This window comes from Streptomyces pinistramenti (assembly GCF_020564935.1).
Lineage (GTDB): Bacteria > Actinomycetota > Actinomycetes > Streptomycetales > Streptomycetaceae > Streptomyces > Streptomyces pinistramenti.
On the sequence record NZ_JAJCXB010000059.1, the window covers coordinates 1 to 40,898 of the forward strand.

Annotated in this window: 35 protein-coding genes and 1 pseudogene; 21 read left to right on the forward strand and 15 right to left on the reverse strand. The window is 72.1% G+C overall.

What is annotated here, in order from left to right; genetic code table 11:
- Positions 1-145: 145 nt before the first annotated feature.
- Positions 146-1,279, reverse strand: a complete 1,134-nt coding sequence (locus tag LIU39_RS28820; RefSeq protein WP_227049864.1) for an acyl-CoA dehydrogenase family protein — start codon at positions 1,277-1,279, stop codon at positions 146-148.
- Between the two features lie 308 nt (positions 1,280-1,587).
- On the opposite strand from LIU39_RS28820, the gene LIU39_RS28825 reads away from it, so the two are divergent.
- The 3 genes from LIU39_RS28825 (at position 1,588) to LIU39_RS28835 (ending at position 4,411) form a co-directional block, all read left to right on the forward strand.
- Positions 1,588-2,187 (forward strand): DUF5819 family protein, encoded by a 600-nt coding sequence (locus LIU39_RS28825; RefSeq protein WP_372464085.1) that lies wholly within the window; start codon positions 1,588-1,590, stop codon positions 2,185-2,187.
- A 227-nt stretch (positions 2,188-2,414) separates the two neighbouring features.
- Complete coding sequence (locus LIU39_RS28830) at positions 2,415-3,698, forward strand: HTTM domain-containing protein (protein WP_227049866.1); 1,284 nt, start codon at positions 2,415-2,417, stop codon at positions 3,696-3,698.
- Complete coding sequence (locus tag LIU39_RS28835) at positions 3,695-4,411, forward strand: TrmH family RNA methyltransferase (RefSeq protein ID WP_372464086.1); 717 nt, start codon at positions 3,695-3,697, stop codon at positions 4,409-4,411. Before LIU39_RS28830 ends, LIU39_RS28835 begins: the two co-directional genes overlap by 4 nt.
- Before the next feature lie 82 nt (positions 4,412-4,493).
- Here the strand turns inward: LIU39_RS28835 and paaN are convergent, their stop codons facing one another.
- On the reverse strand, positions 4,494-6,176 hold the full coding sequence (gene paaN, locus LIU39_RS28840; RefSeq protein WP_227049867.1) for a phenylacetic acid degradation protein PaaN: 1,683 nt from the start codon (positions 6,174-6,176) through the stop codon (positions 4,494-4,496).
- 699 nt (positions 6,177-6,875) lie between these two features.
- Between paaN and LIU39_RS28845 the strand changes: the two genes are divergently transcribed.
- On the forward strand, positions 6,876-7,466 hold the full coding sequence (locus LIU39_RS28845) for a TetR/AcrR family transcriptional regulator (protein ID WP_227049897.1): 591 nt from the start codon (positions 6,876-6,878) through the stop codon (positions 7,464-7,466).
- Positions 7,467-7,557: 91 nt separating this feature from the next.
- Here the strand turns inward: LIU39_RS28845 and LIU39_RS28850 are convergent, their stop codons facing one another.
- Positions 7,558-8,106: an Lrp/AsnC family transcriptional regulator gene (locus LIU39_RS28850; protein WP_227049868.1), complete on the reverse strand. Its 549-nt coding sequence runs from the start codon at positions 8,104-8,106 to the stop codon at positions 7,558-7,560.
- Positions 8,107-8,329: 223 nt separating this feature from the next.
- On the opposite strand from LIU39_RS28850, the gene pdhA (LIU39_RS28855) reads away from it, so the two are divergent.
- The 9 genes from pdhA (LIU39_RS28855) (at position 8,330) to LIU39_RS28895 (ending at position 19,138) form a co-directional block, all read left to right on the forward strand.
- Entirely contained in the window at positions 8,330-9,514 is a 1,185-nt protein-coding gene (pdhA, locus tag LIU39_RS28855) for a pyruvate dehydrogenase (acetyl-transferring) E1 component subunit alpha (RefSeq protein ID WP_227049869.1), read from the forward strand.
- Positions 9,511-10,545 (forward strand): alpha-ketoacid dehydrogenase subunit beta, encoded by a 1,035-nt coding sequence (locus LIU39_RS28860; protein ID WP_227049870.1) that lies wholly within the window; start codon positions 9,511-9,513, stop codon positions 10,543-10,545. Before pdhA (LIU39_RS28855) ends, LIU39_RS28860 begins: the two co-directional genes overlap by 4 nt.
- Positions 10,545-11,984: a dihydrolipoamide acetyltransferase family protein gene (locus LIU39_RS28865; protein ID WP_227049871.1), complete on the forward strand. Its 1,440-nt coding sequence runs from the start codon at positions 10,545-10,547 to the stop codon at positions 11,982-11,984. Before LIU39_RS28860 ends, LIU39_RS28865 begins: the two co-directional genes overlap by 1 nt.
- 95 nt (positions 11,985-12,079) lie before the next feature.
- Positions 12,080-13,012: an NTP transferase domain-containing protein gene (locus LIU39_RS28870; RefSeq protein ID WP_227049872.1), complete on the forward strand. Its 933-nt coding sequence runs from the start codon at positions 12,080-12,082 to the stop codon at positions 13,010-13,012.
- Complete coding sequence (locus LIU39_RS28875) at positions 13,009-15,039, forward strand: molybdopterin molybdotransferase MoeA (protein WP_227049873.1); 2,031 nt, start codon at positions 13,009-13,011, stop codon at positions 15,037-15,039. The genes LIU39_RS28870 and LIU39_RS28875 overlap by 4 nt, the downstream gene beginning before the upstream one ends.
- The gene (locus LIU39_RS28880) at positions 15,036-16,178 is read left to right on the forward strand and encodes a potassium channel family protein (protein ID WP_227049874.1); all 1,143 of its coding nucleotides are present in this window, start codon (positions 15,036-15,038) and stop codon (positions 16,176-16,178) included. The genes LIU39_RS28875 and LIU39_RS28880 overlap by 4 nt, the downstream gene beginning before the upstream one ends.
- 99 nt (positions 16,179-16,277) lie before the next feature.
- Positions 16,278-17,258, forward strand: a complete 981-nt coding sequence (locus tag LIU39_RS28885; protein ID WP_227049875.1) for an NAD(P)H-quinone oxidoreductase — start codon at positions 16,278-16,280, stop codon at positions 17,256-17,258.
- 164 nt (positions 17,259-17,422) lie between these two features.
- Positions 17,423-18,376: a hypothetical protein gene (locus LIU39_RS28890; protein ID WP_227049876.1), complete on the forward strand. Its 954-nt coding sequence runs from the start codon at positions 17,423-17,425 to the stop codon at positions 18,374-18,376.
- A gap of 195 nt (positions 18,377-18,571) precedes the next feature.
- Positions 18,572-19,138: a bacterial proteasome activator family protein gene (locus tag LIU39_RS28895; protein ID WP_308409425.1), complete on the forward strand. Its 567-nt coding sequence runs from the start codon at positions 18,572-18,574 to the stop codon at positions 19,136-19,138.
- Between the two features lie 108 nt (positions 19,139-19,246).
- Here the strand turns inward: LIU39_RS28895 and LIU39_RS28900 are convergent, their stop codons facing one another.
- Positions 19,247-20,887: a protein kinase domain-containing protein gene (locus LIU39_RS28900; RefSeq protein ID WP_227049877.1), complete on the reverse strand. Its 1,641-nt coding sequence runs from the start codon at positions 20,885-20,887 to the stop codon at positions 19,247-19,249.
- 340 nt (positions 20,888-21,227) lie between these two features.
- On the opposite strand from LIU39_RS28900, the gene LIU39_RS28905 reads away from it, so the two are divergent.
- Positions 21,228-22,850: a protein kinase domain-containing protein gene (locus LIU39_RS28905; protein ID WP_227049878.1), complete on the forward strand. Its 1,623-nt coding sequence runs from the start codon at positions 21,228-21,230 to the stop codon at positions 22,848-22,850.
- 20 nt (positions 22,851-22,870) lie between these two features.
- Here LIU39_RS28905 and LIU39_RS28910 read toward each other — a convergent pair whose 3' ends face one another.
- From LIU39_RS28910 to LIU39_RS28920, 3 genes are all read right to left on the reverse strand, one after another.
- A complete protein-coding gene (locus LIU39_RS28910; protein ID WP_227049879.1) occupies positions 22,871-23,914 on the reverse strand; it encodes a phosphotransferase in 1,044 nt (347 codons plus the stop codon).
- 30 nt (positions 23,915-23,944) lie between these two features.
- Positions 23,945-24,355 (reverse strand): pyridoxamine 5'-phosphate oxidase family protein, encoded by a 411-nt coding sequence (locus tag LIU39_RS28915; protein WP_227049880.1) that lies wholly within the window; start codon positions 24,353-24,355, stop codon positions 23,945-23,947.
- Positions 24,356-24,481: 126 nt separating this feature from the next.
- Positions 24,482-25,138 carry a response regulator gene (locus LIU39_RS28920; RefSeq protein WP_227049881.1) on the reverse strand — a complete coding sequence of 219 codons (657 nt, stop codon included), beginning with the start codon at positions 25,136-25,138 and terminating at the stop codon, positions 24,482-24,484.
- A gap of 328 nt (positions 25,139-25,466) precedes the next feature.
- Here LIU39_RS28920 and pdhA (LIU39_RS28925) point away from each other — a divergent pair, with 328 nt between their 5' ends.
- From pdhA (LIU39_RS28925) to LIU39_RS28935, 3 genes are read left to right on the forward strand one after another with little or no spacing between them, the layout of a single operon-like run.
- Positions 25,467-26,657, forward strand: a complete 1,191-nt coding sequence (gene pdhA, locus LIU39_RS28925; protein WP_227049882.1) for a pyruvate dehydrogenase (acetyl-transferring) E1 component subunit alpha — start codon at positions 25,467-25,469, stop codon at positions 26,655-26,657.
- A gap of 2 nt (positions 26,658-26,659) precedes the next feature.
- The gene (locus LIU39_RS28930; protein ID WP_227049883.1) at positions 26,660-27,643 is read left to right on the forward strand and encodes an alpha-ketoacid dehydrogenase subunit beta; all 984 of its coding nucleotides are present in this window, start codon (positions 26,660-26,662) and stop codon (positions 27,641-27,643) included.
- 23 nt (positions 27,644-27,666) lie between these two features.
- A complete protein-coding gene (locus LIU39_RS28935; protein WP_227049884.1) occupies positions 27,667-29,115 on the forward strand; it encodes a dihydrolipoamide acetyltransferase family protein in 1,449 nt (482 codons plus the stop codon).
- 150 nt (positions 29,116-29,265) lie between these two features.
- Here LIU39_RS28935 and LIU39_RS28940 read toward each other — a convergent pair whose 3' ends face one another.
- Entirely contained in the window at positions 29,266-29,442 is a 177-nt protein-coding gene (locus tag LIU39_RS28940) for a hypothetical protein (protein WP_227049885.1), read from the reverse strand.
- Between the two features lie 231 nt (positions 29,443-29,673).
- On the opposite strand from LIU39_RS28940, the gene LIU39_RS28945 reads away from it, so the two are divergent.
- From LIU39_RS28945 to LIU39_RS28955, 3 genes are all read left to right on the forward strand, one after another.
- Positions 29,674-30,510, forward strand: coding sequence for a GNAT family N-acetyltransferase (locus LIU39_RS28945; RefSeq protein ID WP_227049886.1), 837 nt, complete (start codon positions 29,674-29,676; stop codon positions 30,508-30,510).
- 131 nt (positions 30,511-30,641) lie between these two features.
- Entirely contained in the window at positions 30,642-31,337 is a 696-nt protein-coding gene (locus tag LIU39_RS28950) for a GntR family transcriptional regulator (protein ID WP_227049887.1), read from the forward strand.
- Positions 31,334-32,662: an MFS transporter gene (locus LIU39_RS28955; protein WP_227049888.1), complete on the forward strand. Its 1,329-nt coding sequence runs from the start codon at positions 31,334-31,336 to the stop codon at positions 32,660-32,662. Before LIU39_RS28950 ends, LIU39_RS28955 begins: the two co-directional genes overlap by 4 nt.
- 335 nt (positions 32,663-32,997) lie before the next feature.
- On the opposite strand, the gene LIU39_RS28960 is transcribed toward LIU39_RS28955, so the two are convergent.
- Positions 32,998-33,822: a maleylpyruvate isomerase family mycothiol-dependent enzyme gene (locus tag LIU39_RS28960; protein WP_227049889.1), complete on the reverse strand. Its 825-nt coding sequence runs from the start codon at positions 33,820-33,822 to the stop codon at positions 32,998-33,000.
- Positions 33,823-34,092: 270 nt separating this feature from the next.
- Positions 34,093-34,623, reverse strand: coding sequence for an LURP-one-related/scramblase family protein (locus LIU39_RS28965; protein ID WP_227049890.1), 531 nt, complete (start codon positions 34,621-34,623; stop codon positions 34,093-34,095).
- Positions 34,624-34,687: 64 nt separating this feature from the next.
- On the opposite strand from LIU39_RS28965, the gene LIU39_RS28970 reads away from it, so the two are divergent.
- The gene (locus LIU39_RS28970; protein WP_227049891.1) at positions 34,688-36,496 is read left to right on the forward strand and encodes an NHL domain-containing thioredoxin family protein; all 1,809 of its coding nucleotides are present in this window, start codon (positions 34,688-34,690) and stop codon (positions 36,494-36,496) included.
- Positions 36,497-36,545: 49 nt separating this feature from the next.
- Here LIU39_RS28970 and LIU39_RS28975 read toward each other — a convergent pair whose 3' ends face one another.
- The 5 genes and pseudogenes from LIU39_RS28975 to LIU39_RS28995 all read right to left on the reverse strand — a co-directional run.
- Positions 36,546-37,193 carry a DUF4232 domain-containing protein gene (locus tag LIU39_RS28975; RefSeq protein ID WP_227049892.1) on the reverse strand — a complete coding sequence of 216 codons (648 nt, stop codon included), beginning with the start codon at positions 37,191-37,193 and terminating at the stop codon, positions 36,546-36,548.
- A gap of 153 nt (positions 37,194-37,346) precedes the next feature.
- Positions 37,347-38,273: a helix-turn-helix domain-containing protein gene (locus tag LIU39_RS28980; protein ID WP_227049893.1), complete on the reverse strand. Its 927-nt coding sequence runs from the start codon at positions 38,271-38,273 to the stop codon at positions 37,347-37,349.
- A gap of 193 nt (positions 38,274-38,466) precedes the next feature.
- The gene (locus LIU39_RS28985; RefSeq protein WP_227049894.1) at positions 38,467-39,246 is read right to left on the reverse strand and encodes a hypothetical protein; all 780 of its coding nucleotides are present in this window, start codon (positions 39,244-39,246) and stop codon (positions 38,467-38,469) included.
- Positions 39,247-39,486: 240 nt separating this feature from the next.
- Positions 39,487-40,260 (reverse strand): DUF4232 domain-containing protein, encoded by a 774-nt coding sequence (locus LIU39_RS28990; protein ID WP_227049895.1) that lies wholly within the window; start codon positions 40,258-40,260, stop codon positions 39,487-39,489.
- Positions 40,261-40,369: 109 nt separating this feature from the next.
- Positions 40,370-40,898: pseudogene (locus LIU39_RS28995) on the reverse strand (AfsR/SARP family transcriptional regulator); the annotation flags it as partial.

The window sequence follows — 40,898 nt, forward strand, 5'->3', positions numbered from 1 at the left end:
GCTCCCGCCTCAGCCCTCCCCATCCCCGCCTCCCGAGACGCTCGCGTCCCGTTCCCGCCTCCTGCCTCCGCCCCGAGGCGCGCCCCCCGAGGCACACCCGAGGCCCCCGCCTGAGACGCCCACCCGAAACGCCCCCACCCCCACCTCACGCCAACATGTGCCCAGCCAGCAGATCGCCCAGGGCTTCCTCATGGGCGGCGGCGGGGCCCATGGACAGCTCCAGTTGTTTGGCCCATGCGTGGTAGCGGTGCAGTGGGTAGTCGGTGTCCGCGCCGAATCCGCCGTGCAGGTGCTGCGCGGTCTGGACGACCCGGCGTATGCCGTCCGATGCCCAGATCTTGGCGACCGCGACATCGCCTGCGGCCGGCAGGGCGCCGTCCGCGTCGGTGCTGATGCGCCAGGCGGCCTGCCAGAGGGTGGCCGCCATCGCCCGTAGGTCGATGAAGCGGTCCGCCGCTTGCACGGCGACCGACTGGAAGGTGGCGACAGGGAAGCCGAACTGTTCGCGCTTGCCCGTGTAGTCGGCGGTCATGGCGAGTACGGCCTCTCCCAGGCCCAGTGCGAGCGCGCAGGTGCCGGTGGTCAGCAGTAGCCGCAGCTGTTCCCAGGCCGCCGGGTCGGTGAGGGTTTCCCGGCCTGTGACGCGTACCGCGTCCAGCCGGACCTCGGCGTACCGCTCGCCGTTCGTCGAGATCTGTGTGTCGAGCGTGACGCCGGTTCGGGTGGGCGGGACCAGCGCGAGGATCGCCCGGCCGTCGGCGGTGTGCGCGGGCAGCAGGATGCGGTCCGCGCCGTGGGCCCAGGGGACCGCCGTGTGGATGCCGTCGAGTATCCAGTCCTCGTCCTCGGGGCGTGCGTCCACGGCGAGTTCGGCCGCTTCGTGTCCGGTACGTCCTCCGGCGGCGACGGTCACCACCAGCTCGCCGTTTCCGATGCCGGGCAGTATCTCGGCGCGCAGCGCGTCCGAGCCGTGCCGCTGGACGGTGAGTGCCGCGGCGCCGCACTCCAGCAGCGGGACGCGCGCCAGTACCTTCGCCGATTCGCGGAGCACCAGGCACAGGGCCACCGGGTCGAGGCCGGCGCCGCCGTGTTCGGGCGCTATCAGCAGGCTCAGCAGGTCGGCGTCGGCGAGGGTGCGCCACAGTGCGCGGTCGAAGTCGTCGGCGACCGCGCCGGGTGTGAGCGCGGGGCTGGGCACGCTGTCGGGTGTGACCCGTGAGAAGACGGCTTTCGCCGCTTCGACCGCGGCCTGTTGCTCCTCGGTGAAGGTGAAGTCCACTGGTCTGTCCTTCCGTGGGCGCTTCGACCTGACGGGGCGTCAAGGTAGAACAGGTTGCAGGAATTGGGAATGGCGGGTGAGGCGTAAGTCGGCGACCGATCGTTCGGTTCCATGGTGGGAGGGGCGCGGCGCGAGGGTCAAACCCTGTGGATAACTCGGTGAGGCTGTGCCCGGTGGGATGGCCTGGGTACGGTTCCGTGGCGGAGTCAGCCGATCGGGATTCTGGGAACGGGGCGGTAATGCAGTCATATGGGGACGAAACGCGGTCAGTGGCCGCGCTCTCGCTACCCTCGCGGATCGTCATATGCGTGGCGGCCAGTGCCGTGGCGGTCGCCGTGGCGATCCACCTGGCCATGATGTTTCTGCATGTCGCGCCGCTGAACACGCTCAGCAAATCGCAGGGGAAACTGATCGGCGACTACGTCTATCCCGAGTACGAGCAGAACTGGAAACTGTTCGCGCCGAACCCTCTCCAGCAGAACATCGCGGTGCAGGTGCGCGCCGAACTACGAACCCGGGACGGCGGTCTGCGGGCCACCGGCTGGACCGACCTGACCGCCCGCGACGGTCAGGCCATCCACCACAACCTGCTCCCCAGCCACTTCCAGCAGAACCAATTGCGCCGCGGCTGGGAGAACTACCTCAGCTCGCACAACGAGCAGAACCGCCCCAACGGGGCACGCGGTGAGCTGGCCGAGCGCTACATCCGGCGGATCGTGATGCAGCGGATGGGCGCCGAGTGGGCCGAGGGTGGGCAGGCCGAACGGATACAGGTCCGCTCGCAGACGACGCCGGTCAGCCCGCCGCCGTGGAGCACGGAGAAAGTCAGCGACAAGCCCGAGTTCCGGGTGCTGCCCTGGTGGCAGGTCACCGCAGCCGACCTGCCCGAGGGGGCGACGACCAAGTGACCGTGCCGAACTCACCGAATTCACCGAACTCACCGAACCGGCCGAAATCGGCTGATCTTCCGGGGCCTTCGGGCTCGCCGGAGCCCCCGAGCGATCCGGCCTCCCCGAATTCTCCGCGTGTTCCGGGCCCGCCGGACGCCCCGGAGCAGCCGCGCGAGGGGCGGCCCGCGCAGGCACCCGAGGCGCCTCGGGACGACCACCGGCCGGCCGCCCCGGCCGCCGGCCTCGTGACGGAGACGCGCCTGGAGCAGGCCGTCGGCCGTGGCTTCCGGCTGGTCACAGACCGGGCCATGGCCCCGTACCAGACCGCCGTGGTGCGGATCGGTTTCGCGGCGACCTGGCTGCTTTTCCTGCTCCGGGAATGGCCGCACCGCGCGGTGCTCTACGGGCCCGACGGTCCCTGGAGCCTCGGCATGGCGCGCCGGATGCTCGACGGCAATCACGCCTTCTCCGTGCTGACCTGGTCCGACGGGCGCGGCTGGTTCGAGTGCGTCTACCTGCTGGCCATCGTCGCCGCCGCGCTGCTGATGGTGGGCTGGCGCACCCGCACCATGTCGGTGCTTTTCATGATCGGTGTGCTGTCGCTGCAGAACCGCAGCATCTTCATCGGTGACGGCGGGGACAACATCATCCACCTGATGTCGATGTACCTGGTGCTGACCCGGTGCGGCCAGGTGTGGTCACTGGACGCCCGCCGCGCCAAGCGGGCGGCCGCCAGGAACGCCGCGGCATCGGCCGACTCCGGAGCCGAAGGCGCTCCCGGGCGTGACCTGCCCGGTGTTCTGCTGTGGACCGTCCTCGGGCTCGCCCTGGCCACCGCCGAGCTGCTCGGTTGCCACGGTCTGGGCTGGTTCGAGGACGGGCCGTTCCCGAACCTCGGCTGGGGGCTGGCGCTGTGGATCCTGTGGGCCGGGCACGGCCTGTGGTGGGCCGCGAACCGCTACGCACCGGGGGAGCCGCGGACCGTTCTCGACGTCCTCGCCAAGCTCGTGCACAACGGCACCCTGCTGGTGATCATGGTCGAGGTCTGCCTCGTCTACGCCACCGCCGGCTGGTACAAGATCCAGGGATCGCGCTGGCAGGACGGCACAGCCGTGTACTACCCGATGCACCTGGACTACTTCTCGCCCTGGCCCGAGCTGTCCCGGCTGCTGGGCGACAGCGGGCTGCTGGTCATGCTGCTGACCTACGGCACGGTGATCGTGCAGGTCGCCTTCCCGTTCACGCTGTTCAACCGCCGCCTGAAGAACGTTCTGCTGGTCGCGATGATCTGCGAGCACCTGTCGATCGCGTTCCTGCTGGGGCTGCCGTTCTTCTCCCTCGCGATGATCGCCGCCGACGCGGTCTTCCTGCCGACGAACTTCCTGACCTGGCTCTCCGCCCGGATCTCGGCGCTGCGTCGGCGGCTCTTCTCCAGGGGCGGCCCGGCCCGCCCGGCCGCGGCGCCCGGGGGCGATGAACCGGAGGCCCGTACGCACGGCTCCGGCGGGGGCCATACGCTCGTGGGGTGAGCAGCGAGAAAACCGCCCCGGACGAGCAGCGCCCCGAGGCCGCAGAGGAGCCCGGCGCCCCGACCGAGCCGGTCCAGTACGACGAGGGCTACGGCCAGGAGATCGGCGTCGGGCCGCACCCGGCGCCGTGGCCCCAGGACGTCCGCTACGACCCGGAGCTGCTCGCGCAGGGCGACCGGCGCAATGTCGTCGACCGGTACCGCTACTGGACGCGCGAGGCGATCGTCGCCGACCTCGACACCCGGCGCCATGAATTCCATGTGGCCGTCGAGAACTGGGGCCACGACTTCAACATCGGTTCGGTGGTGCGGACCGCCAACGCCTTCCTGGCCCAGGAGATCCACATCGTCGGACGGCGCCGCTGGAACCGCCGCGGCGCGATGGTGACCGACCGCTACCAGCACGTCCGTCATCACCCGGGCACCGAGGACCTGACCGCCTGGGCCGCGTCCGAGAGCCTGCCGATCATCGGTATCGACAACCTTCCCGGCGCCGTCCCGCTGGAGACGACGGAGCTGCCGCGCCGCTGTGTGCTGCTCTTCGGGCAGGAAGGTCCCGGGCTGACGGAGGAGGCGCGTCGGCATGCTTCCGTGGTCTGCTCGATCGCGCAGTTCGGGTCGACCCGGTCGATCAACGCGGGCGCCGCGGCCGCCATCGCCATGCACGCCTGGATCGGCCGGCACGCCGTGATCGAGGCGCCCGGCACCCCCTGACGGCCGCCCGTCCCGCGCCCACCGGACGTCATCCGGCCGTCTCCCCGGGGCACCGTCGCGCCCCAGGGATTCCGCGTCCGCGTCAGGCCGGGCGGCGTACCTCCACCGTCCGGAAGCGGTTCGCCACGAATGCGCCGTCGCACAGTGCCGCGTTGGCCGCCGGATTGCCGCCCGAACCGTGGAAGTCGGAGAAGGCCGCGGTCTGGTTCACGTAGACCCCGCCGGTCAGGTTCAGCGACAGCTGGGCGCACTCCTCCAGGCAGACGTCCTGGACCAGGCGCTCCACCTCGGCGGACGTGGTGTACGCGCCGACGGTCATGGCGCCCTGGTCCCGGATCGTGCGCCGCAGCAGTTCCACGGCGTCGGCCGCGGAGTCGACGGCCACGGCGAAGGACACCGGGCCGAAGTGCTCCGAGAGGTAGGCCGCTTCGTCTTCCGGCTCGGCGCCGTCCAGCTTGACGATCACCGGCGTGCGCACCATCGCCCCGGGGAACTCCGGGTTGGCCACCGACCGGGAAGCCAGGGCCACGTCGCCCAGCCCGGACGCCGCGTCGATCCGCGCCTTCACCTGCGGGTTCACGATCGCGCCCAGCAGGGCGTTGGCCCGGGTGTCGTCGCCGAGCAGGCCGCTCACCGCGCCCGCGAGATCGGTGACCACCTCGTCGTACGACTTGGGGCCCGTTTCGGTGGTGATGCCGCCCCGGGGGATGAGGAGGTTCTGCGGGGTGGTGCACATCTGGCCGCTGTAGAGCGACAGGGAGAAGGCGAGGTTGCCGAGCATGCCCTTGTAGTCGTCCGTCGAGTCGATCACGACGGTGTTGACGCCGGCTTTTTCGGTGTAGACCTGCGCCTGGCGGGCGTTGGCCTCCAGCCAGTCGCCGAAGGCGGTCGACCCGGTGTAGTCGATGATGCGGACCTCGGGGCGGACCGCCAGGGTCTTGGCGAGCCCTTCATCGGGCCGGTCCACGGCCAGGCACACCAGGTCGGCGGGGAATCCGGCCTCGGTGAGCACCTCGCGCGCCACCCGTACCGTCAGCGCCAGCGGCAGTACGGCGCGCGGGTGCGGCTTGACGAGCACCGGATTGCCGGTGGCCAGCGAGGCGAACAGGCCCGGGTAGCCGTTCCACGTCGGGAAGGTGTTGCACCCGATCATCAACGCGACGCCGCGCGGCACGGCGGTGAAGGACTTGGCCAGCTTCAGCGGGTCACGCTTGCCCTGCGGCTTGGACCAGGGGGCCTGCTCCGGGGTGCGGGTCTGCTCGGCGTACGCGTACGTGACCGCCTCCATGCCGCGGTCCTGCGCGTGCGGCCCGCCCGCCTGGAACGCCATCATGAACGCCTGGCCACTGGTGTGCATCACGGCCTGCGCGAACTCGTGGGTGCGGGCACTGATCCGCGCCAGGATCTCCAGACAGACCGCCGCCCGTACCTCGGGCCCCGCGTCCCGCCAGGCGGGCATCGCGGCACGCATGGCGGGCAGCAGCACGTCCACGTCGGGGTGCGGGTAGCTGATGCCCAACTCCGGCCCGTACGGGGACACTTCCTGGCCGACCCAGTCGTCCGTACCGGGCTGGTCCAGCTCGAAGCGGGCGCCGCGCAGTGCCTCGAACGCGGCCACTCCGTCGGGCGCAGCGGTCTCCCCGTACGCCTTCGGGTGCTCGGGGTGGGGCGACCAGTAGGCGCGGGTGCGGACCGTCTCCAGCGCCTGGTCGAGGGTCGGGCGGTGCTTCTCGATCAACTGCGCTGCGGTCATTTCGGCGGCCATCGATGACCAACTCCTCGTCGAGCCGGGCGGAGAGCGAACAGGGAAAGGGTGCGCGGTGGAATGCGGTGGATACGGGACGGAATGGAGGCGGAGATGCGGATGGGGAGTGCGGGGTCGGGTGGATGTGTGTAGTTGGGAGGGAGTAGGGCAATGGAGTTAGAGTAACCGAACGATCGGTCGGGGCAAGGGGGTCCGGCGAGCCTGTGGACAACTCGGGCGGGGAGGAGTGGTCGCCATGACGGGAATCGGGGATCTGCGCCGCCGCGGCGGAGGCGGGCACGAGGGCAGTGCGGCAGGGGTTCGCGCAGGTGGCCTCGGGTGCCGGCCGCTCCGCGCCGCGATACCGGGCCGTGCCGGGCGGACCGTGGCCGCGACCGTGCGTCGGCTGGATCGGCCCGCCGGAAAAGGCCGGATCCCGGCGTATCGGCGGGCTGCGGAGCGCGACCGCGTCGCCCCTGCGCGACCGCCTCGCCATCCCGTGGCCGGACTCACAGACCGCGCCGATTCCTCCCTGCTCGGCGGGCGCCCCTGGAGCAACTCCCCGCAGGGGCAAGGCTTGTGGAGTGGACCGAGCGCTTTGGTGCGCCCTGGATCCGGGATGTGCTGGACTCCCTGCACCACCAGTACGCCGGCGGCCGCCTCGCGCCGTCCCCGCGCCCTGCGGCGCGGTGCAGACCAAGAGGAATGAGTGCTCTAATCATGACCATGGCCAAGCGCGACACCTACACGCCCGATTCGCTGCTCGCGGTCGCCGCCGAGGTGTTCAACGAGCGCGGGTACGACGGCACGTCCATGGAGCACCTCTCCAAGGCGGCCGGAATCTCCAAGTCCTCGATCTACCACCACGTGCGCAGCAAGGAAGAGCTGCTGCGCCGGGCGATAAGCCGTGCCCTGGACGGGCTGTTCGGGGTGCTGGAGGAGCCGGGGGCCGTCGAGGGGCGGGCGATCGAGCGCCTGGAGTACGTCACCCGGCGCGAGGCCGAGGTGCTGATGGACGAACTGCCCTACGTGACGCTGCTGCTGCGGGTGCGGGGCAACACCGACACCGAGCGGTGGGCCATGGAGCGCCGCCGGGAGTTCGACCACGCGGTCGCCGGCCTGCTGAAGCTGGCCGCGGCCGACGGTGACCTGCGGGCGGACGTCGACATTCCGCTGGCGACCCGGCTGCTCTTCGGCATGATCAACTCGATCGTGGAGTGGTACCGCCCGGGGCGCGGCGGCGCGGCCAGCAGGGACGAGGTCGCCGAGGCGGTCGTCCGTACGGCGTTCGCGGGGCTGCGCACCTCCTGACGGCGCCGCAGCTCGCCGTGGCCCGGCGCACCGGGTGAGGTCCGGGCGCCTCTTGGTCGTCCCGGCGCCGGGAAAGGCTCCGGGGCGGGCCTCACTGTGGCTGGGGCCCCAGGCCGGTCTCCTCGAAGACCAGCAGCGTGCGGGTGCTGAGGACCTCGGGAATCGACTGGATCCGGGTCAGCACCAGCTCCCGCAGCTCCCGGTTGTCCCTGGTGTGCACCAGCAGCAGGACATCGAAGTCACCGCTGACCAGCGCGATGTGCGAGGCGCCGGGGAGCGCGGTGAGCTGTTCGCGCACCGTCCGCCAGGAGTTCTGCACGATCTTCAGCGTGATGTAGGCGGACGCGCCCTGACCTGCCCGTTCCTGGTCCACGCGGGCGCTGAAGCCACGTATGACCCCGTCGTCGATCAGCCGGTTGATGCGGGCGTAGGCGTTGGCGCGCGAGACGTGCACCTGATCGGCGACGGAGCGTATGGAGGCGCGTCCGTCGTTCTGCAGCAGGTGCAGGATCGCGCGGTCGATGGTGTCCAGCGGGCGTGCGGGCGGCACGGACGGTCCTGCCGCGGACGGTCCCGGTGCGGTCGGCCCCGGCGCCGCCGGTGGCGCCCCGCCGGGATTGGCCATCTGTTCGTCCGGCATATGGTCCCGCCTCCCCTTCGTGGACGCCCTGACTTCATCTCAAGCTGTGGAGAACCGTTTGTCCACAGGCTGGGTCCGCCTGTAGCCAAAATGTGCTGGCGACCGAACAATCGGTAGGGACGGGGTTGCTCGCCCCGGCCCTTTTCATCCTGCCCATCCGTCGCCCGCCCCCACCCCATATGAGGCGCTTCGCGCCACCCCTTGATTCGAGGAGGTGCTCGTCATGACGGTCCTTGAGCAGCCCGGCAGCAGCAGGAACAAGGGCAGCCTGCCCGGCCCTGCGCCCGCCTGGCGTCCGCGCGTCGATCCGGCGCCCCTCCTGCCGGACGCGGAACCCCGCCGCGTCCTGGGTACGGACGCCGCCCGCAGGCTCGACCCCGCCCTGCTGACCAGGCTCTACGAACAGCTCGTGCGCGGCCGGCGGTACAACACCCAGGCCACCGCCCTCACCCGGCAGGGCCGCCTGGCGGTCTACCCGTCGTCCACCGGCCAGGAAGCCTGCGAGGTGGCGGCGGCGCTCGTACTGGAAGACCAGGACTGGCTCTTTCCCAGTTACCGCGACACCCTCGCCGCCGTGGCCCGCGGCCTGGACCCGGTCCAGGCCCTGACGCTCCTGAGGGGCGACTGGCACACCGGTTACGACCCCCGCGAGCGGCGGATCGCCCCCCTGTGCACCCCGCTCGCCACCCAGCTCCCGCACGCCGTGGGCCTGGCGCACGCAGCCCGCCTCAAGGGGGACGACGTGGTCGCGCTGGCCATGGTCGGCGACGGCGGCACCAGCGAGGGCGACTTCCACGAGGCCCTGAACTTCGCCGCCGTCTGGCAGGCACCGGTCGTCTTCCTCGTCCAGAACAACGGATTCGCGATCTCCGTACCGCTGGCCAAGCAGACCGCCGCACCGTCGCTCGCCCACAAGGCGGTCGGCTACGGCATGCCCGGCCGCCTGGTGGACGGCAATGACGCAGCGGCCATGCACGAGGTCCTCACCGAGGCCGTCGAGCGGGCCCGCAGCGGCGGCGGCCCGACCCTCGTCGAGGCCGTCACCTACCGCATCGAGGCGCACACCAACGCCGACGACGCCACCCGCTACCGCCCCGCGTCCGAGGTCGAGGAATGGCGGGCGCACGACCCGATAGCCCTCCTGGAGCGCGAGTTGGCCTCCCGCGACCTGTTGTCCGACGAGTTCGTGGCCGCCACCCGGGACGGCGCCGAGGCGATGGCCGCCGACCTGCGGGAGCGAATGAACCAGGACCCGGTCCTGGACCCGATGGACCTGTTCCCCCACGTCTACGCCGAGGAGTCGGGCCAACTGCGCGAGCAGGCCGCACAGTTGCGTGCCGAGCTGGCCGCGGAGGCCGCCGGCAGCACCGAAGGCAGAGACGAGCCCGCCCAGGAGGCCCGGCCATGACGACGACCGTTCCTGCCACCGCGCGCAAGCCCGCCACCATGGCGCAGGCTCTGACCCGCGCCCTGCACGACGCCATGGCGGAGGACCCGGCCGTCCACGTCATGGGTGAGGACGTGGGAGCCCTGGGCGGTGTCTTCCGCGTCACCGACGGCCTGGCGGAGAAGTTCGGCGATGACCGGTGCAGCGACACCCCGCTGGCCGAAGCCGGCATCCTCGGCACGGCTGTCGGCATGGCCATGTACGGGCTGCGGCCGGTCGTCGAGATGCAGTTCGACGCCTTCGCCTACCCGGCGTTCGAGCAGTTGGTGAGCCACGTCGCCAAGATGCGCAACCGCACCCGCGGCGCCCTTCCGATGCCGCTGACCATCCGGATCCCGTACGGCGGCGGGATCGGCGGCGTCGAGCACCACAGCGACTCGTCCGAGGCGTACTACCTGGCGACTCCGGGGCTCCAGGTGGTCACTCCCGCCACGGTCGAGGACGCCTACGGCCTGCTGCGGGCCGCCATCGCCTCCGACGACCCGGTCGTCTTCCTCGAACCCAAGCGGCTCTACTGGTCGAAGGCCGACTGGTCGCCCGAGGCTCCGGCGCAGGTCGCGCCCCTGGGCCGGGCCGCGATACGGCGCCGCGGCGCGGACGCCACGCTGATCACCTACGGCCCCTCGCTGCCGGTCTGCATGGAGGCCGCAGAGGCGGCCCGCGCGGAGGGCTGGGATCTGGAAGTGATCGATCTGCGGTCCCTGATGCCGTTCGACGACGAGACCGTCTGCGCGTCGGTACGGCGCACCGGCCGGGCCGTCGTCGTCCATGAAGCTCACGGATTCGGCGGCCCCGGTGGCGAGATCGCCGCCCGCATCACGGAGCGCTGCTTCCACCACCTGGAGGCGCCGGTGCTGCGGGTGGCGGGATTCGACATTCCGTATCCGCCGCCCATGCTGGAGAGGCATCATCTCCCTGGTGTGGACCGGATTCTCGATACGGTCGCCCGGCTCCAGTGGGAGTCGGACTGGATCGATGGAAGGGGGGAGTGATGGCTGTGGTCCGTGAATTCACCCTGCCCGATCTGGGGGAGGGCCTCACCGAAGCCACCATCGTCCAGTGGATGGTCGAGGTCGGCGAGGTGGTGGCCGTGGACCAGCCGGTCGTTGAGGTCGAGACGGCCAAGGCGATGGTGGAGGTGCCGTGCCCGTACGGCGGCGTGGTCACCGCCCGCTTCGGTGAGGAGGGCGCCGATCTCCCGGTCGGGGCGCCCCTGCTGACCGTCGCCGTCGGCACGTCCCCCGGCCCCGAGGACGCGGAACCGGCGCCCGGTACGGAACCGGCCTCCGCCGCGCCGTCGGGATCCTCCCCGGAGCCGCAGGGCGAGGGCTCGGGAAATGTGCTGGTCGGCTACGGAACGAGCGCGTCCGCAGCCCGGCGCCGCCGTATCAGGCCGGGCGCCGGCACCACCAAGGCGAACGGAGCCGGTACGGGCGCGGTGACGGCGGCGCACGAGCGGCCGGTGGCGTCCGGTCAGGGCCGCTCGGTGGCCGTCATCTCCCCGCTGGTGCGCCGCATGGCACGGGAACACGGCCTCGACCTGAGCGAGGTGCGCGGCAGCGGGCGGGACGGCCTGATCCTGCGAACGGACGTCGAGCGCGCGGTACAGCAGCGGGCCACGGCAGCCGGTGCCGCCTCCGGAGCCACCGCCGGTCTCGTCGGCCCGGCCACCGTGACCGCGCCGGCCGCACCCGGGACGACGTTCGGCACCCGCTCCGTGCCCGGCACTCCGGCCGCGGCGGAGGGCGAGCGCATACCGCTCCGGGGGATGCGCGGCGCGGCGGCCGAGAAGTTCAGCCGCAGCCGCCGGGAGATCCCGGACGCGACCTGCTGGGTGGACGCCGACGCCACCGAACTCCTCGCCGCCCGCCGGGCGATGAACGCCCCGGGCACCCCCAAGGTGTCGCTGCTCGCGCTGCTGGCCCGGATCTGCACCGCGGCGCTGGCGCGGTTCCCCGAGCTGAACGCGACGATCGACACCGAGAGCCAGGAGATCGTCCGGCTGCCGGCCGTCCATCTCGGGTTCGCCGCGCAGACCGATCGCGGTCTGGTGGTGCCGGTGGTGCGGGACGCCCAGGCCCGCACGGTCGCGGGGCTCTCCGAAGAGATCGCCCGCCTCACCGACAGCGCACGCTCCGGCGGACTCTCCCTCGCCGATCTGACCCGCGGCACTTTCACCCTCAACAACTACGGCGTCTTCGGTGTGGACGGCTCCACGCCGATCATCAACCACCCCGAGGCCGCGATGCTCGGTGTGGGCCGGATAGCCGCCAAACCCTGGGTGCACGAAGGCGAGCTGGCCGTCCGTCAGGTCGTCCAGCTCTCGTTCACCTTCGACCACCGGGTATGCGACGGCGGCACGGCCGGCGGCTTCCTCAGGTACGTCGCCGACTGTGTGGAGCAGCCCGCGCTGCTGCTGCGCAACCTGTGAGGCGGGGCCCGCGGCAGAGGTCCGTGGTGCCCGTGTGACGGCTGCCGGCTCCGTGGTGTCGGTGTGGTCGCCCGGATCCCGGCGATACTCAAGGGGTGAGCGACCACACCGACTACGACACCATCGTGCTGGCCGGCGGCGCGGCCCGGCGGCTCGGCGGGGCGGACAAGCCGGCCCTGTCCGTCGGCGGCCGCCCGCTCCTGGACCGCGTACTCGCCGCCTGCCCGGATGCGGCGACCACGGTCGTCGTCGGCCCCGCGCGCCCGACCGTACGCGCCGTCGTCCGCGCCAGGGAAAACCCGCCGGGCGGCGGCCCGTTGGCGGCCCTGGACGCCGGCCTGCGGCACACCACCGCGCCATGGGTGCTGGTCCTCTCCGCCGACCTCCCCTTCCTGACGGCGGTGACCGTACGCACCCTCCTGGAGGTGGCGGCGGGCGAGCCGTCCTCGGGGACGGGCCCCGCCCCCGAAGGCGCCATGCTGCGGGACGCGGGCGGGCGCGACCAGCCGCTGGTGGCCGCCTACCGGGCCGATGCGCTGCGCCGGGAACTGGACCTGCTGCGCGCCGAAAGCGGCACCCTGGCCGGTCTTCCGCTGCGTGCCGTGCTGTCCCGACTCGCGGTCGAACGGGTGCAGGACGCCACGGCTACGGCATCCTTCGACTGCGACACCTGGGAGGACATCAGCGCAGCTCGCGCGCGTATCAGGGAGCATGGAAACGTGTTGGACGAATGGATCACCGCAGTCAAGGCCGAACTGGGCATCGCACTCGATGTCGATACGAAGGCGCTCCTGGACCTGGCCCGTGACGCGGCGCACGGCGTGGCCCGCCCGGCCGCGCCGCTGACGACGTTCCTGATCGGTTACGCCGCGGGCCGCCAGGAAGGCGACGTGCCGGAGCTGGCCGGGCGGGTCGCCGCGCTGGCCAACCGCTGGGCGGCGGAAACCGCGGCCGACGGCGCCCCGGCCACCGGCAAAAAGCCCGCCGAGCAGCGGATGGGCGAGCCCGCAGAGAAGCCCGCGGAATGACCGACGGGGAGTTCGACGACGCGTTCGCCGACGCACTGGCTCTGGCCAACGGCGACCGGGCGGCGGCGCGGACCCCGCGGCCCGACGGACGCACGGCCCCGGGGACCGCTGAAACCGCCCCCGAAGCGGTCGAAACCGCTCCCGACGTGGCCGGCCCGGGTCCTGGACAGGCCGGAGCCGCCGCGGACACCGGCCGGGACGAGCGCCGGGGCCAGGGCAAGGCCGAGCGCCGGGGCAAGGCAAACGGCCGGGCCCGGAACCAGGCCACGGCCGAAGGCCACGGCGAAGCACACGAGCCGGGCCCCGGCACCGCCGCGGCACCCACGCCCCGCGAGTCCGCTCCCGCGGCCCCTCCCCCGCTGGGCCACACACCGCCGGAACCCGCTCCCGGCCCCTCCACCACGGCGACGCCGCCCGCCACCACCGCGACACCCGCGACTACGACCACAGAGCCGTCGGCCACCACAGGCCCGCCCTGCGCTCGCCCCGCCTCCGGCCCCTCCACCGCCGTCGACGACCCGTACCCCCCGTTCCTCGCCGCCGACCCCGACGGGCCCGCGGGGCCCGGCCGCCCTAGCGACCGCAAGGATCCGGCGGACTGCGGCGGGTACTCCGTGCCGTCCTCCCCCTGGCACGTGGCCCGGGAGATCGCCCGGAAGGCGGCCGCGGGGCCGCGCGCGCCCGAGACGACCGCGTCGGCCGACGCCCTCGGCCGGACGCTCGCCGCGCCGCTCACCGCCCTGACCGACCTGCCCTCGTTCGACACCTCGGCGATGGACGGCTGGGCCGTCTCCGGCCCCGGCCCCTGGTTCCTCGACCACCCGGCGGGTGACCGCGCGCCCGACGCCCCCACGTCCGGCCCCCCGAGCGACGAAGCATCCCCCCGCCAAGCCCCAGCCCGCCGTCTCCTCGCCGGCCACGCCTCCGCCGCCGTGCTCGCCGACGGGCACGCGATGCCGATCGCCACCGGGGCGCGGGTGCCGGCCGGGGCCACCGCCGTGCTGCGCAGCGAGCACGGCGAGGTCCGCGAACTGGGGGACGGGCGCGCCCGGTTGTCCGCGCCCAGGCCCGCGCCGCTGGGCCAGGACATCCGCCCGCGCGGCCAGGAATGCGGCCGCGGCGATCAACTGCTGCCCGCCGGAACGCCGGTGACCCCCGCGGTACTCGGCCTGGCAGCGGCCGCCGGATACGACGAGCTGACGACGTCTCCGCGGCCGCAGGTCGAGGTCCTCGTCCTCGGCGATGAACTGCTCCGGCACGGCCTCCCCCAGGACGGCCGGATCCGGGACGCGCTCGGCCCGATGCTCGGCCCCTGGCTGCGGTCCCTGGGCGCCGACGTGGCCCCGCCCCGGCACCTCACCGACGACCCGGACACACTCCACGCGGCCGTATCCGGCTCCACCGCCGACATCGTCATCACCACCGGCGGCACCGCGTCGGGCCCCGTCGACCACGTGCATCCCACGCTGCGCCGCCTGGGCGCCGAGGTGCTGGTGGACGGCGTGCAGGTGCGCCCGGGGCATCCCATGCTGCTGGCCAGGCTCGCCCCCGGCCGCCACCTCGTGGGGCTGCCGGGCAACCCCCTCGCCGCCGTCTCGGGCCTGCTGACCCTGGCCGAGCCGCTGCTGCGGACCCTCGCCGCGCGCCGCCCCGCGCTGCCCTGCCGCGCCCCGCTCGGCGGCGCCGTACAGGGGCATCCGCACGACACCCGGCTGGTCCCGGTGGTCTACCACGACGACATGCACGGGCTGACGGCACAGCCGCTGCGCTTCCACGGGCCCGCCATGCTGCGCGGCATCGCGGCAGCCGACGCGCTCGCCGTCATCCCGCCCGGCGGCGCGGAACGCGGCACCGAGGTCGGCATCCTGGAGTTTCCCTGGCCTGCGGGCGGGACGGCGGGCGGCCAGGACGGCGAGCTGACGGACTGGTCCGCGCCGGGGCCCGCCCGCGCACCCGATGCGCACCCCGGCGCCGCCCGTCCCGTACGCTCCACTGGTCCCGCACCACCGACCGGAGGCGCCGCGTGAAGCTCCCCTCCCACGATGCCGCGGCGCGTGAGGTCCCCGAGGACAACTCCCACCGGGTGATGCTGCCCCGCCGGACGCCGGTGGCGCCGATCCGGCAGGTCGCCAGGCGGCTGCTGATGGCCCTGCTGGTCCTCGTCGCGACGGTCGTCATCGTCTGGATCGACCGCGACGAGTACCACGACAACGCCAACGGCACGGTCGATCTCCTCGACTGCGTCTACTACGCCACCGTCACGCTCTCCACCACCGGCTACGGCGACATCGTCCCGTACGGCGACAGCGCACGGCTGCTGAACATCCTGCTCATCACGCCCCTGCGGGTGCTCTTCCTGATCATCCTGGTCGGCACCACACTGGAAGTGCTGACCGAGCGCACCCGCGAGCAGTGGCAACTGAAACGCTGGAGAAAAACCTTGCGTGACCACACCGTCGTCGTCGGCTACGGAACCAAGGGCCGTTCCGCGGTCCAGACCCTCTGCGCCACCGGCCTGACCCGCGACCGCATCGTGATCGTCGACCCCAGCCCCAAGGTGATCGACTCCGCGGTCGCCGAGGGCTTCGTGGGCGTGATCGGCGACGCCACCCGCAGCGATGTGCTCGTACGGGCCGAGATCCAGCGCGCCCACCAGGTCATCATCGCCACCCAGCGCGACGACACCGCCGTACTGGTCTCGTTGACCGCACGTCAGCTGAACAAGAAGGCCAACATCGTGGCCGCGGTCCGCGAGGAGGAGAACGCGCCGCTGCTGCGGCAGTCCGGCGCGGACTCCGTGATCACCTCGGCCAGCGCGGCCGGGCGCCTGCTGGGCCTCTCCGTCCAGAGCCCCAGCGCCGGTGCGGTGATGGAGGACCTGATCCAGCAGGGCAGCGGCCTCGACCTGATCGAGCGGCCGGTGGTGAAGGCCGAGGTCGGCAAGTCCGTACGCGATACGGGCGATCTGGTGGTCTCCGTCCTGCGCGGCCACCGGCTCCTCGGCTACGACGATCCGGCGGCCAGCCCGCTACAGGTCGCCGACCGGCTGATCACGATCGTCCGCGCGGCCCCGGACGAGCCGGACCTGCCGGGCAGGAGCAGCCGCACGGGCAAGTCGCCGCTGCCCGGCTCCGGGGTCTCGCCGATGCGCCGGGCGGACGACTGAGCACGGACGGGAGGGCGGCCCGTGGCGTGCCCATGCGGGCCGCGGCCGCGCGGCCCCGTGCTGTCGCCCCGCGCATCCCCGGCGAGTAGCCTCGCGGCCATGCGAGCGATCACCATTCCCGAACCCGGTGGCCCCGAAGCCCTTGTCTGGGCCGACGTGCCAGATCCGCAGCCCGCCGAGGGCGAGGTCCTGATCGAGGTCGTGGCCAGCGCGGTCAACCGCGCTGATCTGCTGCAGCGCCAGGGCTTCTACGACCCGCCGCCCGGCTCGTCCCCCTACCCAGGACTCGAATGCGCGGGCCGGATCGCGGCGCTCGGGCCCGGCGTGCACGGCTGGTCCGTCGGCGACGAGGTGTGCGCCCTGCTGGTCGGCGGGGGGTACGCGGAGAAGGTCGCGGTCCCGGCCGGGCAGGTGCTGCCGCTGCCGGAGGGCCTGGACATGGTGTCGGCCGCCGCGCTGCCCGAAGTCGTCTGCACGGTCTGGTCGAACGTCTTCATGATCGCGCATCTGCGCCCCGGCGAGACGCTGTTGGTGCACGGCGGATCCAGCGGCATCGGCACCATGGCGATCCAGCTGGCCAAGGCCGTCGGCGCACGCGTCGCGGTCACCGCGGGCGGCCCCGAAAAGCTGGCGCGGTGTGCCGAGTTGGGCGCCGACATCCTCATCGACTACCGCGAACAGGACTTCGTCGAGGAGATCCGCAAGGCCACCGACGGCAAGGGCGCGGACGTCATCCTCGACATCATCGGCGCGAAGTACCTGGAACGGAACGTCAAGGCGCTGGCGGTCAGCGGGCGGCTCGCCATCATCGGCATGCAGGGCGGGATCAAGGCGGAGCTGAACCTCGCCACCCTGCTCTCCAAGCGTGCCGCGATCACCGCGGCCGGCCTGCGCGCCCGCCCGCTGGGCGAGAAGGCGGCCATCGTCGCGGCGGTACGCGAACACATCTGGCCGCTGATCGCCAACGGCCAGGTCCGTCCGATCATCGACTGCACGATCCCGATGGAACAGGCCGCGGAGGCGCACCGCGTCGTCGACGCGAGCACCCACGTCGGCAAGGTCGTCCTGACGACGGGCTGAGTGCGACCGGACGGGCCGGCCACCGCAGGACGGCGGCCGGCCCGCCGCTTGCCCGCCGCCCCCTCCCTCCGGTCACCTGAGCGACATCTCCAAGATGCCGCGATTCCGGTGCCGTGTGACGCTGAGCACGTCACTCGACGGCTCGGCACGGGAGGGGCACGACTGTGGCTCCACGACTCCGTACGCGCTTTGCCACCGGCCTGCTGGTGTTGTCCGTCGCGCTTCCCGTCCCTGCGGCGGCCCTCGTTGCGACGGCGTCACCGGCAGGCGCAGCCCCCAACGACCGCAGCCCCCTCCGGGCGGCCCGTGCCCCCGGAACCGCCGCCGACCCGCTGCGCCTCCGGCTCACGGGCGGCGGCGCGGAACACCACCATCACCACCACGGCGGCCCGGCCACCGACGTCGGCCTGCCGGGCGCATCCGGCGGTTTCCCCGGCCTCGCCGGGCTGTCGGACGCCATACTCGGGATCCTGAACGAGCGGCCGCACTCTCACGGCCGGTACGCCGAGGACGCCCCGCGGTCCCACGTCCCGCCACCTGGCCACCCGCACGGCCCGCCCGCCGCCGCCCCGCCCCCGGTGGATTCCGCTCCGGGCGACGACATCCGCGACGCGGAGAGCCTGCCCGCGAACGGTGCCTTCCCGCCCGGCGGGTGGCCGGGCGCGGCCGCCGCATCCGGCACGCCGGGCGCCCCCGACGCGGCGAGACCCTCCGGCCCGCCCCGCCATGCGGCAGGTCCTGATGCCGGCCGCCCCGCCCCCGGAGCCAAGGAACCGGGCAAGGACGCCCCGCCCGGCAAGGAGAAGCCGTCCCGCCCCGCAGTCTCACCTTCGGCCCCGCCCAGCTCTGCCGTCCCGCCGAGCAGGCCGTGGCACCCGCAGGACACCGGTACGCCGGGCCGCCCGACCCGCCAGGACAAGCCGTCGGCCACCGCCGATGCCGAGGGGCAACGCAGCTCGTCACCGGCGGCCGCGGAAGCCGAACCGCCGACCACCGGCGGGCCGTACGCCTTCAACGGTTCGACGGCCCGGGTCGAACGGGTGCTGCCGATGGGCGCAGGACTGGCCCTCACCGGCCTTGGCCTGGCCTTCCTCGCCCTCCGGCTGCGCCGTTACTGATCTCCGGCCGGGAGACGCGCATGGCACACCGCGTCGCGGGTTTCACGTGAAACCTCACCCGGGTGGCGGGCAGGACCTGCCGCTGCCGTCGCCGGTTTCACGTGAAACCTCACGGCCCGGCGGCTTCGCGGAGGGCGGATCACGGTCCGGTGGGGGCACCACCGGGGAAGGCCACGTGTACGAGAGAATGGCGGCATGGATATGCCGATGAACGAACGGTCGCAGGAGAGTCCGCACGTCCTGGTGGTCGGCCCGGACGGCATGGCGCTCGGCAGTGCCGGCTCCGGCGGCGGGGACGGCGACGAAGAGCCCCGGGAGACGCCGGTGACGGACATGGTCGAGCAGCCGGCGAAGGTCATGCGCATCGGCAGCATGATCAAGCAGCTGCTGGAGGAAGTGAAGGCCGCTCCGCTGGACGAAGCGAGCCGGGTCCGCCTGAAGGAGATCCACTCCAGTTCGGTCAAGGAGCTGGAGGACGGGCTGGCGCCCGAACTGGTCGAGGAACTGGAGCGGTTGTCGCTGCCGTTCACCGACGAGTCGGTGCCCACCGATGCGGAACTGCGCATCGCGCAGGCCCAGTTGGTCGGCTGGCTGGAGGGCCTGTTCCACGGCATTCAGACCGCGCTGTTCGCGCAACAGATGGCCGCCCGTGCCCAGTTGGAGTCGATGCGCCGGGCGCTGCCGCCCGGTGCCGCTCCGGCGGAGGACGGCGAGGAGCACCTCGGCGGCCACGGCGCCACCCGCTCCGGCCCGTATCTCTGACCGACGGGTCCGACAGTGCCCCGCAGAGATCGGGGCAGGGAACGCCGAGAGGGGCCCGCACGCGGAATGCGTGCCGGGCCCCTCTCGGCGTGTGGTTCCGTGGCCGGGTCAGTTGCTGCGCCCCGTCGAGACGGTGAGCCGAATGGGTTCGCCGCTGTCCGGATCCCACTGGGCGACGCCGGCGGGCTCCTGCTTCGTGATGGTGTTCTTCCCCCAGAGCGAGTCGTTCTCTTCCTTGACGGTGTACTTCCAGCCCGCCGCGTCCAGGCACTCCTTGACCGAGTCCAGGTTCTTGTACGTGAAGAACGGGAAGTAGACCTTCTTCTTCTCGCCGTAGGGGTGCGCGGCGTCGGTGCACTTGTCGGTCGTCACCGTCGCGGTCTTGTCCTCCGGCCGGGTGCTCACCGTGGGGGAGGAGTTCGGCGTGTACCCCGACGCCGGGCTGCCGCTGCCCTTGTCGTCGCTGGATCCGGCGCTCAGACCGATGCCGATCGCGATGGCGGTCACCACGACCACACCCACGATCGCCGAGACGACGATCACCGGGGTGTTGTTCTTCCGCGGTCGCGGGCCGCCGACCGGCATCGGAGCCACCGGCGGCGGCGCGAACGGTGCCGGGGCCGGGTATCCGCCGGCGTTGTACGGCGCGGGGCCGGGCGCCGGAGTCGGGTAGGCGTTGTTCACCGGCGGCGGGGTCGAGGGGCCGAAGCCCCCACCCCGCGGCGGCTGGTACGGCTGCTGCACGTTCGGCGGCGCCGGGGTGTGGGGAGGATTGCCGGTCGCCGCGGGGAACACCGCGGAGGAGACCGACGCACCGCTCGTGCGCGCCCGCGGGCCCTCGCTGATGATCAGCGGCGTCCCGCCGGACTGCGCGGTGCCGGCGATGCGCAGGCACTCGCCCTGCATCGCCTCGGCGGTGGGGAAACGCTCGTTGGGGTTCTTCTTCAGCGCACGGGCGACCAGCGCGTCCACCGCGGGCGGCACCGACTGGTTGATGCTCGACGGAACCGGCGGCTCCTCCTGCACGTGCGCGTACGCGATGGCGAGCGGGGAGTCCGCGTCGAACGGCAGCTGCCCGGTCAGCAGCTCGAAGAGCATGACGCCGACGGAGTAGAGGTCGGAGCGGGCGTCCACGGCGCGGCCCAGCGCCTGCTCGGGCGAGAGGTACTGCGGGGTGCCGACGACCATGCCGGTCTGCGTCATCGACGTCACACCGGACTGCATGGCGCGGGCGATACCGAAGTCCATGACCTTGACGACGTTGCGCTTGGTCATCATGACGTTGCCCGGCTTGATGTCCCGGTGGACCAGGCCCATCTCATGGCTGGCTTCGAGCGCAGCGAGCACATCCGCGGTGATTTTCAGTGCTTTTTCGGTCGGCATCGCGCCGTGCTGCGCAATGTCGTTGTCCAGTTCCGAACGGAGCGGTTGTCCGGAGACGTACTCCATGATGATGTACGGCACCATGCCGCCGTCGATTTCGTCTTCACCGGAGTCGAAAACCGAGACGATATTGGTGTGCGTCAGTTTGGCGACCGACTGCGCCTCACGCCGGAATCGCTCACGAAATGCCTGCTCACGACCCAGTTCGGTGTGCAGGGTCTTGATCGCCACCTCGCGGTCGAGCACGCTGTCGTAGGCGAGGTGCACGGACGCCATACCGCCGGCGCCGAGAAGATCACGAAGCTGGTAACGTCCTCCGCCGGCCGCCCGGCCCTCGAATTGGCCCCGCGCGCCGTCCTGGCTCATCGTTCCGCTTCCCCCTCGGCGCACTGCCTGTACGTATGGCGATCAAAATCCGCAATTTCGCTGCCAAGTCTGCCCCAGGCCGGGGACACGTCAAGCTGTGTGCCCGTTCCGTGACCAGATGTGCAAGATCCGGTTACGGCCGGGAACGGACGGGGGCTTCGCATACCCTCGGTCAACTTGCGACACTTGGTATCCGGAAGGTTTGATGGCCGGTCTTCCACGGACCGGCGGGTGCCGCGGAGCCTGTAGCGTGCTCCAACGGGGCGGGCGCACTTTCGCCAGACCCTGGCGAGGACCGAGACCTTACCGCTCACGCGGATCGATTCGACGGCGAGGACCGATGGCACCGACGCAGAGCCCCCAGGGCCCGTCCGATCCTGACGCCACCGGCTCCAATATCCCCGACGTACCGGAGATGTGGGGCAACGGCGGGCTGGTCGGCGACGGCCGCTACCGGCTCACGCACCGGCTCGGCCGCGGTGGTATGGCGGAGGTGTTCGCCGCCGAGGACGTACGCCTCGGCCGGACCGTCGCCGTGAAGCTGCTGCGCGCGGATCTCGCCGAGGACCCGGTGTCCAAGGCCCGCTTCACCCGCGAGGCACAGTCCGTGGCCGGCCTGAACCACCACGCGGTGGTCGCGGTCTACGACTCCGGCGAGGACTTCGTCGGCGGCAACACCGTGCCGTACATCGTGATGGAGCTGGTCGAGGGCCGGACCATCCGTGACCTGCTGCTGAACGCCGACGCACCGCCTCCGGACCAGGCGTTGATCATCGTCTCCGGTGTGCTGGAGGCGCTGGCCTACAGCCACCAGCACGGCATCGTGCACCGTGACATCAAGCCCGCGAACGTGATCATCACGCACAGCGGCGCCGTCAAGGTCATGGACTTCGGCATCGCCCGCGCGCTGCACGGCGCCCAGTCCACGATGACCCAGACCGGCATGGTCATGGGCACGCCGCAGTACCTCTCGCCCGAGCAGGCGCTCGGCAAGACCGTCGACACCCGCTCCGACCTCTACGCCACCGGCTGCCTGCTGTACGAACTGCTCGCGCTGCGGCCGCCGTTCACCGGCGAGACGCCGCTCTCGGTCGTCTACCAGCACGTCCAGGACATGCCCGTCCCGCCGTCCGAGGTCGCCGACGCGGTGCCGCCGGAGCTGGACGGCCTGGTCATGCGCTCGCTCGCCAAGGACCCCGACGACCGTTTCCAGACCGCGGAGGAGATGCGCGGGCTGGTCCAGTACTCGCTGCAGATGCTGCACGAGCAGGGCGGCCACACCGGCACCTGGAACACCGGCCCGGTCGCCATGCACGAGGGCGGCGCCACCCCGGCGATGGGCACCGCGGCCACCACCGCGATGCCGCACGCGGACGGCGGCCACACCGCGGCGAACCCGATCCTGCCGCCCGGCATGCACGCGGACGACGGCGCCTTCGAGGGCGGCCACCGCTCCGCGAAGAGCGGCCGCGGCAAGATCTGGCTGATCGCGGCCCTCGCGGTGATCGCCGTCGCCGTCGGCGTGGCCTTCGCGCTGCAGAACAGCCACGGCGACGGCGGGACGTCCCCCGGCCCCACCAAGGCGCCCTCCTCCTCGTCCTCGACGGAGGACAAGACCTCCGAGCCGCCGAGCGACGAGCCGTCGGACGAGACCACCGAGCCCGGCGGGCCCGGCGGCTACACCCCGCCGCCGGCCTATACCACCCCGCCGCCCGAGTCCCCCTCCACGCCGCAGACACCTTCCAGCCCGCCGCAGACCCCGTCGTCCCCGCCGCCGACCACCACGACGGGCGGCACCAGCGACGGCGGCACGAGCGACGGGGGCAAGACGGACGGCGGCACGACGGACGGCGGCGCCACCGACGGGGGCAAGACGGACGGCGGCGCGACGGACGGCGGCGCCACCGACGGGGGCGCCACCGCGGGTACGGATTCCGGGACGGCGGCCGGTGCGGGTGGCTGAGCCGGGCCGCGGCCCGTCGATCAGCCCGTGAACGCGTCCCGCACCGCCTCGTACTCGCGCGTCCACCACACGGCCAGCGCGGAAGCGGCGGGGAACTGCGGATCGGTGCGCAGGTCGCCCAACCGGTAGCGCCAGGTGAGCATCCAGAAGTCGTTCAGCCGCTCCCACCACACCCGGTGGACGGCCGCGGCCAGCTCCCCGGCATCCGCGCCGCGCGCGCTGCGGTAGGCGCCCGCGTACGCCGCCACCTTCGCCAGGTCCAGCGTCCCGCCGGGACGGACGAAGAAGATCGCCGCGGCCCGGACCGCCTCCTCCGCGCGGGGCTGCACGCTCAGCCGGTCCCAGTCGACGATCGCGGCGGGTTCGGCGCCGCGGTAGAGGACGTTCAGCGGGTGGAAGTCGCCGTGCACCCAGCCGGTGGCGGCCGCGACGGGGTCCGCGGGACGCCGGTGGGCATGGAGCGCCAGCAGCGTCCTGCGCTCCCGCAGCCGGTGTTCGGCCAGCTCGTCGAAGCTGGTGCGCGGGCGTGCGCCGCGGGCCATGGCCAGCAGTTCGTCGATCATCTCGAAGGTCCGCGCGGGCTCCGCGCTGGGCTGCGGGCACGGTGTGCGCCGCGGAGCGGACCCGGCCGCCATGACCTGTTCCAGGGCGGTGTGGACGAGGCCGAGCAACGCGCCGAGGTGCCGGGACTGGCCGTGGCTGAGCGCGGCGCCGCCGAGGTGTTCGCCCTCGATCCAGGGGTGCAGGGCGTAGCAGCGGCCGTCCAGGACGGTGACCGTACGGCCGTCGGCGCGGGCGAGCGGCGGGGCGACGGGCAGGCCCAGGGCGGCGAGTCTGCGGGTGGCGCGGTGTTGGCGCGCGATGCCGGTGCGGTCGCCGTCGAGGTGGTGTTTGAGGAAGAACCGGCCGTGGGTGGTGACCAGGACGTATCCGTGGTTGAGCAGCCCCTCGGCGACGGGTTCGCAGGAGAGCGACTCCCCTGCGTCGACGTAGTGGTGCAGTAACGAATCGAGGGTGGGTCCGTCGGGCGCGGCCGCCGTCCGGACTACAGATGAGCGCAGCACGCGCCAGATGTTAGATCACTGGCCAGGGGGCTAGTGGGCGTATCGGAAGACCGGTACGTCCGCCAGGTGATGCATCGTCATGAATTCCGGCTCGATGCGCAGGAATACCGGGTCGAAAGGGACGCCGTCGGCCAGTCGCGGCGTGCGTCCGAATCGCTCGCGCTCGGCCGGCACGGGCTCGATGACCCTGGCGGTGCCGGTGCACTGCACGGACCAGGCGTCGCAGGCGCCGCTTTCGACGTTGTCCGCCTCGTACGCGACGACGCTGCCGTCCAGCGCGTGGTGGTAGCCGTAGCCGCGGTGCAGCCGCAGGATGAGCCGGCCGTCGGTGACGAGATGCCGGGTGACGGTGGTGAAGGGCAGTGCCCGCCGACTGGCCGACACCCGTCCGTACGGGGTGCGGCTGAGCAGTTCGATCGCGCGGTGGTCGTCGGTGGGCATGCTGCCAGCGTGCCCGCGGTGATCGGCCGCCAGTAGGGGCAGCAGCCCCGAGAACCAGGGACGTTGGTCCCGATTGCCGCGCCGGATCCCGGGACGGCGCGCCGGAGCGGCCGCCGTCCCGGCAGGTCAGCGGCGCTCGGCCTGCATCCGCGCGACGTAGGCGGCGGCCTGCGAGCGGCGGGCCATGCCGAGCTTGGAGAGCAGGCTGGAGACGTAGTTCTTGATCGTCTTCTCGGCGAGGTGCAGCCGTTCGCCGATGGCGCGGTTGGTCAGACCCTCGCCGATCAGGTCGAGGATCTTGCGCTCCTGGTCGGTGAGGCTCGCCAGCTTGTCGTCACCCTTGTCGGCGCCGCCCCGCAGCCGTTCCAGCACCCGGGCGGTGGCCACGGGGTCGAGCAGCGACTTCCCGGCCGCGACGTCACGGACGGCGGCCAGCAGCTCATTGCCGCGGATGGCCTTGAGGACATATCCGGATGCACCGGCCATGATCGCATCGAAAAGGGCCTCGTCGTCCGCGAACGAGGTGAGCATCAGGCAGGCAATGTCCTCGTTCTGCGAACGGATCTCGCGGCAGACCTCGACGCCGCTGCCGTCCGGTAGCCGGACATCGAGTACGGCGACGTCCGGACGCGTCGCCGGGATCCTGACCAGGGCATCTGCGGCGGTGCCTGCTTCACCGACCACTTCGATGTCGTCCTCGACCGCCAGCATTTCGTGAACGCCCCGCCGCACCACTTCGTGATCATCGAGCAGGAATACCGTGATTTTTCCGTCTTCGCGCACGGCTCCAGTCTCACACACCGACTCTTCCCGTGCTCCAGGTCACCGATATAACGTGCCGTTGTCCCGGCGGCCTGCAACGCTGTGACCAGGAGTTGTTCCCAGCCTTCGCGATTTACTTGGAAATCCAAGCAAAATCGCAGGTCAGGGCCGTTTCCACTTAGGCTTTGACAATAGGTAACGTGCAATGAGCAGGCCACCTTCCGGGGCGCTTTGTTCCACCCGGATCAGGCCGCGTTCGCACACACCCCGTGCGCCGTATCGGATACCGGGTGAGCCGCAATACGGCCACCGGCGGACCCCGGGGGCCGGACAGACGGAGGAGCAGCACGTGACCGTGGAAGGCACTGCCCAGCGGAAAAGCACCCGCAGCGGCAGCAAGCGCACCACCGCCAAAAAGGCGTCACCGGCCAAGGCCAAGGCCGCTGACCAGGCGGAAAGGGATCAGCTCGTTCAACTGCTGACACCCGAGGGCAAGCGGGTCGAGCACCCGGACTATGCGATCGATCTGTCCCCCGACGAACTGCGCGGTCTCTACCGCGACATGGTGCTGACGCGGAAGTTCGACGCCGAGGCCACCACGCTCCAGCGCCAGGGCGAGTTGGGCCTGTGGGCCTCGCTGCTCGGCCAGGAGGCCGCCCAGATCGGCTCGGGCCGCGCGCTGCGGGACGACGACTACGTCTTCCCGACCTACCGCGAGCACGGTGTGGCCTGGTGCCGCGGGGTCGACCCGACGAATCTGCTGGGCATGTTCCGTGGCGTCAACCACGGCGGCTGGGATCCCAACAGCAACAACTTCCACCTCTACACCATCGTCATCGGCGCGCAGACGCTGCACGCGACCGGTTATGCGATGGGTGTGCAGAAGGACGGCGCGGATTCCGCGGTCATCGCCTATTTCGGTGACGGTGCCTCCAGCCAGGGTGACGTCGCCGAATCCTTCACCTTCTCCGCGGTCTACAACGCCCCGGTCGTCTTCTTCTGCCAGAACAATCAGTGGGCGATTTCCGAGCCCACCGAGAAGCAGACCCGGGTTCCGCTCTACCAGCGCGCCCGCGGATTCGGCTTCCCCGGGGTCCGCGTCGACGGCAACGACGTACTGGCCTGTCTGGCCGTGACCAAGGCCGCCCTGGAACGGGCCCGTACCGGCCAGGGCCCGATGCTGGTCGAGGCGTTCACCTACCGGATGGGCGCGCACACCACGTCCGACGACCCGACGAAGTACCGGGCCGACGAGGAGACGCTGGCCTGGGAGGCCAAGGACCCGATCCTGCGGCTGCGGACGTACCTGGAGGCCGAGGGCCTCGTCGACGACGCCTACCTCGCCGGGATCGAGGAGGAGAGCGACGCCCTGGGCAAGCGGGTCCGCGAGGCCGTACGGGCGATGCCCGACCCGGACACCATGGCGATTTTCGAGAACGTCTATGCCGATGGGCATGCGCTCGTCGATGAGGAGCGCGCGCAGTTCGCCGCGTACCAGGCGTCGTTCGCCGACGCCGATGCCGCCGCGGAGGAGAACTGACCATGGCCGTCCACGAGAAGATCACCATCGCCAAGGCGATCAACGCCTCGCTGCGGGCCTCCATGGAGGCCGATCCCAAGGTCCTCGTGATGGGTGAGGACGTCGGCAAGCTCGGCGGCGTCTTCCGCGTCACCGACGGCCTCCAGAAGGACTTCGGCGAGGACCGGGTGATCGACACCCCGCTCGCCGAGTCCGGCATCGTCGGCACCGCGATCGGCATGGCCCTGCGCGGCTACCGCCCGGTCGTGGAGATCCAGTTCGACGGTTTCGTCTTCCCCGCCTACGACCAGATCGTCACCCAGCTCGCGAAGATGCACGCCCGCGCGCTGGGCAAGGTCAAGGTGCCCGTCGTCATCCGCATCCCGTACGCGGGCGGTATCGGCGCGGTCGAGCACCACTCCGAGTCCCCCGAGGCGCTGTTCGCGCATGTCGCAGGGCTCAAGTGCGTGACGCCTTCGAACGCGTCCGACGCCTACTGGATGCTCCAGCAGGCCATCGCGGGCGACGACCCGGTCATCTATTTCGAGCCCAAGCGCCGCTACCACGACAAGTCGCGCCTGGACACCGAGGCGATCCCGGACCCGCTGCACAAGGCCCGGGTCACCCAGGCCGGTTCGGACCTCACGCTCGCCGCCTACGGGCCGATGGTGAAGGTCTGTACGGACGTCGCCAAGGTCGCGGCCGAGGAGGGCAAGTCCGTCGAGGTCGTCGACCTGCGCTCGCTCTCCCCCGTCGACTTCGACACCGTCCAGGCGTCGGTGGAGAAGACCGGCCGCCTGGTGCTCGTGCACGAAGCTCCGGTCTTCCTCGGGATGGGCGCCGAGATCGCCGCCCGCATCACGGAGCGCTGCTTCTACCACCTGGAGGCCCCGGTGCTGCGGGTCGGCGGCTTCCACTCCCCGTATCCGCCGTCCCGGCTGGAGGACGAGTACCTCCCGGGCCTTGACCGGGTGCTCGACGCCGTCGACCGCGCGCTGGCGTACTGAGGGGTTTGAGGAGAGCCGTGACCATGACTGCAACCGCCGCCCAGGCACAGCGATTCCGCGAGTTCAAGATGCCCGACGTGGGCGAGGGACTCACCGAGGCCGAGATCCTCAAGTGGTACGTCCAGCCCGGCGACACCGTCGCCGACGGCCAGGTCGTCTGCGAGGTCGAGACCGCCAAGGCCGCCGTCGAACTGCCCATCCCCTACGACGGGGTGGTGCACACGCTGAACTTCGACGAGGGCAGCACCGTCGACGTCGGCACCGTCATCATTTCGGTGGACACCGACCCGGGCGCCGGCCCCGCCGGGGCACCGGCACCGCCACCGGCGCCGGTGGCGGCAGCCGTGCCGGAGCCGGCCGAGGAGGCCGAGCCGCAGGGCCGGCAGGCCGGGCTCGTCGGCTACGGCGCCGCCCCGTCATCGACCAAGCGCAGGCCGCGCAAGGCGCAGCCGGGTGTTCCGGCCCAGCAGGAGCCGGTGACCGCGGGCCTCCAGGCGGAGCTGAACGGGCGGGCCGCTCCGGCTCCCGCTCCGCAACCCGTGGTGCCTGCCGTGCCGACGGCGGGCCGCCCGCTGGCCAAGCCGCCGGTGCGCAAGCTCGCCAAGGACCTCGGCATCGACCTGGCCGCCGTGGTGCCGACGGGTGCCGACGGCGTGGTGACCCGCGAGGACGTGCACGCCGCGGCGTCCGCCGCCGTGTCGGTTTCACGTGAAACCGCGGCCGTTCCCGAGGAAGCCGCACCGGCAGCCGTCGGTGTGGTCGAGGCGGCCGCACGCGAGATCCGTATCCCGGTCAAGGGCGTGCGCAAGGCCACCGCGCAGGCGATGGTCGCCTCGGCCTTCACCGCGCCGCACGTCACGGAGTTCATCACCGTCGACGTCACCCGCACCATGAAGCTCGTTCAGGAGCTGAAGCAGGACCCGGACATGGCGGGCCTGCGCGTCAACCCGCTGCTCTTCGTCGCCAAGGCACTCCTGGTCGCCCTCAAGCGCCACCCGGAGGCCAATGCGTCCTGGGACGAGGAGCGCCAGGAGATCGTGCAGAAGGGCTACGTCAACCTCGGTATCGCCGCGGCCACCCCGCGCGGGCTGATCGTCCCGAACATCAAGGACGCGGGCGTCAGGACGCTGCCCCAACTCGCCGAGGAACTGGGCGCATTGGTCGCCACCGCCCGTGAGGGCAAGACCTCGCCGGCCGCGATGTCCGGCGGCACGGTCACGATCACCAACGTCGGCGTCTTCGGCGTCGACACCGGTACGCCGATCCTCAACCCGGGGGAGTCGGCGATCCTCGCCTTCGGCGCGGTCAAGCTGCAGCCGTGGGTCCACAAGGGCAAGGTCAAGCCCCGTCAGGTCACCACGCTCGCGTTGTCGTTCGATCACCGCCTGATCGACGGTGAGTTGGGCTCCAAGCTGCTCGCCGACATCGCGGGCATCCTGGAGAAGCCGAAGCGGCTGATGACCTGGGGCTAGCGCCCGAGGACAGCGAACGGCCCGTAACCGCAGTGGCGGTTACGGGCCGTTCCCGTCGGCCGGGTGGTCAGGAAACCCGCCCGCAAGGCGTAACTGTTCGTCCCCCGGGTGCCGTCGCGCCGCCCGTTCGTCGAGCGGTGCGGGCGGGTGTCAGCCGCGGATCAGTTCCACGGCACGGCTGAAGTGCGCGACCGGGCCCGTCGGGGCGGACGGATCGGCGTGCGTGGCGCTGCGGGCCAGGCTGGCGCCGGCCCACACGGCGGCGACGATCAGCGCCACCACAACGGTGTTCCGGGTGCGGCGGCCGGCGGTCGTCCTGAGCTGCATGGTGTTCCTCCCCCTCCAGTGCCGGAGCCTGTCCGGCTCCGCATCTCCATTCACCCACGAAATCCCGGCGGTTTCGTACGCGTCAGGTACGGATTCGGCTCCGACTTGAGGCGTACCAGGTATCCCCCTTCCGACATACGTGGGGCGGTCGGGCCCGGCCGCCGTGGGGGTGCGGGCGGTGCGACCGGAAAGGATTTGCCGCTGCCGTCGGCGCTGTTTAGCGTCAGCCCCATGAGCAGCGACATGATCATCCGGCCCTACCGGGCAGCCGACGAGGCGGCCGTCACCGACCTGTGGTCGCGGGCGGTGCGCCAGGCCCACCCCTTCATCCCGGGCGAGGGCGCAGGCGAACGGGCCCGCGCCCTGCGGGAGGTGTACCTCGTTCGGGCGGACAACTGGGTGGCCGAACGCGAGGGCACCGTCGTCGGCCTGCTGGGGCTGCTCGGGTCGGAGATCGGCGGCCTGTTCGTCGCGCCCGAGGCGCAGGGCCGCGGCACCGGCCGGGCCCTGGTCGAGCACGCCGCCTCGCTGCACGGCGCGCTCACCCTCGAAGTCTTCGCGCGCAACGACCGCGCCCGCAGGTTCTACGAGGGCCTCGGCTTCACCGAGCGGGCCCGCCGGGTGGACGAGGAGACCGGCGAGGTGCTGATCGCGCTGGACCGGACGGCGCCGCTGCGGTCGGTGTCCTGGCTGCATCTGCGCGACGGGCGGCTGCTGAGCGTCCGCACGCGCGGCAACGACACGTTCTATCTGCCCGGCGGCAAGTACGAGGAGGGGGAGACCGCGCCCGAGGCGCTCTCCCGCGAGCTGGCCGAGGAACTGGGCCTCACGGTTCCGGCCGGCCGGCTGACGGAGGCATTCGTCGTCCATGACATCGCCCACGGCCAGAACGGCCGCCGTCTGCACATGACGTGTTTCACCGGCGGCCCGCAGGACATCGAGCCGGTGCCCGGCCGGGAGATCGCCGCGTACGCCTGGTTCGACCGCCGGGAGGCGCGGGAGCGCTGTGCCCCGGCGCACTCCCAGGTTGTGGACCGGCTCGTGGCGCAGGGCCTGATGCGGGCCTGAGACCCGGCGGGGCCGGGATTCCGCCCGTCCCCGCCCGTTCCGCCTCGCGCGTTCGCTCCGCGCCCGCCCTTCCCTGTCCGCATCGTGGAAGGCACAGGCGTTCGTATACGTGTTGTATCTATCCTGTGCGCATGCCACCAGCGTCTGCACCCACCGTTCCCTCCCGGCAGAGCTCCGGGACCGCCCACGCCAAGCAGCCACCGGCCGCCGAGCGGGTCTACACCCACATCAAGGACGCCGTGCTCCAGCGCCGCTACGAGGGCGGCATGCTGCTCACGGAAGGCGAGCTGGCCGAGGCCGTCGGCGTATCGCGGACGCCGGTGCGGGAGGCGCTGCTGCGCCTTGAGGTCGAGGGGCTGATCAAGCTCTACCCGAAGAAGGGCGCGCTGGTGCTGCCGGTCTCCGCGCAGGAGATCGCCGACGTCGTCGAGACCCGGCTGCTGGTGGAGAAGCATGCGGCGGCCAAGGCGGTGCCGGCGCCCGAGGCGCTGCTCGCCGAGCTGGCCGAGCACCTGGAGACCATGCAGGAGCAGGCCGCGGCGGGTGACCTGGCCGCGGTCTCCGTCGCCGACCGCTGCTTCCACGCCGCCCTCGTGCGCAGCGCGGGCAACCAGATCCTCGACCGGCTCTACGAGCAGCTGCGGGACCGGCAGTTGCGGATGGGGGTCGCGGTGATGCACGCCCACCCCGACCGGATCGCCAAGAACATCGCCGAGCACGCCGAGATCCTCGACGCCCTGCGGGCCGGCGACACCGAAGCGGCCACCGTCGCCCTGCACCGGCACGTCAGCTGGGTCCGCAACCTCGCCCAGGGGGACGACCGATGAGCGGCACCACCGGCGTCGGCAACTCCCCGGCCCGCACCCTGGGCGGCGATCCGCCCGGCGGCGGCAAGGCCATGGCCGTCTGGGGCATCGGCGTCGCCGTCTACTTCGTCGCGATCACCTATCGGACGAGCCTGGGCGTGGCCGGCCTGGACGCCGCCGAGCGCTTTCACATCAACGCCTCGGCCCTGTCCACCTTCTCGATACTCCAGCTGCTGGTCTACGCCGGCATGCAGATACCCGTCGGCCTCCTGGTCGACCGGCTCGGCGCCAAGAAGGTGCTGGCCCTCGGCGCGGTGCTCTACACCCTCGGCCAGTTCGGCTTCGCGTTCTCCAGCTCGTACGGCATGGCGCTCGGCTCGCGTGCGCTGCTCGGCTGCGGTGACGCGATGACGTTCATCAGCGTGCTGCGGCTGGGCGCCCGGTGGTTCCCGGCCCGCCGCGGCCCGCTGATCGCGCAGATCGCCGCGCTGGTCGGCATGGCGGGCAACCTCGTCTCCACCCTGGTACTGGCCCGGCTGCTGCACTCCTTCGGCTGGACGCCGACCTTCGCCGCCAGCGCGCTGGGCGGCATCGTCGTCCTCGTCGTGCTGCTGGTGTTCCTCAAGGACCATCCGGAGGGCTTCGAGCCGCCGCCGGCTCCCGCCGGGCACACCGGCATCGCCTTCATCCGCCGGCAGATCGCGGACGCCTGGCATGAGCCCGGCACCCGGATCGGCATGTGGATCCACTTCACGACCCAGTTCCCCGCAATGTTCTTCCTGCTGCTGTGGGGACTGCCGTTCCTCGTCGAGGCACAGGGCCTGTCCCGGGGCACCGCGGGCGAACTGCTCACCCTCATCGTGCTCTCCAACATGGCCGTCGGCCTGGTCTACGGGCAGCTCATCGCCCGCCATCACGCGGCGCGGCTGCCACTGGCGTTCGGGACCACCGCGGTGACCGCCGTGGTGTGGGCGCTCACCGTGTTCTGGCCCGGTGCGCACGCGCCGATGCCGCTGCTGATCGTGCTGTGTCTGGTGCTGGGGGCATGCGGCCCCGCCTCGATGATCGGCTTCGACTTCGCCCGCCCGGCCAACCCGCCCGAGCGCCAGGGCACCGCTTCCGGCATCGTCAACATGGGCGGCTTCACCGCCTCGATGACGACGCTGCTGGCCGTCGGGGTGCTGCTGGACGCGACCGGCGACAACTACCGGATCGCCTTCGCCTCGGTCTTCATCCTGGAGGCGATCGGCGTCTCGCAGGTCCTGCGCCTCCGGAGCCGTGCGGTACGCCGCGAGCAGGAGCGGCTTGTGGTGAGCCGGGTCGAGGCCGTCCACGTCCCTGCCTGACGACGGGAGCGGCGGCCGGGGCGGCGGTGTCACCGGAGCGGGCCGGGCCGGCGTCCGTCCCGCCCGCTCGGCATCGTCCGCGCGAGCTGCATCTCCGGCGTCGTCTTCCTGGCGCTCGGCGCCCCTGGGATCACCGGCCTCGGGGCGCCAACGGCTTTACACGATCGGCCAGTTGACCGTGCGGATCGCCGGATGGTGTTTCACGTGAAACGGTGTCATCGGCGTGGGCGACCGGCCGGGAGCGGGGAGGTCAAGCCTCCGCTGCCCGCGAACTTTTCGCCGTCCCCCGTTGCACGGCTTCTTCCGGGCCCCGGGCTGACGGCCCGCCGTGCGGCCTACGGCGTGACGGCGAAGTGGTCCAGGATCACTTCGGCCAGCTCGCGGTCTCCGTCGATCTTGATCTGGTCGGCGACGGCGGCCGGCCGGACCCGGCCGCAGGCCAGCCGGGCGAAGATGTCCCAGTCCAGCGCGAGGGTCACGGTGGGGCCGAGCGAGACGCTGCCGTTGACCGTGCCGTGGCCCTGGGCGTCGACGCGGACCGTGCGCATGAACTCCACGGGGCCGGCCACATCGAAGACCACCGCCGCATCGGCAGGCGCCTGTGCCCGCTTGGCGACGATCACGGGCAGCGCCTTCACCAGCAGATCGCGGGCCACATACGCACCGGGCGAGTCGAGATTGCCCGGCTTGCCCAGTGCGCGGCGCAGGTCCTGCTCGTGCACCCAGACGTCGAACGCCCGCTGCTGCAGCACGAAATCGAGCGACCGGTCCTCGTCGAGCGGGCTGCGCACCACCGCGTCGGGCTGCCGGCTCTCGTTGCGCAGCTGACGGGAGCGGCGGATGACGGTGTATTCGAGTTCGGAGAGCATCTCCGGCGCGGTGTGGTGCCGGCGGACGTCGACCTGGACCTCCATGCGGCGGGCCGACTCACTGCGCACGTGGTAGAGGTCGCGCGGCAGCGAGTGGATCGGCCGCGGGTCGCCGAGCATCTCGCTTTCCAGGCCGATGATGTGGGAGACGACATCGCGAACGGACCACCCTGGGAGGTCCGTCGCCCTGCTCCATTCGCCTTCGACGAGCGGTGTCACCAGCTCGGCTATCGCTTCTATGGAGTGCGTCCAGGCATCGATGGAGGACTGAAGGCTGGGATGGACGGTCACGTGACCCCTCGGACGGTTCGTACGCGGGCTGCTGTCTGGCAGTTAAGTTACGCTGCGCACGGGCACCCCGGCAGTGCTTTCGGATGACCATCGTAGGTGGATTTCTGTCGGCGGACCGGCTTGAGACCCTGAGCGATGGTACTGTGCCCGGCCGCCTCGCTCCAGACCCGTACAGACCCTCCGTAAATGGTCAATTCCCGGCGTGTGCAGGCCGCTTGGCCCGTTTGTGAGCAGGCGGAGCGGCCCCGTGATCCGCCCCGCGGCCCGGCATCAGTCCTCGCCCCGCTCCCGCTCCGCCATCCTGATCACGCACACCGCGACGGCGATCAGCAGCGGCGGATCCGCGTCCTCCCGGACGACGTTGATGCCGTAGGTCTCGCGCAGGGTCAGCCAACGCCGGGAGATCTCGGCGAGCAGTTCGCCGTCGTACTCGACCGCGAACTCCCGGTCGAGGATCTTGCCGCTGACGTCCAGCTCGGTGCCGTCCGCCAGCTCGACGCGGTAGTGGTGGCGCAGCAGCGAGAGCCGCTTGCGCTTGATGACGGCCAGCGTCCGGTCGTCCCGCTCGATGGTCATCGCGTCGCGCAGGCTCAGCATCTTCTTGCGGATGGTGATCAGTACCCGGCCGTCGGTGTCCTTCAGCTCGAAGGTCTCCCGCAGCCGCAGCGCCTTCCCGTCCACGAGGTAGGCGTGCCGCCCATGGTCGTCCTCGATCCAGTAGTCGTCACCGATGCCGAAGATCCGGTCGCGGACGAGGTACTTGCGAGGGTGCGGGGAGTGGCCCCCGGGGAATTGCTGCATGGGTGACGTGTTCCCCGGGGCCCCGGCGGAATGCGTACGCACCGGGGTGACGTTGAATGTGGACATGGCTTCACGTGCACGCGTCCGCGCCCCCGAGCTGACCGGCGAGGGCGGCTGGCTGAACACGGGCGACATCGAACTCACCCTCTCCGACCTGCGAGGACGCATCGTCGTCCTCGATTTCTGGACCTTTTGCTGTGTGAACTGTCTGCACGTTCTCGACGAGCTGCGGGAGCTGGAGGAACGGCACCGCGACACCGTCGTGATCATCGGCGTGCACTCGCCCAAGTTCGTGCACGAAGCCGAACACCAGGCCGTCGTGGACGCCGTCGAGCGGTACGGCGTCGAGCACCCGGTGCTCGACGACCCCGAGCTGGCCACCTGGAAGCAGTACGCGGTGCGGGCCTGGCCGACCCTCGTCGTCATCGACCCCGAGGGCTATGTCGTCGCCCAGCACGCCGGCGAGGGCCATGCGCACGCCATCGAGACGCTGGTCGAAGAGCTGGAGGCCGAGCACGCGGCGAAGGGGACGCTGCGCCGCGGCGACGGCCCGTACGTACCGCCCGAGCCGGTCGCCGGTGATCTGCGCTTCCCCGGCAAGGCGCTGCGCCTGCCAGCCGGCACCTTCCTCGTCTCGGACACCACCCGGCACCAGCTCGTGGAGCTGTCCGCCGACGGCGAGCGGGTGCTGCGCCGGATCGGGTCCGGCGAGCGGGGCCTGGACGCCGGTGGCCTCAACGAGCCGCAGGGACTGGCGCTGCTGCCCGACGGCACGGTCGCCGTGGCGGACACGGTGAATCACGCGATCCGGGTGTTCGACCCCGAGAGCGGCACGCTGGAGACGGTGGCCGGCACCGGCAGGCAGTGGTGGCAGGGCTCGCCCACCTCGGGCCGGGCCCGGGAGACCGACCTCTCCTCGCCCTGGGACGTCGCCTGGTGGCAGGACCGGCTGTGGATCGCGATGGCCGGTGTCCACCAGCTGTGGACGTACGACCCGGCGACCGGCACGGTCGAGGCCGCGGCGGGCACCACCAACGAGGGCCTGGTGGACGGGCCGGCCGCCGAGGCGTGGTTCGCGCAGCCCTCCGGGCTCGCGGCCGGCGGCGACCGGCTGTGGGTCGCCGACTCGGAGACCAGCGCGCTGCGCTGGGTGGAGCGCGCCGACGGGGACGCCGGATATGTGGTGCGTACCGCCGTCGGCACCGGGCTGTTCGACTTCGGGCACCGTGATGGGGCCGCGGAGCAGGCGCTGTTGCAGCATCCGCTGGGTGTCACGGCGCTGCCCGACGGCTCGGTGGCCGTCGCCGACACGTACAACCACGCGCTGCGCCGCTTCGACCCCGCGAGCGGCGAGGTGACCACGCTCGCGACGGACCTGCGGGAGCCGTCGGACGCGGTGCTCGTCGACGACGACATCGTCGTGGTGGAGTCGGCGCGGCACCGCCTGACCCGGCTGCGTCTTCCCGAGGAGGCGGTCCGCGTCGAGTCGGTCGCCCACCGCACCCAGCGCGCGGCCACCGAGGTCGCGCCGGGTGCCCTGCGGCTCGACGTGGTCTTCCAGGCCCCCGCGGGACAGAAGCTGGACACCCGCTACGGCCCGTCGACCCGCCTGCTGGTCAGCGCGACGCCGCCGGAGCTGCTGGCCGAGGGGTCCGGCGCGGGCACCGACCTCGCACGCGACCTGGTGCTCGCCGACGGCGTGACCGAAGGGGTGCTGCACGTCTCGGCGATGGCCGCGTCCTGCGACGACGATCCGGAGATCGAGTACCCGGCCTGCCATGTGCACCAGCAGGACTGGGGCGTACCGGTCATGGTCACCGAAGGCGGACAGGCCCGGTTGGGGCTGGTGCTTGCGGGGCTGGACGCGGCATAGCAAGAGGCGGCGGTTTCACGTGAAACCGCCGCCTGCCAGCGGTAGTTGGTCAGCTGTCGGACCGGATCTTCGCCGCCAGCTTGGCTCCGGACAGCAGCCCGTTCCAGTTGGTGACCTTGGTGGTGCCGACGGAGATGTGATCGTTCTTCTCGGCGAAGGGGAAGTCGGTCTGCCCGATGGTCATGTCCGAGCGGCTGGTCATGAACTCGATGTGCACGGTCTTCTTCGGGGTGCCCTTGGCGGCGGCGGTGCCGGTCGGAATGACCGCGTACGCCTTGCTCTTCGGACGCACGTCGACCTTGGTGTCGTCCATGAGGCCCGGCTCGCCCTGGAGCAGCGGCAGCGGCTTCGCGGCGCTGTCGAACCGCAGCCGGGGCGCGTTGTGCAGCCGGCAGGTGGTGCTCGACGAGTTGAAGAACGTGACCGTCACATAGCCCTGCGGGTTCGACTGCTGGGCGAACCGGATCTTGTAGTTGTCGGGCCGGCAGTCCCGGATCCGATGCGCCGCGGCACCCGCGCCCGCCGCGCCACCAGCGGCGGCGATCCTGTGCTTCTTGCTCTGGTGGCTCGACGAAGAGGAGTGCTTCTTCGACTTCTTCGAGTGGCTGTTGCAGCCCGTCAGCGCGAGCGTGCCGCACAGTCCGATGGCCAGCGCGGCACAGGCGGTGGAACGGCGGCGGGAGCGGTGTGCGGTCATCGGTGGTTCCCCCAGTGAGTTACTGCGATCAGCTGTGCGTCTGTGTCATGGCACCGCCACGATAGCGACTCGTGTCCGCTGCGCCGGGGCGGGACCGGCAGGGCGCGGGACCGGCCGGGCGGGGCGGGCGCGGCCCGCCCGGAAATGTCGTCATCAGTGCGGGCAGACCGGCAGTTCGATGTTCCCCAGCTGCTCGGGACGGACCCGGATTCCCGGCATCCACGCCTCGCCGCCGGCGTGCTCGACGCGTAGCCAGATGCTGCTGTGCCCGCCCACCTCGTCGGTGATCGAGACGCCGTCGGCGATCCGGCAGCGGGCGCGCAGCACGTCGCCGTGCCAGACGTGCCCGACGATGTTGGAGGGGCCGTAGGGCACGTACGGGTCGCGGGCCAGGCCGAGCCTGCAGTTCGGGCTGTGGCTGTGCTGGCAGGCCAGCTCGACGTTGTTGACGGTGAAGCGGGCGGTGTTGGTGGCCGCGGGCGCCGCGTCCCCGGAAGCGCCGGGGGCGTCCCCTAATGAGCCGGTGAGCGTCGTGACGGCGAATGCGGCGGCGGCCAGGACGAGGGCGGTACCGAGGCCGGCGAGCGCCAGGCGCAGCCGGCGGCGGCCCGGTGCGGCGGCAGCCGGGTCCTCGGCGGCCGTGGCGGCGGGCCCCGCGCCTCCCGGCGCCACCGGTACGGGCCCCTCGCCCGCTCCGCCCGCCGCATCGCCGCCGCGCTCCCCCGCAGCGGCCTGCGCCCCCGTCGCCTGCGCCTGGGGCGTCTCGTTCGCCTGCTGGGCGCGGTGCAGCAGTTCGACGAGGGCGGGCAGCCGGTCCTCGCCGGTGAAGGAGAGCTTGCACCACTGCACGAGCAGACGTTCGTCGGGCAGGCTCTGGCCGCGCAGGTACCGCGAGAGGGAGGAGCGGCTGGCGGGCAGCCTGTTCTCCATTTCCTTGAGGCTGTAGCCCAGTTCACCGTGCATCCGCCGCAGGGCGGAGACGAATTCCCGTATGGGGCCTGAGAGTTCGGCGGGCAGCGGGGCGAGCGGCTTGCGGCGGGCGTTCGCGGCGTGGTTCTGGTGGCCAGGCACGCCTCGCATTCCAGCACAGTGGGCATACGCGCGCGAGAGGCACTTCCGCTCCCCTGTGACGGAAGTGCCCCTCGTGACACGATCCGGACCGCACGCGGATCGAACCGTGAAAATTGCGCGCCCCGCAGGGCCGCGGATCAGTCCCCGAACACCACCGGGCGGTACGGCGTGAACTCGGTATCGCCGCCCGGCAGTCCGTAGGTCAGGCTCCGGTGGTCGGTGCCGTGGCCGCCGCGCTGCTCGTACGCGGTGTACGCGCGGTGCGCGGCGTCGTTCCACTTCTCGAAGAGCACGACGTGCCGGGTGTCGCTGCTGCCGTCGGCGGTGAGTCAGGTGGCGGCCCGCCGGAGCGCCTCCTCCCGGGAGGGGCCGGGCTGTTGGGGCGGCCCGCCGCCCCGACCGGTATGCCGGGCAGCCGGTCCTGCGGTATGGCCACGGCGACCATGCCGAGGAAGCCGCCGACCGGGCCCGTGAGGTGCGCCATGTACGTCGAGCAGGCGCTGCCTTCGCAGACCGTGCGGCCGGTGTCGACCTGGTGGTCCGCGGTGATCCGGTCCTGTCCTGCGGCGGACGTGTTGATCATTCCGACGGAGGGCGAGCCGACGTCGGCGGCGGCGTGCACCAGCCCACGGGTGCCCCAGGTGGGGAAGCCGGCGGACTGCGGTGCCGCGGCGGGCGCCGTCCGTACGGAACCGGTGGTGGCCGCCTTCGCCCCCGCGGGAGCCTGGCCGCCGTACGCCGCACCGGCGAAGCCCGCGACGCCGATGCCGGCCGCCGCGACCGAGGGCAGCACCCGGCGCAGAACGGTGCGCCGCAGCGCCGGGCCGCCGCCCGCAGGTGCCGCTCCGGCGCCCGGTGCGTGGTGGCTGTCCGTGGGGCTTGCGCCGTGTGCCGTGTACGTGGTGCCGTCGTGCATCCGCTTGCCCTCCGCGTCCGGCCGGTCGAGAAGTCGCCGGGCGTCCGGCCCGGCGGCGGTCATCATCGTCGCCCCGCCGTCCCGCCGCTTTGGCCGGGATTCGTCCCGTGGGACGCGGCCACTCCCGTTCCAGGGCTGTGACCTGCCCGAACGGCCTGATCGCGGATCACGCGCGGGACAACGGGAGGCCCCGCGTGGGACATGACGGGACATCGGGAGCGTGCACGTACCGAGGGTGGACGTGCGGCAGGGCGCCCGCTGGGGGATGCGGGCGCCCTGGTTCGATGGGGTGGCCGTGATGGCGGCCTACCACTGGGTGGCGTCGGCGGGATCCGCCTGCCAGTACGTGACCCAGGCGCTGTCGTCGATGTACGCCGAGCCGCCCGGCAGCCCGACCTGCGCGGCGCCGCCGGAACTGCCCTGCCCGTCGCGGCCTGCCAGGAGGACCGAGAGGGAGGTCCTGGTGTGGCCGTGCGCGCCGCCGCCGTCGGGCGATGAGGTCAGCACCCCGGCGTAGCCGGAATCGCCGGGGGCGAGACTGACGACCGCCTGCGGCTTGCTGTCGTCGAAGGAGGCGACGGGGGCCTGCTCGTCGTCGAACCGCAGGAACGGGTACGCGTACAGGTCGCAGGTGCTGCCCGAGGTGTTCTTGACCTCCAGCAGCAGGTGGTTGACGGGACGGGTGAGCGTCGCTGCGGTGAGGTGCAGGCGGGCGGCGTCGCAGGGCTGGTGGCGGCCGGTGTCCGCGGTGCCGCTGCCGGACTCCGTGGCGGTGTCCGGGCCGGCCGCGTTCCCGCTGGGCGCGGAGGACGGCTGCCCGTCCGACGCGCTGCCGGTGCCCTTGCCCTGCGCCGTCCCGCCGTTCCCGGGAGCCGGGTCCTTGGCGTCCTGCGGCGCCGGGTCGAAGGACTCGGCGCCGTGCGTTTCGGGCGGACCGTCGGGGCCGCCGCAGGCGGTGAGGGTGAGCGCGGCGACGGCGGTGAGACCGGCCGCCGCGATCCGCAGGGTGCGACGCCTGGCGGCGCTCCGGCCGCTGCCACGGCGGGAAGCGGCGTCGGGGGTGCGTGCGGTGCGGGGCATGAGGTCTCTCCCGTTGGGGGTGCGTCCTGCTGTGCCACCACACTGCCGCCCGCCGCTGCCGTGCCACTAACGGACGCCTAACGCACCGCCCGGCCCCGGCCGGCCCCGCTCAGTCGGTCCCGCCGGGCCCCCCGCCGCCGTCCGCTTCTCCTGAGTGGTCCTTCTTGTCCCGCGCGAACAGCTGCGTGAGCGCGCTGATCGTGTAGACATCGGTGGCTTCCTCGTCCACCAGGTGCATGTCGGCGAGCCGGTCCAGGCCGTCCTGGGTGCGCTCCGGGTCGTAGCCGGCCAGCGCCGCCGCCACCGAGGCGTTGAGATGCCCGTCGGCGCTGGTGGCCAGGGCGCTCAGCAGCCGGGCGTCGTCCGCCGACAGCCGGGCGACGGACATCCGCAGCGCGGCGGCGATACCGGTGTCCTCCGCCGACAGCAGGGCCAGCCGCCGCCGTTCGTCGCGCAGCGCGGCGGCCAGCCGGGCCAGCCGCCAGCGTGGCCTGGCCGTCAGCTGGGCGGCGGCGGCCCGCAGCGCCAGCGGCAGCCCGTCGCACAGCGCGACGAGTTCCCGGGCGGCCGCCGGGTCCTCGGCGACCCGCTCCGCCCCGAGCATGGCGCCGAGCAGCGCCGCGCCCTCCGCGTGGCCG

What these genes read in the sequence shown, in the direction of transcription:
- paaN (WP_227049867.1), bottom strand. Translation starts at nt 6,176, where the DNA reads ATGGCCGCCGAAATGACCGCAGCGCAGTTGATCGAGAAGCACCGCCCG.
- LIU39_RS28845 (WP_227049897.1), top strand. Translation starts at nt 6,876, where the DNA reads ATGACCATGGCCAAGCGCGACACCTACACGCCCGATTCGCTGCTCGCG.
- LIU39_RS28850 (WP_227049868.1), bottom strand. Translation starts at nt 8,106, where the DNA reads ATGCCGGACGAACAGATGGCCAATCCCGGCGGGGCGCCACCGGCGGCG.
- pdhA (WP_227049869.1), top strand. Translation starts at nt 8,330, where the DNA reads ATGACGGTCCTTGAGCAGCCCGGCAGCAGCAGGAACAAGGGCAGCCTG.
- LIU39_RS28860 (WP_227049870.1), top strand. Translation starts at nt 9,511, where the DNA reads ATGACGACGACCGTTCCTGCCACCGCGCGCAAGCCCGCCACCATGGCG.
- LIU39_RS28865 (WP_227049871.1), top strand. Translation starts at nt 10,545, where the DNA reads ATGGCTGTGGTCCGTGAATTCACCCTGCCCGATCTGGGGGAGGGCCTC.
- LIU39_RS28875 (WP_227049873.1), top strand. Translation starts at nt 13,009, where the DNA reads ATGACCGACGGGGAGTTCGACGACGCGTTCGCCGACGCACTGGCTCTG.
- LIU39_RS28885 (WP_227049875.1), top strand. Translation starts at nt 16,278, where the DNA reads ATGCGAGCGATCACCATTCCCGAACCCGGTGGCCCCGAAGCCCTTGTC.
- LIU39_RS28895 (WP_308409425.1), top strand. Translation starts at nt 18,572, where the DNA reads ATGGATATGCCGATGAACGAACGGTCGCAGGAGAGTCCGCACGTCCTG.
- LIU39_RS28900 (WP_227049877.1), bottom strand. Translation starts at nt 20,887, where the DNA reads ATGAGCCAGGACGGCGCGCGGGGCCAATTCGAGGGCCGGGCGGCCGGC.
- LIU39_RS28905 (WP_227049878.1), top strand. Translation starts at nt 21,228, where the DNA reads ATGGCACCGACGCAGAGCCCCCAGGGCCCGTCCGATCCTGACGCCACC.
- LIU39_RS28915 (WP_227049880.1), bottom strand. Translation starts at nt 24,355, where the DNA reads ATGCCCACCGACGACCACCGCGCGATCGAACTGCTCAGCCGCACCCCG.
- LIU39_RS28930 (WP_227049883.1), top strand. Translation starts at nt 26,660, where the DNA reads ATGGCCGTCCACGAGAAGATCACCATCGCCAAGGCGATCAACGCCTCG.
- LIU39_RS28935 (WP_227049884.1), top strand. Translation starts at nt 27,667, where the DNA reads ATGACTGCAACCGCCGCCCAGGCACAGCGATTCCGCGAGTTCAAGATG.
- LIU39_RS28940 (WP_227049885.1), bottom strand. Translation starts at nt 29,442, where the DNA reads ATGCAGCTCAGGACGACCGCCGGCCGCCGCACCCGGAACACCGTTGTG.
- LIU39_RS28945 (WP_227049886.1), top strand. Translation starts at nt 29,674, where the DNA reads ATGAGCAGCGACATGATCATCCGGCCCTACCGGGCAGCCGACGAGGCG.
- LIU39_RS28950 (WP_227049887.1), top strand. Translation starts at nt 30,642, where the DNA reads ATGCCACCAGCGTCTGCACCCACCGTTCCCTCCCGGCAGAGCTCCGGG.
- LIU39_RS28955 (WP_227049888.1), top strand. Translation starts at nt 31,334, where the DNA reads ATGAGCGGCACCACCGGCGTCGGCAACTCCCCGGCCCGCACCCTGGGC.
- LIU39_RS28965 (WP_227049890.1), bottom strand. Translation starts at nt 34,623, where the DNA reads ATGCAGCAATTCCCCGGGGGCCACTCCCCGCACCCTCGCAAGTACCTC.
- LIU39_RS28970 (WP_227049891.1), top strand. Translation starts at nt 34,688, where the DNA reads ATGGCTTCACGTGCACGCGTCCGCGCCCCCGAGCTGACCGGCGAGGGC.
- LIU39_RS28975 (WP_227049892.1), bottom strand. Translation starts at nt 37,193, where the DNA reads ATGACCGCACACCGCTCCCGCCGCCGTTCCACCGCCTGTGCCGCGCTG.
- LIU39_RS28980 (WP_227049893.1), bottom strand. Translation starts at nt 38,273, where the DNA reads ATGCGAGGCGTGCCTGGCCACCAGAACCACGCCGCGAACGCCCGCCGC.
- LIU39_RS28985 (WP_227049894.1), bottom strand. Translation starts at nt 39,246, where the DNA reads ATGATGACCGCCGCCGGGCCGGACGCCCGGCGACTTCTCGACCGGCCG.
- LIU39_RS28990 (WP_227049895.1), bottom strand. Translation starts at nt 40,260, where the DNA reads ATGCCCCGCACCGCACGCACCCCCGACGCCGCTTCCCGCCGTGGCAGC.